Annotated in this window: 50 protein-coding genes and 1 riboswitch (1 of these 51 running past the window's edge); of the genes, 22 read left to right on the forward strand and 28 right to left on the reverse strand. The window is 62.8% G+C overall.

The genetic code is table 11. The annotated features are described in order from the left end of the window. The first annotated feature begins 536 nt into the window (after nt 1–536). Nucleotides 537–763: riboswitch (cobalamin riboswitch) on the forward strand. A gap of 98 nt (nt 764–861) precedes the next feature. From ACM6IP_RS09305 to cobM, 4 genes are all read left to right on the forward strand, one after another. Further along, complete coding sequence (locus tag ACM6IP_RS09305) at nt 862–1,050, forward strand: CbtB domain-containing protein (RefSeq protein WP_095170170.1); 189 nt, start codon at nt 862–864, stop codon at nt 1,048–1,050. Between the two features lie 11 nt (nt 1,051–1,061). Further along, complete coding sequence (locus ACM6IP_RS09310) at nt 1,062–1,766, forward strand: CbtA family protein (protein ID WP_414861328.1); 705 nt, start codon at nt 1,062–1,064, stop codon at nt 1,764–1,766. After that, a complete protein-coding gene (locus ACM6IP_RS09315) occupies nt 1,763–2,176 on the forward strand; it encodes a cobalamin biosynthesis protein (protein ID WP_095170168.1) in 414 nt (137 codons plus the stop codon). The genes ACM6IP_RS09310 and ACM6IP_RS09315 overlap by 4 nt, the downstream gene beginning before the upstream one ends. Nucleotides 2,177–2,257: 81 nt before the next feature. After that, the gene (cobM, locus tag ACM6IP_RS09320) at nt 2,258–3,004 is read left to right on the forward strand and encodes a precorrin-4 C(11)-methyltransferase (RefSeq protein WP_414861329.1); all 747 of its coding nucleotides are present in this window, start codon (nt 2,258–2,260) and stop codon (nt 3,002–3,004) included. 196 nt (nt 3,005–3,200) lie between these two features. On the opposite strand, the gene nfuA is transcribed toward cobM, so the two are convergent. Together nfuA and ACM6IP_RS09330 are read right to left on the reverse strand one after the other, a co-directional pair. Continuing rightward, a complete protein-coding gene (nfuA, locus tag ACM6IP_RS09325) occupies nt 3,201–3,785 on the reverse strand; it encodes a Fe-S biogenesis protein NfuA (protein ID WP_045057579.1) in 585 nt (194 codons plus the stop codon). A gap of 138 nt (nt 3,786–3,923) precedes the next feature. Beyond that, nucleotides 3,924–6,215, reverse strand: a complete 2,292-nt coding sequence (locus ACM6IP_RS09330) for a fatty acid cis/trans isomerase (RefSeq protein ID WP_414861330.1) — start codon at nt 6,213–6,215, stop codon at nt 3,924–3,926. A gap of 154 nt (nt 6,216–6,369) precedes the next feature. Here ACM6IP_RS09330 and metH point away from each other — a divergent pair, with 154 nt between their 5' ends. Together metH and ACM6IP_RS09340 are read left to right on the forward strand one after the other, a co-directional pair. Further along, nucleotides 6,370–10,080, forward strand: a complete 3,711-nt coding sequence (gene metH / locus ACM6IP_RS09335) for a methionine synthase (protein WP_414861331.1) — start codon at nt 6,370–6,372, stop codon at nt 10,078–10,080. A gap of 93 nt (nt 10,081–10,173) precedes the next feature. Continuing rightward, a complete protein-coding gene (locus tag ACM6IP_RS09340) occupies nt 10,174–10,605 on the forward strand; it encodes a glycine zipper domain-containing protein (RefSeq protein ID WP_320334267.1) in 432 nt (143 codons plus the stop codon). Between the two features lie 55 nt (nt 10,606–10,660). Here ACM6IP_RS09340 and ACM6IP_RS09345 read toward each other — a convergent pair whose 3' ends face one another. Continuing rightward, complete coding sequence (locus ACM6IP_RS09345; RefSeq protein WP_414861332.1) at nt 10,661–11,860, reverse strand: benzoate/H(+) symporter BenE family transporter; 1,200 nt, start codon at nt 11,858–11,860, stop codon at nt 10,661–10,663. Between the two features lie 150 nt (nt 11,861–12,010). On the opposite strand from ACM6IP_RS09345, the gene ACM6IP_RS09350 reads away from it, so the two are divergent. Next, entirely contained in the window at nt 12,011–13,507 is a 1,497-nt protein-coding gene (locus ACM6IP_RS09350; protein WP_414861333.1) for a PLP-dependent aminotransferase family protein, read from the forward strand. A gap of 18 nt (nt 13,508–13,525) precedes the next feature. Here ACM6IP_RS09350 and ACM6IP_RS09355 read toward each other — a convergent pair whose 3' ends face one another. From ACM6IP_RS09355 to ACM6IP_RS09375, 5 genes are all read right to left on the reverse strand, one after another. Beyond that, nucleotides 13,526–14,590 (reverse strand): 2,3-butanediol dehydrogenase, encoded by a 1,065-nt coding sequence (locus tag ACM6IP_RS09355; protein ID WP_320334553.1) that lies wholly within the window; start codon nt 14,588–14,590, stop codon nt 13,526–13,528. 90 nt (nt 14,591–14,680) lie between these two features. After that, complete coding sequence (locus ACM6IP_RS09360) at nt 14,681–15,793, reverse strand: acetoin dehydrogenase dihydrolipoyllysine-residue acetyltransferase subunit (RefSeq protein WP_414861334.1); 1,113 nt, start codon at nt 15,791–15,793, stop codon at nt 14,681–14,683. Continuing rightward, a complete protein-coding gene (locus ACM6IP_RS09365) occupies nt 15,790–16,809 on the reverse strand; it encodes an alpha-ketoacid dehydrogenase subunit beta (RefSeq protein ID WP_414861335.1) in 1,020 nt (339 codons plus the stop codon). Before ACM6IP_RS09365 ends, ACM6IP_RS09360 begins: the two co-directional genes overlap by 4 nt. A 34-nt stretch (nt 16,810–16,843) precedes the next feature. Continuing rightward, nucleotides 16,844–17,821 carry a thiamine pyrophosphate-dependent dehydrogenase E1 component subunit alpha gene (locus ACM6IP_RS09370; protein ID WP_159995184.1) on the reverse strand — a complete coding sequence of 326 codons (978 nt, stop codon included), beginning with the start codon at nt 17,819–17,821 and terminating at the stop codon, nt 16,844–16,846. Between the two features lie 2 nt (nt 17,822–17,823). Continuing rightward, nucleotides 17,824–18,900, reverse strand: coding sequence for an ATP-NAD kinase family protein (locus ACM6IP_RS09375; protein WP_401125739.1), 1,077 nt, complete (start codon nt 18,898–18,900; stop codon nt 17,824–17,826). A gap of 333 nt (nt 18,901–19,233) precedes the next feature. Here ACM6IP_RS09375 and ACM6IP_RS09380 point away from each other — a divergent pair, with 333 nt between their 5' ends. The 3 genes from ACM6IP_RS09380 (at nt 19,234) to ACM6IP_RS09390 (ending at nt 22,435) form a co-directional block, all read left to right on the forward strand. Further along, complete coding sequence (locus ACM6IP_RS09380) at nt 19,234–21,126, forward strand: sigma-54-dependent Fis family transcriptional regulator (RefSeq protein ID WP_414861336.1); 1,893 nt, start codon at nt 19,234–19,236, stop codon at nt 21,124–21,126. Nucleotides 21,127–21,285: 159 nt separating this feature from the next. Then, nucleotides 21,286–22,005: an SDR family NAD(P)-dependent oxidoreductase gene (locus ACM6IP_RS09385; RefSeq protein ID WP_414861337.1), complete on the forward strand. Its 720-nt coding sequence runs from the start codon at nt 21,286–21,288 to the stop codon at nt 22,003–22,005. Nucleotide 22,006: 1 nt separating this feature from the next. Beyond that, nucleotides 22,007–22,435, forward strand: a complete 429-nt coding sequence (locus ACM6IP_RS09390; protein WP_401125744.1) for an N-acetyltransferase — start codon at nt 22,007–22,009, stop codon at nt 22,433–22,435. A 13-nt stretch (nt 22,436–22,448) separates the two neighbouring features. Here the strand turns inward: ACM6IP_RS09390 and ACM6IP_RS09395 are convergent, their stop codons facing one another. Then, on the reverse strand, nt 22,449–23,072 hold the full coding sequence (locus ACM6IP_RS09395; RefSeq protein ID WP_095170153.1) for a helix-turn-helix domain-containing protein: 624 nt from the start codon (nt 23,070–23,072) through the stop codon (nt 22,449–22,451). A gap of 186 nt (nt 23,073–23,258) precedes the next feature. On the opposite strand from ACM6IP_RS09395, the gene ACM6IP_RS09400 reads away from it, so the two are divergent. The 3 genes from ACM6IP_RS09400 (at nt 23,259) to ACM6IP_RS09410 (ending at nt 25,949) form a co-directional block, all read left to right on the forward strand. Continuing rightward, complete coding sequence (locus ACM6IP_RS09400; RefSeq protein ID WP_159995176.1) at nt 23,259–24,395, forward strand: NAD(P)/FAD-dependent oxidoreductase; 1,137 nt, start codon at nt 23,259–23,261, stop codon at nt 24,393–24,395. A 30-nt stretch (nt 24,396–24,425) separates the two neighbouring features. Then, on the forward strand, nt 24,426–24,806 hold the full coding sequence (locus ACM6IP_RS09405) for a RidA family protein (RefSeq protein ID WP_401125747.1): 381 nt from the start codon (nt 24,426–24,428) through the stop codon (nt 24,804–24,806). 81 nt (nt 24,807–24,887) lie between these two features. Next, nucleotides 24,888–25,949 (forward strand): hypothetical protein, encoded by a 1,062-nt coding sequence (locus ACM6IP_RS09410; RefSeq protein ID WP_095170150.1) that lies wholly within the window; start codon nt 24,888–24,890, stop codon nt 25,947–25,949. 239 nt (nt 25,950–26,188) lie between these two features. On the opposite strand, the gene ACM6IP_RS09415 is transcribed toward ACM6IP_RS09410, so the two are convergent. Together ACM6IP_RS09415 and ACM6IP_RS09420 are read right to left on the reverse strand one after the other, a co-directional pair. After that, nucleotides 26,189–27,487 carry an MFS transporter gene (locus ACM6IP_RS09415; RefSeq protein WP_414861338.1) on the reverse strand — a complete coding sequence of 433 codons (1,299 nt, stop codon included), beginning with the start codon at nt 27,485–27,487 and terminating at the stop codon, nt 26,189–26,191. 42 nt (nt 27,488–27,529) lie between these two features. Further along, on the reverse strand, nt 27,530–28,303 hold the full coding sequence (locus ACM6IP_RS09420; RefSeq protein ID WP_414861339.1) for an SDR family NAD(P)-dependent oxidoreductase: 774 nt from the start codon (nt 28,301–28,303) through the stop codon (nt 27,530–27,532). Nucleotides 28,304–28,450: 147 nt separating this feature from the next. On the opposite strand from ACM6IP_RS09420, the gene ACM6IP_RS09425 reads away from it, so the two are divergent. Beyond that, nucleotides 28,451–29,338, forward strand: coding sequence for a LysR family transcriptional regulator (locus ACM6IP_RS09425; protein ID WP_414861340.1), 888 nt, complete (start codon nt 28,451–28,453; stop codon nt 29,336–29,338). A gap of 264 nt (nt 29,339–29,602) precedes the next feature. Then, nucleotides 29,603–30,346, forward strand: coding sequence for an outer membrane beta-barrel protein (locus ACM6IP_RS09430; protein WP_414861341.1), 744 nt, complete (start codon nt 29,603–29,605; stop codon nt 30,344–30,346). 21 nt (nt 30,347–30,367) lie between these two features. On the opposite strand, the gene ACM6IP_RS09435 is transcribed toward ACM6IP_RS09430, so the two are convergent. Beyond that, the gene (locus ACM6IP_RS09435; protein WP_095170146.1) at nt 30,368–31,378 is read right to left on the reverse strand and encodes a GlxA family transcriptional regulator; all 1,011 of its coding nucleotides are present in this window, start codon (nt 31,376–31,378) and stop codon (nt 30,368–30,370) included. A gap of 213 nt (nt 31,379–31,591) precedes the next feature. Here ACM6IP_RS09435 and ACM6IP_RS09440 point away from each other — a divergent pair, with 213 nt between their 5' ends. Continuing rightward, on the forward strand, nt 31,592–31,783 hold the full coding sequence (locus ACM6IP_RS09440) for a hypothetical protein (protein WP_095170145.1): 192 nt from the start codon (nt 31,592–31,594) through the stop codon (nt 31,781–31,783). A 21-nt stretch (nt 31,784–31,804) separates the two neighbouring features. Here the strand turns inward: ACM6IP_RS09440 and ACM6IP_RS09445 are convergent, their stop codons facing one another. Both ACM6IP_RS09445 and ACM6IP_RS09450 read right to left on the reverse strand, forming a co-directional pair. Next, complete coding sequence (locus tag ACM6IP_RS09445) at nt 31,805–33,574, reverse strand: SulP family inorganic anion transporter (RefSeq protein WP_414861342.1); 1,770 nt, start codon at nt 33,572–33,574, stop codon at nt 31,805–31,807. Nucleotides 33,575–33,666: 92 nt separating this feature from the next. Then, nucleotides 33,667–34,329, reverse strand: a complete 663-nt coding sequence (locus ACM6IP_RS09450; RefSeq protein WP_095170143.1) for a hypothetical protein — start codon at nt 34,327–34,329, stop codon at nt 33,667–33,669. Between the two features lie 153 nt (nt 34,330–34,482). Between ACM6IP_RS09450 and ACM6IP_RS09455 the strand changes: the two genes are divergently transcribed. The 3 genes from ACM6IP_RS09455 (at nt 34,483) to ACM6IP_RS09465 (ending at nt 37,536) form a co-directional block, all read left to right on the forward strand. Then, nucleotides 34,483–35,154 (forward strand): class I SAM-dependent methyltransferase, encoded by a 672-nt coding sequence (locus tag ACM6IP_RS09455; RefSeq protein ID WP_095170142.1) that lies wholly within the window; start codon nt 34,483–34,485, stop codon nt 35,152–35,154. 87 nt (nt 35,155–35,241) lie between these two features. Beyond that, nucleotides 35,242–36,588 carry a putrescine-ornithine antiporter gene (gene potE, locus ACM6IP_RS09460; protein WP_414861343.1) on the forward strand — a complete coding sequence of 449 codons (1,347 nt, stop codon included), beginning with the start codon at nt 35,242–35,244 and terminating at the stop codon, nt 36,586–36,588. Nucleotides 36,589–36,633: 45 nt separating this feature from the next. Then, nucleotides 36,634–37,536, forward strand: a complete 903-nt coding sequence (locus ACM6IP_RS09465) for an amino acid ABC transporter substrate-binding protein (protein ID WP_414861344.1) — start codon at nt 36,634–36,636, stop codon at nt 37,534–37,536. On the opposite strand, the gene ACM6IP_RS09470 is transcribed toward ACM6IP_RS09465, so the two are convergent. Beyond that, nucleotides 37,514–38,161: an NAD(P)H-dependent oxidoreductase gene (locus ACM6IP_RS09470; RefSeq protein WP_414861345.1), complete on the reverse strand. Its 648-nt coding sequence runs from the start codon at nt 38,159–38,161 to the stop codon at nt 37,514–37,516. The two genes, ACM6IP_RS09465 and ACM6IP_RS09470, sit on opposite strands and share 23 nt — an antisense overlap. Before the next feature lie 84 nt (nt 38,162–38,245). Between ACM6IP_RS09470 and ACM6IP_RS09475 the strand changes: the two genes are divergently transcribed. Then, a complete protein-coding gene (locus ACM6IP_RS09475) occupies nt 38,246–38,881 on the forward strand; it encodes a TetR/AcrR family transcriptional regulator (protein ID WP_414861346.1) in 636 nt (211 codons plus the stop codon). A gap of 122 nt (nt 38,882–39,003) precedes the next feature. On the opposite strand, the gene ACM6IP_RS09480 is transcribed toward ACM6IP_RS09475, so the two are convergent. Next, a complete protein-coding gene (locus tag ACM6IP_RS09480) occupies nt 39,004–39,930 on the reverse strand; it encodes a LysR family transcriptional regulator (RefSeq protein ID WP_401125765.1) in 927 nt (308 codons plus the stop codon). Between the two features lie 155 nt (nt 39,931–40,085). Between ACM6IP_RS09480 and ACM6IP_RS09485 the strand changes: the two genes are divergently transcribed. Further along, nucleotides 40,086–41,282: an MFS transporter gene (locus tag ACM6IP_RS09485; protein ID WP_414861347.1), complete on the forward strand. Its 1,197-nt coding sequence runs from the start codon at nt 40,086–40,088 to the stop codon at nt 41,280–41,282. A gap of 11 nt (nt 41,283–41,293) precedes the next feature. Here ACM6IP_RS09485 and ACM6IP_RS09490 read toward each other — a convergent pair whose 3' ends face one another. After that, entirely contained in the window at nt 41,294–42,184 is an 891-nt protein-coding gene (locus tag ACM6IP_RS09490) for a methyltransferase domain-containing protein (protein ID WP_414861348.1), read from the reverse strand. 306 nt (nt 42,185–42,490) lie between these two features. Between ACM6IP_RS09490 and ACM6IP_RS09495 the strand changes: the two genes are divergently transcribed. Then, on the forward strand, nt 42,491–43,600 hold the full coding sequence (locus ACM6IP_RS09495) for an acyltransferase family protein (protein WP_414861349.1): 1,110 nt from the start codon (nt 42,491–42,493) through the stop codon (nt 43,598–43,600). A gap of 6 nt (nt 43,601–43,606) precedes the next feature. On the opposite strand, the gene lpdA is transcribed toward ACM6IP_RS09495, so the two are convergent. From lpdA to ACM6IP_RS09550, 11 genes are all read right to left on the reverse strand, one after another. Next, entirely contained in the window at nt 43,607–44,998 is a 1,392-nt protein-coding gene (lpdA, locus tag ACM6IP_RS09500; RefSeq protein WP_414861350.1) for a dihydrolipoyl dehydrogenase, read from the reverse strand. A 10-nt stretch (nt 44,999–45,008) separates the two neighbouring features. Beyond that, nucleotides 45,009–46,232, reverse strand: a complete 1,224-nt coding sequence (locus ACM6IP_RS09505; protein ID WP_414861351.1) for a pyruvate dehydrogenase complex dihydrolipoamide acetyltransferase — start codon at nt 46,230–46,232, stop codon at nt 45,009–45,011. Then, the gene (locus ACM6IP_RS09510) at nt 46,232–46,717 is read right to left on the reverse strand and encodes a VOC family protein (protein WP_095170131.1); all 486 of its coding nucleotides are present in this window, start codon (nt 46,715–46,717) and stop codon (nt 46,232–46,234) included. The genes ACM6IP_RS09505 and ACM6IP_RS09510 overlap by 1 nt, the downstream gene beginning before the upstream one ends. Beyond that, nucleotides 46,714–48,906: a thiamine pyrophosphate-dependent enzyme gene (locus tag ACM6IP_RS09515; protein ID WP_401125774.1), complete on the reverse strand. Its 2,193-nt coding sequence runs from the start codon at nt 48,904–48,906 to the stop codon at nt 46,714–46,716. The genes ACM6IP_RS09510 and ACM6IP_RS09515 overlap by 4 nt, the downstream gene beginning before the upstream one ends. A gap of 62 nt (nt 48,907–48,968) precedes the next feature. Further along, nucleotides 48,969–49,811: an SDR family NAD(P)-dependent oxidoreductase gene (locus ACM6IP_RS09520; protein WP_414861352.1), complete on the reverse strand. Its 843-nt coding sequence runs from the start codon at nt 49,809–49,811 to the stop codon at nt 48,969–48,971. A 127-nt stretch (nt 49,812–49,938) separates the two neighbouring features. After that, nucleotides 49,939–51,180: an OprD family porin gene (locus ACM6IP_RS09525; protein ID WP_401125778.1), complete on the reverse strand. Its 1,242-nt coding sequence runs from the start codon at nt 51,178–51,180 to the stop codon at nt 49,939–49,941. 116 nt (nt 51,181–51,296) lie between these two features. Next, nucleotides 51,297–52,019 carry an ABC transporter ATP-binding protein gene (locus ACM6IP_RS09530; RefSeq protein WP_401125780.1) on the reverse strand — a complete coding sequence of 241 codons (723 nt, stop codon included), beginning with the start codon at nt 52,017–52,019 and terminating at the stop codon, nt 51,297–51,299. Next, nucleotides 52,016–52,771, reverse strand: a complete 756-nt coding sequence (locus ACM6IP_RS09535) for an ABC transporter ATP-binding protein (protein ID WP_401125782.1) — start codon at nt 52,769–52,771, stop codon at nt 52,016–52,018. Before ACM6IP_RS09535 ends, ACM6IP_RS09530 begins: the two co-directional genes overlap by 4 nt. Then, nucleotides 52,768–54,045, reverse strand: coding sequence for a branched-chain amino acid ABC transporter permease (locus ACM6IP_RS09540; protein ID WP_401125784.1), 1,278 nt, complete (start codon nt 54,043–54,045; stop codon nt 52,768–52,770). The genes ACM6IP_RS09535 and ACM6IP_RS09540 overlap by 4 nt, the downstream gene beginning before the upstream one ends. Before the next feature lie 3 nt (nt 54,046–54,048). Beyond that, nucleotides 54,049–54,990, reverse strand: a complete 942-nt coding sequence (locus tag ACM6IP_RS09545) for a branched-chain amino acid ABC transporter permease (protein ID WP_095170124.1) — start codon at nt 54,988–54,990, stop codon at nt 54,049–54,051. Nucleotides 54,991–55,049: 59 nt separating this feature from the next. Then, nucleotides 55,050–56,087, reverse strand: the 3' portion of a protein-coding gene (locus ACM6IP_RS09550) for a branched-chain amino acid ABC transporter substrate-binding protein (protein WP_095170123.1). The gene runs 204 nt beyond the window's last position; 1,038 of the gene's 1,242 nt are visible here — the last part of the coding sequence; the start codon falls outside the window, past its right edge — the gene reads right to left on this strand; the stop codon is at nt 55,050–55,052.

Here is a 56,087-nt window from a genome sequence, read left to right on the forward strand (position 1 = left end):
TCAAAAGATTGCTGACTTCGTCAGCGTCTTGGGAAGTAGAAGCTACACCGCGCATGCCCTAGCGATCAGGTCGGCTCTAAGGCCGCCTCGCTTTGTTTTTGATCCTGGGCGCCCGTTAACCACGCTGGCCGGAGTCCGATATTGATTTGGGGGGTAAACCGGCAGGACGCCGGTTTAGCCGCACTGGGCCATGGATGGCCCATTGCGGCGGCCCCCCAAATCAATGTCGGAGTACGGGCATGCCGAGCCTGAGCGAGGCACCGAGTGGTGGGCAAGAGCGTTTTGCTTACTTTTGCGCTGTCCAAAAGTGAGCCGCCGTCAGGCGGAACCATAGGAGGCCGTTACCGAAGAAATGGATATGTACTCGGCCTGATCCAACATCCTGGTCGGCCCAGAGGTCACGACCCAAGCAGGTTCTCTCTCCACAGGTGCAACGTCGCACCACAGTTGTGTAGATACCTATGCCGCGATGGCGGCGACTCAGACCCCGAGTTGAGAACCCATGCCAATTGACGTCAATCCCCCGCCCATGCTCTCCTACACACCTTGTTACGGGTGCCCTTCACAGGGTGAAACGGGAAACCGGTGAATCATGTGCTTTACTGCAAAGCCATGTCAGTCCGGTGCTGCCCCCGCAACGGTAAGCGAGCGAAGAGTCAGATCCACTGTGCCAGTCGTACGGCATGGGAAGGCGATTCTTGCAGGTGTGGCCACAGCCCGCCCCTCGTGAGCCCGGAGACCGGCCCGCAACACATAGCTAACAAACCCGCGGTGGGCGGGCGCTGTTCAAGTCTCTGCGTGCCCGGCTCGCGGAGGTTTGCATGCGCACGTTTCACCCCTGACTGACCAGAGGGAAGCGCCATGTCGACCATCACCAGCACCCGCCACGCCACCGCCAGCACCACCACCCTGGGCCAACGCCTCGTTGCCGCCATCGGCGCATCGATCCTGGGTGTGTGCCTGGTGTACTTCGCCGGGTTCTCCCATATCGAGGCCGTGCATAACGCCGCCCACGATACCCGCCACAGCGCCGCCTTCCCGTGCCACTGAGACCTGCCCAGATGATCAAGCGTATTGCACAAACCGCAGGTTTCAGCGGGCTGCTGGCTGCCCTGCTGCTGACGCTGTTGCAGAGTTTCTGGGTCGCCCCGCTGATTCTGCAGGCCGAGACTTACGAACAGTCCGCACCCGCGGCAGCAGAAGTCCATGAACACGCCGCCGGCACCGCGGCCCACAGCCATGACGGCGAAGCCTGGGAACCGGAAGACGGCTGGCAGCGTGTGCTATCGACCACGGGCGGCAACCTGGTGGTGGCCGTCGGTTTTGCCCTGATGCTGGCCGGCCTCTACACCCTGCGCGCGCCGACCCGCACTTCCCAGGGCCTGCTCTGGGGCCTGGCCGGTTATGCCACCTTCGTCCTGGCACCGACCCTCGGCCTGCCACCCGAGTTGCCGGGCACCGCCGCGGCCGACCTGGGCCAACGGCAGATGTGGTGGATCGCTACGGCGGCCTCGACCGCCGCCGGCATTGCCCTGATCGCGTTCGGCCGCAACTGGCTGCTCAAGCTGCTGGGCGTTGCGATCCTGGCGGTACCCCATGTGATCGGCGCGCCCCAACCGACCGTGCATTCGATGCTGGCGCCGGAAGAACTGGAAACGCAGTTCAAAATCGCTTCGCAACTGACCAACGTGGCTTTCTGGCTGGCCCTGGGCGTGCTCAGCGCCTGGTTGTTCCGCCGCAACAGCGCAGACCAGTTGCCTGCATGAGTGACACCCGCGCAGCGCCGACCCTGGTGGTCGGCCTGGGCTGCCAGCGTGGCTGCCCAGCGAGCACGCTGCGCGCGTTACTCGATCAGGCCCTGCAGGCGAACCAGATCGACCTGCACTCGATCAAGGCCCTGGCCAGCATCGACCTCAAGCGCGAGGAGCCTGGACTGCTTGAACTGGCCGCCCAACTGGGACTGCCGCTGATGTACTTCAGCAGCGAACAACTGGCCCAGTATCAAGCCCGCCTCAGCCACCAGTCGCAGATCGCGTTCGAACGCACCGGTTGTTATGGCGTGGCCGAAAGCGCCGCCCTGGCCCTGGCCGAACAACTGGCCCAGGCCCCGGCAACCCTGCTGATTTGCCGGCAGAAATACGCCCAGGCCACCTTTGCATTGGCCTGCGCTTCGTAAAATCCCGATAATCCACCCTTTCGATCATGAGCAAACTTCATCTGAAGCCTTGCCTTGTCGTTTTTTTCACAGGAGCCGGCCATGACCGTCTACTTCATCGGCGCAGGTCCCGGCGACCCGGAACTGATCACCGTCAAGGGCCAACGGCTGATTCACAGCTGCCCGGTGATCATCTACGCCGGCTCACTGGTGCCTGAAGCAGTGCTCCAGGGCCACCGGGCGCACCAGGTGGTCAACAGTGCCGAACTGCACCTGGAACAGATCATCGAGTTGATCAGCCAAGCCCACGCCCAGGGTCACGACGTGGCACGCGTGCATTCCGGCGACCCGAGCCTGTACGGGGCGATTGGCGAGCAGATCCGCCATCTGCGCGCGCTGGGCATCCCCTTCGAAATCATCCCCGGCGTCACGGCCACGGCGGCCTGTGCGGCGTTGCTGGGGGTCGAACTGACCCTGCCGGACATCGCGCAAAGCGTGATCCTGACCCGCTACGCCGATAAAACCACGATGCCGGCCGGTGAGGAGTTCGCCAGCCTGGCCCGGCATGGCACGACCATGGCGATTCACCTGGGGGTCAACCACCTGGCGAAAATCGTCGCCGAACTGCTACCCCACTACGGCGCCGACTGCCCCATTGCCGTGGTGCACAAGGCCAGTTGGCCGGATCAGGACTGGGTCCTGGGCACCCTCGACGACATCGTCGACAGGGTCCAGGCCAAGGGATTCCGACGCACGGCGCTGATCCTGGTGGGCCGGGTGCTGGCAGCGGACACCTTCAGCGAGTCGTCGCTGTACCGGGCCGGGCACGCGCATCTGTACCGGCCCTGAAGGGTTTGTAGCAGCTGCCGAGCTGGCGAGGCTGCGTTCGAGGACGCAGTCCTCGCCAGGTTGGTGCGGGTCCTTGGCGGCTGCTTCGCAGCCGAACGCAGCCTCGCGGGCTCGGCAGCTGCTACAGGTTTCACAAGGGTTGGCCATAAAAAAACGGCGCTCACGGGCGCCGTTTTTTCATCTCGCAGCGAACACCTTAGTAGTAGGCGTTTTCTTTCTGCGTGTGGTCGGTCACGTCGCGCACGCCCTTGAGCTCGGGAACACGCTCCAGCAGGGTGCGCTCGATGCCTTCGCGCAAGGTCACGTCCGCCTGGCCGCAGCCCTGGCAGCCGCCACCGAACTTCAACACGGCAATGCCGTCGTCCACGACGTCGATCAGGCTGACCTGACCGCCGTGGCTGGCCAGCCCCGGGTTGATTTCGGTTTGCAGGTAGTAGTTGATGCGCTCGTTGATCGGGCTGTCGGCGTTGACCATCGGTACTTTGGCGTTCGGCGCCTTGATGGTCAGCTGGCCGCCCATGCGGTCGGTGGCGTAGTCGACCACGGCGTCGTCGAGGAAGGCCTCGCTGAACGAGTCGATGTAGGCGGTGAAGCTTTTGAGCCCCAGCGCGGTGTCTTCAGGTTTTTCTTCGCCCGGCTTGCAGTAGGCAATGCAGGTTTCGGCGTACTGGGTGCCAGGCTGGGTGATAAAGACCCGAATGCCGATCCCCGGGGTGTTCTGCTTGGAGAGCAGATCAGCCAGATAGTCGTGGGCGGCGTCGGTAATGGTAATGGCGGTCATGGAAATTCCTCGCAGGCTTGGGCGCAGTTTACGCCAATCATGGCGCCGGACAAAGTCCCAGTATTTTTGTCGGGATAAAGCCCTGTCGAAAACAGCTGCTGCAGGAGCCGGCTTGCCAACTCCTGCAGCAGGTTTGGGTCAGAGGTTCTCGTAGCGGTTCATGTCCAGCACGCCCTCTTCCACCGGGTCGGTCTCATGGAGGTACTGGCTCAAATCGTGGAAATACACCCAGAACTGCGGGTGGCTGCGGCGAATGCCCCAGCGCCCGACGATTCGTTCAAAACGCTGGGCGTCCTTGGCGTTCTCCATGTCTTCGACGAATTCCGGCACTTCGTCGGCCGGGATGTTGAACATGAAGTTCGGATAGCTGCTGAGCACCCCCGGATACAAGGTCATGGTGTCCAATCCGGGCTGATAGCGCAGCGACTCGCCGAGCATGAACGCCACGTTGCTGTGGGCGCGGTTGCGCAGCAGGCTGTAGACCTCACGTTTGCCATCGCTGGTTTCGATGCGCAGCATGGTCGCTTCCGGCATCTGCTCGATCACCTTCAACCCAGCCGCCGGGCGTGACGTCAGGCGGCTCAGAGTTTGCTCGGCATTCTGCAGGGCCGGGTCGATGTTCGGCCGGGAACAGTAGGCCCCACTGCAGCGGTTGATCGGATCCGGCCGGGCGTTGAGGTCGCCATAACGGGCCAGCAACTGCTGGACGAAGTCGCGCTTGGGGTCTTTCGGCGCAAGCTTGAGCGCGGTCGGCGTGTCGTTGTCGATGCTGGCGTAATCCATCCACATCTTGAACTTGCCGCTGTTCTGGTACCAGTCGTCGAGGTAATCGTCGCGGGAGTCGGCGGGCATCAAGCGCAGGAAATTCTGCTCGGCGCCATTCCTGATCAGGTCGAAATACAGCCGGGTCTGGGCCTGGTGGGACACGTTGCCAAACACGTCGAAATTTACCGCCAACTGGTAATAGGTGCGCTCCAGCAACGGGAAGTCGAACAGCCACAGGGTCTGCGGTACGTCGCCGATCAGGCCCTTGGTCACCGAGGCACTGTCGAAGTGGCGAAAGATGCTCAGCAAGGCGTTGTCGTTACCCGCCCACAAGGACGACCAACTCGGCGCCGGGGCATCGGCGTAGGCATCCTGGCGCAGGGTTTCGTACTCGTTGCGCTTGTCGCGGTAGGCGTGCCACAGGCTCAGCACACTGCCGACGTCGTCATTCTGCCCGGGCATCGCCAGCAACGGCGTGGCCTGGCCGCGGTAGTTCGGGTCGACGATATACAGGTCATGTTCCGGCGCCTGGAACATGGCCCAGAAATGGTCACGGATCACATCGGTGGCGATCTGTCCGCGGCACACCGGCCCACGAATGAAAGTGCGCACGAAGTACTCGGCGTTATCGAGCATGAACTGGTAGCGGGCCTGGGCCGGAATCGCCTGGAAGGTCTCGAACGGGTTGGCACGGCGTTCCGGACCATAGCCGGGCAAGGCGTCGACCTGCCAGTTGCCGCTGTAGAACAGGCTCTTGATCCGGGCCATTTTCCCCGGGCTCAAGGGATAGGTGATGTGGGTCTTGTGCACGATCACCCCTTGCACTGGCCACAGGCGGTAATACACCTGGGTCCCCGGGTCATCATTGGGCCGCCGGCTGTTGATCAGGTCGATCGGCTGGCCGGTGGGCGTGCGCGAACGCACCCACTGGAAGAAGTGACCCTGCTCGCCATCCTTGAAGTACAGGTGGGCCAGGAACAAGTGCTCATACAGCCAGCGCGCCACCAGGCTTTCACGGGCGCCGGGAGCGTTGAGCAGATTTTCCCACTGCACGATCTGCAGTGCTTCCTGGGCGCTGGGAGCCAGGCCCTGTTCATCGATGGGCGCCCCGGACGCCAGCCAGCGCTGCAGGGTCTGGTACTGCGCCGTGGTCAGGCCGGTCACCGCCAGCGGCATGCCCTCCTTGGGGTGCTGCTTGGCATAGGCGTCGAACTCCCCTGGCTGCGGGCACATGTTGGCCCGGTTCAGGCCCAGGACGATCTCTTGCGGCAGCTTGGCGTTGGGTTGCAACGGAGTCTGATGGCCCAGTTCGAGCATGCGCGCCATCAGCGCGGCCTGGCTGCCCTGGGCATCCAGTACCGAGTAAAAATCCTTGTGTTGCCAGGCCGCCTTGCCGAACGCGTCATAATAAAGCCGCGTCGGGTTCGCAGCCTTGCTACGGTCGCCGGCGTACACCGGGATCTTGGTCGCGCCCCGCGCTGCGCCTTCGCCACTGCCCAGGTTGAGCTGGCAGGCGGAGTCGTAGCAGGCGTGGCAGGCCACGCACTTTTGCGTGAAGATCGGTTGAATGTCGCGGGTATAGGAAATCGCCGGCGCCGGTCCCTGGGCAAAGGCGGCACTGCTGATGAGCAGCGCAAAAAGGCTGATGAAAACGCGATACGACATGTCCCTGGTCCCGATCATGAAAAACGCCGCGATTCTACCGGTCCGGCTCCACCTCCAACATGAGCGATATTCATGCAAATCCTGCTCATGCCCCAATAGCGCACAGGTTTGTTATGATTCCGGCCCTTCGTAATCGCCTGACCAGGTAGTCCCCATGTCCGATCGCAGTGCTCGCCTCCACGTTCTCAAGCAAGCCCTCAAAGAACGTATCCTGATTCTCGATGGCGGCATGGGCACGATGATCCAGAGCTACAAGCTCGAGGAACAGGATTATCGCGGCAAACGCTTCGCCGACTGGCCAAGCGACGTCAAGGGCAACAACGACCTGCTGGTCCTGACTCGCCCGGACGTAATCGGCTCGATCGAGAAGGCCTACCTGGATGCCGGCGCCGACATTCTCGAAACCAACACCTTCAACGCCACCCAGGTATCCCTGGCCGACTACGGCATGCAGGGCCTGGCCTACGAATTGAACGTAGAAGGTGCGCGCCTGGCACGCAAGGTGGCCGACGCCAAAACCCTGGAAACCCCGGACAAGCCGCGTTTCGTCGCGGGCGTGATCGGGCCGACCAGCCGCACCTGCTCGCTGTCGCCAGACGTCAACAACCCCGGCTACCGCAACGTGACCTTCGACGAGTTGGTGGAGAACTACACCGAAGCCGCCAAGGGCCTGATCGAGGGCGGCGCCGACCTGATCCTGATCGAGACCATTTTCGACACCCTCAACGCCAAGGCAGCGATTTTCGCCGTGCAGGGCGTGTTCGAGGAGCTGGGTTTCGAACTGCCGATCATGATTTCCGGGACCATCACCGATGCTTCCGGTCGCACCCTGTCGGGGCAGACCACCGAAGCCTTCTGGAACTCGATTGCCCACGCCAAGCCGATTTCCGTCGGCCTGAACTGCGCCCTGGGTGCCAGTGAGCTGCGTCCGTACCTCGAAGAACTGTCGAACAAGGCCAACACCCATGTCTCGGCGCACCCCAACGCCGGCCTGCCGAACGAGTTCGGCGAGTACGACGAACTGCCGGAGGAAACCGCCAGGGTCATCGAAGAATTCGCCCAAAGCGGCTTCCTCAACATCGTCGGCGGTTGCTGCGGCACCACGCCAGGGCACATCGAGGCCATCGCCAAGGCCGTTGCCGGCTATGCCCCGCGGCAGATTCCAGAAATCCCCAAGGCTTGCCGGCTGTCGGGCCTGGAGCCCTTCACCATCGATCGCAACTCGCTGTTCGTCAACGTCGGCGAGCGGACCAACATCACCGGTTCCGCCAAGTTCGCCCGGCTGATTCGCGAAGACAACTACACCGAAGCCCTCGAAGTCGCCCTGCAGCAGGTGGAAGCCGGCGCTCAGGTGATCGACATCAACATGGACGAGGGCATGCTCGACTCGAAGAAGGCCATGGTCACCTTCCTCAATCTGATTGCCGGCGAGCCGGACATCTCCCGCGTGCCCATCATGATCGACTCCTCGAAATGGGAAGTGATCGAAGCCGGCCTCAAGTGCATCCAGGGCAAGGGCATCGTCAACTCCATCAGCATGAAGGAAGGCGTCGAGCAGTTCATTCACCACGCCAAGCTGTGCAAGCGCTACGGCGCCGCCGTGGTGGTGATGGCCTTCGACGAGGCCGGCCAGGCCGACACCGAAGCGCGCAAGAAAGAAATCTGCAAGCGCTCCTACGACATCCTGGTCAACGAAGTGGACTTCCCACCGGAAGACATCATCTTCGACCCGAACATCTTTGCCGTCGCCACCGGCATCGAGGAGCACAACAACTACGCGGTCGACTTCATCAACGCCTGCGCCTACATCCGTGACGAACTGCCCTACGCCCTGACGTCGGGCGGGGTGTCCAACGTGTCGTTCTCGTTCCGTGGCAACAACCCGGTGCGCGAGGCGATCCACTCGGTGTTCCTGCTGTACGCGATCCGCAACGGCCTGACCATGGGCATCGTCAACGCCGGCCAACTGGAGATCTACGACCAGATCCCTAGCGAACTGCGCGACGCCGTGGAAGACGTGGTGCTCAACCGTACTCCGAACGGCACCGACGCCCTCCTCGCCATCGCCGACAAGTACAAGGGCGATGGCAGCGTCAAGGAAGCCGAGACCGAGGAATGGCGCAGCTGGGCCGTCAACAAGCGCCTGGAACACGCGTTGGTCAAGGGCATCACCACCCACATCGTCGAAGACACCGAAGAGTCGCGCCAGTCCTTCGCCCGGCCGATCGAAGTCATCGAAGGCCCGTTGATGTCCGGCATGAACATCGTCGGCGACCTGTTTGGCGCCGGCAAGATGTTCCTGCCCCAGGTGGTGAAATCCGCCCGGGTAATGAAGCAGGCCGTAGCCCACCTGATTCCGTTCATCGAACTGGAAAAAGGCGACAAACCGGAGGCCAAAGGCAAGATCCTCATGGCCACCGTGAAAGGCGACGTGCACGACATCGGCAAGAACATCGTCGGCGTGGTCCTGGGGTGCAACGGCTACGACATCGTCGACCTCGGCGTGATGGTCCCGGCGGAGAAGATCCTGCAGGTGGCCAAGGAACAGAAGTGCGACATCATCGGCCTGTCCGGCCTGATCACCCCGTCGCTTGACGAGATGGTCCACGTCGCCCGCGAGATGCAGCGCCAGGACTTCCACCTGCCGCTGATGATCGGTGGCGCGACCACCTCCAAGGCCCATACGGCGGTGAAGATCGAACCCAAGTACAGCAACGACGCAGTGGTCTACGTCACCGACGCCTCCCGTGCGGTGGGCGTGGCCACGCAGTTGCTGTCCAAGGAACTGAAGGCCGGATTCGTCGCGAAAACCCGCGAGGAATACATCGAAGTCCGCGAGCGTACCGCCAACCGCAGTGCCCGCACCGAACGCCTGAGCTACCCAGCGGCGATTGCCAAGAAGCCGCAGTTCGACTGGAGCAGCTACGCACCGGTGAAGCCCACCTTCACCGGCGCCAAGGTCCTGGACAACATTGACCTGAAGGTCCTGGCCGAGTACATCGACTGGACGCCGTTCTTCATTTCCTGGGACCTGGCCGGCAAATTCCCGCGCATCCTGCAGGACGAAGTGGTGGGTGAAGCCGCTACCGCGCTGTACGCCGATGCCCAGGAGATGCTCGCCAAGCTGATCGACGAGAAACTGATCAGCGCCCGTGCGGTGTTCGGCTTCTGGCCGGCCAACCAGGTGCACGACGACGACCTGGAAGTCTACGGTGACGACGGCAAGCCAATCGCCCGCCTGCACCACCTGCGCCAGCAGATCATCAAGACCGACGGCAAGCCGAACTTTTCCCTGGCCGACTTCGTTGCACCCAAGGACAGCGGCGTCACCGACTACGTCGGCGGCTTCATCACCACCGCCGGGATCGGCGCCGAGGAAGTGGCCAAGGCCTACCAGGACGCGGGCGACGACTACAACTCGATCATGGTCAAGGCCCTGGCCGATCGTCTGGCCGAGGCCTGCGCCGAGTGGTTGCACCAACAGGTGCGCAAGGAACACTGGGGGTATGCCAAGGACGAAGTGCTGGACAACGAGGCGCTGATCAAGGAGCAGTACAGCGGCATCCGTCCGGCCCCCGGCTACCCGGCCTGCCCGGATCACACCGAGAAGTCGACCCTGTTCAAGCTGCTTGACCCGCAAGCCTCGGAGCTCAAGGCCGGCCGCAGCGGCGTGTTCCTCACCGAGCACTATGCGATGTTCCCGGCAGCTGCGGTCAGCGGCTGGTACTTCGCCCATCCGCAGGCGCAGTATTTTGCCGTGGGCAAGATCGACAAGGATCAGGTGCAGAGCTACACCGCCCGCAAAGGCCAGGAATTGAGCGTGAGCGAGCGTTGGCTGGCACCCAACCTGGGCTATGACAACTGAGGCTTGAGTGGGTGCGGGTCGAACTTTATCGACGCCGCGCCCTCTAAACTTCAAGTTTCCCCCCACAGCGTGAACACACGGAAGACCCCCATCATGCGATTGATCCTGTCTACTCTTGCTCTAGGCATTCTGATCACCCAAGGCGCCATGGCTGCCGGAGATGGCACTGCTGCCGTCGGCGGCGGGATAGGTGGTGCGCTGGGTAACGTCCTCGGCCAACAGATCGGCGGCAGCACTGGCGCAGCGATCGGCGCGGGTGTTGGCGGTGCTGCGGGCGGTGCCATCGCCGCCCCCAAAGGCAACAAGAATGAAGCCGCGATTGGTGGCGGCCTCGGCGCAGCCGGTGGCTCGGTAATCGGCAACCAGTTGGGCGGCTCCACCGGCTCGACCATCGGCGCCGGCCTTGGCGGTGCCGCGGGCGGCGCGGTTGGCAACAACCTGGCCGATGACGACGATCATCACAGCTCTGGCGGCAACAGCCATAAGCACAAACACAAGAACAAGCACAAAAACAAAAACCACTGATTGGTGGTCTTGAGGGAGCTGCCTTGCGGCAGCTCCCACGGTCACACCGCAACCTTTACCCGCGCTTCACCCGCACCCCGGCATGGATCAAGCCATGCATCGCCAGCCCCACCAACAACCCCCAGAATGCCCCGCCCAGCCCGAGCAAGGTGACATTGGCCGCAGTCGCCAAAAAGGTGATCAACGCCGTTTCCCGTCCTCGCACATCACTCACCGCCGTCGCCAGGCTGCCCCCTATTGCCCCCAGCAAGGCCAGGCCGGCCAACGTGCTGATAAAGGTGGCTGGCAGGACCACGAACAAAGTGGCCAGGGTAGTGCCGAATACCCCCACCAGCACATAGAACAGCCCGCAGGCGAGGCCGGCGATGTAGCGTTTGCCGGGCTCTTCGTGGGACTCCGGGCCGGTGCAGATGGCAGCCGTGATCGCCGCCACGTTGAACGCGTGGGAGCCGAACGGCGCCATCAGCAATGACCCCAGCCCCGTCACCGTGATAATCGGGTTGGCGCTGGTGGTAAATCCGTCGTTGCGCAACACCAGCATGCCCGGCATGTATTGCCCGGTGAGGGTGATCAGAAACAACGGCAAGGCGACGCTGAGCAGCGCGTTGACGGAAAACTCAGGCGTGGTCCAGACCGGCGCTGCCAGGCTCAACTCGACACGGTCGAAACTGACCTGGCCCATCCCCAGCAGTAGCGCGATGCCGATCAGCAGCACGCCGACTATGGCGTAGCGGGCGGTGAAACGACGTAGTACGCCGTAGCTGACAATCAGCACGCCCACCAGCAGCGGATCGACACTCGCGCTACCAAACGCGCCCATGCCGAAGCGCAACAGAATGCCCGCCAGCAGGCCTGCGGCAATCCCCGGCGGAATCAGCCTGACCAGCCGCTCGAAGTAGCCCGACAACCCCAGTATCACGAAACCAGCGGCCGATAGCAGGTAGGCTCCGATGACTTCGGCAAAAGGCGTGTGGGGCAGCACCGTGATCAGAAAGGCCGCACCGGGGGTCGACCAGGCCGTGATGATCGGCTCGCGGTAGCGGTAGCTCAACCAGGCCCCGGTCAAGCCGACCCCGATCGAGATCGACCAGATCCACGAGGCGGTCAACTCAGGACTGAGTCCGGCGGCCGTGGCGCCCTGGAATACCAGGATGAAAGTGCCGCCGTAATTGACGATCACCGAGATCAGGGCCGCCACGACCGGGTGCAGCAGATCGCTGGATTTCAGGGGTAAGGCAACAGCGCTGTGGTTCATCCGTGATTGACCTTCAAACGTGCGCGCCACCAGGCCTGGCCTGGGGAGCTGGGCTAACAGTGGCGCCAGTATCGGGACAAAATGGACTGTTTGAAATATCCACTTCCAGCAGATAAATTAGACCACTTTCCCTTTGGCTGTCCCTTGCCCATGAAGACCCGCGCGACCGCTTACCCGGTCTGGAACGCCTTTGTCCCCAGCCCCGACAGCCCGCTGACATTGCGCGAACAACTGCTGCGGTTTTTCCGCAAGGGGGTCGCCGACGGCACCTTGAAGCCCGGCATCCGCCTGCCCGCCTCGCGCCTGCTGGCGCAGGAGTTGGGGGTGTCGCGCATGACCGTGACCGGGGTCTACGAGCAACTGCTGGCCGAGGGATTCTGCGAGGCACGACAAGGGGCCGGCACCTATGTCGCGAGCCGGATCAACGCCCGGCCGCCGCCCTCGCCCACCGCGCCGCCGGGGTTACTGGGCGGCTCCTTGCGCGCCCGGCAACTGGCCGGGCCGGACTCCATGTCGCTGGGGCATCCCGACTGGCCGCTGACCCCCGGCCTTCCTGCCCTGGATGCCTTTCCCTATGCCCTGTGGGGCCGACTCGAAGGGCGATTCTGGCGTGGCCGGCTGCCGACTCACTCGTCCTACGGCGATCCCCAGGGCTCGCTGCCCTTGCGCCAGGCCCTGGCGGAGTATCTGGGAGTGGCCCGTGGCGTGGTCTGTACGGCCGAGCAGATCATCATCACCCCCGGCGCCCAGGCCGCGGTCTCGATCGCCGCGCTCGCCCTCACCGACCGTGGCGAGCGGGCCTGGGTCGAAAACCCCGGCTACGATGCGACGTACCGCAGCCTGATCCTCGCCGGGCTGGAAACCGTTGGCGTGCCGGTGGATGCCGAGGGCCTGGACGTGCAGGCCGGTCGCCGCCTGGCCCCCGATGCCCGGCTGGCACTGGTGTCGCCCTCGCACCAATACCCCACCGGCGTGACCATGAGCCTGGCCCGGCGCCTGGCCCTGCTGCAATGGGCAGACCAAGCCAATGCGCTGATCCTCGGAGACGACTACGACAGCGAGTTCCGCTATGACTGTGGACCGACCCCTGCGCTCAAGGCGCTGGATGGCCACAACGGCCGGGTGATTTATGTGGGCACCTTGAGCAAGCTGTTGATCCCCGGCCTGCGCCTGGGGTTCCTGGTGGCGCCCGAGGGCTTGGTGGATGTCCTGCAACGGGTGCGCAACGGCAGCGGGCATCGGGTGCCTAAGTCATTGCAGGCGACGGCCGCCGACTTCATTGGCAACGGCCACCTGGGCAGTCATATTCGCCGCGCCAAGGCACTCTATAGCGAGCGCCGCGCCGCCTTGCTCGCAGCCCTCGACAGCCACGCCGATGGCCTGCTTTCAGTGGCGACGGCGGCCACCGGCTTGCACCTGCTGGCGTACTTGCCTGAAGGCTGTGACGACCAGGCGCTGACCCTGGCCGCACGCCGCCGACAGATCGGCGCGGGGTCCTTGTCGAGCCTGTGGGTGACGCGCCCGAGCGCGGCGCGCCATGGACTCCTGCTGGGTTTTGGCAACACCGCGGCAGACGCCATGCCGGCAGCGGTACGCAGCCTGTGCCAACTGATTGAGGCCCAGCTCGCAGGGCGGTCCCTCGATTAAGCACCCGCCCGGGAGGCTTTAGATACGGCTGGGTGAGACGATGATCTTGACGTTGTGCTCCTTGTTGTTGACCAGCTCCTCGAAACCCTGGCCGACGATCTGCTCCAACTGGATGCGCCCGGTCACCAGCGGCGTGATGTCCAGGCGGCCGTCGGCGATAAAGGCGATCACGTCGGCGAACTCGCCGTTGTAGGCCAGCGCGCCAAGCACCTGTTTCTCGGTGGCTACCAGCTCGAAAAAGTTGAATTCGCTGGGCTCCTCGAAGATGCCCACCAACACGCACTTGCCAGCCTTGCGGATCAGGTCGATGGCCAGCTTGGCCGTGTGCTTGTTGCCGATGCATTCGAAACTGACATCGGCCCCCAGGCCCCCGGTCAGGCGCCGGACCTCGGCCAGGGCATCACACTCCTGGGGATCGAGCACATGACTGGCGCCCACCTCCAGCGCCTTGGCCTTGCGCGCTCCGGACATTTCCAGGGCGATCACCTGTGCCGCTCCGGCGGCCTTGGCACACATGATGGTGCACAGGCCGATGGTCCCGGCACCAACCACCACCACGTTCTGCCCCAGCAGGCTGCCGGCCTTTTTCACCGCGTGCATGCCCACGGCCAAGGGCTCGATCAGCGCCCCGGCTTCGGCGGGAAAGTTGGCCGGCAGCTTGTACAGCAGGTTGGCCGGCACGTTGACCAGTTCGGCAAAGGCACCGTTGTTCATCAGGCCGGTGAAAGCCAGGTTCTCGCAGATGTTGTACAGCCCGTGGGTGCAGTAGTAACAGGTGCCGCAATGCTGGCAGGCATCGGCGGCCACCGGTTCGCCAACACTGAAGCCCTCGACCCCGGCGCCGATTTCGACGATCTCGCCACAGAACTCGTGACCGAGGATGCACTGGCCCTTGATCCCGGTCAGCGGATGCGGCGCGTCCACCGGGATGAACACCGGCCCGGCCACATACTCGTGCAGGTCGGAACCACAGATGCCGCACCACTCGACGCGGATCTGCACCCAACCGGCGGGAGGTGCCACGGGCAACGGTACGTCTTCGACCCGGATATCGTGGCGGCCATGCCAGACGGCGGCGCGCATGCTGCGGGGCGGGTTATTGATCAGGCTCATGGTGAAATCTCCTTGAAAACAAAGGCTGCCGGTGACCGTCGCGGGTCACCGGGAGCGCGTTCAGTGGCTCTGCACGAAGTCCAGGAGCAAGCAGTTGACCTGCTCCGCCGCTTCCATCTGCACCATGTGCGCCTGGCCCGGCAGGATCTCGACCTGGGCTGCCAGACCTTGGCTATGGGCCGCCGGAATGATCGCGTCGTCGCTGCCCCAGATCACCAACACCGGGTGCCGGGCGTCCTGCACCACGGCACGCAGGTCGACCTGTTGCCGGCCCGCGTGAAACAGCGTGTTCGCCAGTTGCCGCAGCGCATCGTCGACCCCTTCCAGGCGCTTGTACTTGAGCATGTCTTCGAGCATCTGCCGGTTGACCAGCTCGGCGTTGGAGAACAGTTGCACCAGCGGCGCCTTGAGGGCATTGCGGTTGCCTGCTTCGATGAAGCCTTGCAGGTAGTCGCCGTTGATTTGCGGGCCCAGGCCGGCGCTGCCGATCAGGCTCAGCGAGCGCACCCGCTGGGGCGCCAGGCGCGCCGCATTCAAGGACACCGCGCCGCCCATGGAATGGCCCACCAGGTGCACCTGGGCGATATCCAGGTGATCGAGCAAGGCCAGCAGCACGCCGCTCAACTCATCCAGGTCGCCGCGTTGCAGTTGCTTGCTCGACTCGCCATGCCCGGGCAGGTCCAGGGCGATCACCCGGCGTTCGGCCGCCAGGGCCTGGTGGTTGAACAGCCAGTTGTTCAGGTCGCCACCAAAGCCGTGCACCAGCACCAGCGGGATACCGCCTGCGCCGCGCTCGAAGTAGCGGATCACCCGGCCATCGAGCTCGACCTTCTGCGGTTTCGGTCCCAGGTCTTCCTCGGCGCCGGCACCCGGCACGAACGCCGCCTGGAACTGCTCGACCACGGCATCGATCTCGGCCTCGCTGGCGTCGCCCTCGACCACAATCCCGAGCAAGGCACCGACGGCCAGGGTTTCGTCCTGGCGGGCGATCTGGCGTCGCAGCACCCCGGAAAACGGCGCCTCGACACTGCTGGAGATCTTGTCGGTCTCCACGTCCAGCACTTCGTCGCCCTTGTTGATGGCTTGCCCTGGCTCCTTGAGCCAGGCATCCACCCGGCCTTCGGTCATCGACAGGCCCCACTTGGGCATGGTCAGGGTATGGATCTGGCTCATGAACGCTTGCTCCACTCAATCAGCTTGAGCACGGCGTTCTCGATCTTCGCCGCGTCAGGGATGTAGAGGTCTTCCAGGGCATCGGAAAACGGCACCGGGGTGTGCGGCGCGGTGACCATTTCAATCGGCGCCTTGAGTGCGCCGAAGGCCTTTTGCGCCACCAGCGCCGAGATGTCGGTGGCCATCGAGCAGCGCGGGTTGGCTTCGTCGATCACCACCAGGCGCCCGGTCTTCTCGACGCTTTCGAGGATGCTGTCTTCGTCCAGCGGGCTGGTGGTGCGCAGGTCGATCACCTCGCAGTCGATACCGCGCCCGGCCAGGCTGCGGGCCGCGTCCATCGCGGTGTTGACGGTGCGCCCGTAGGACACCAGGGTCACGTCCTTGCCATCGCGCAGGAAGTTGGCCTCGCCAAACGGGATGGTGTAGAGCTCTTCCGGCACGTCGCCCTGCATGCTGTAGAGCAGTTTGTGCTCACAGAAAATCACCGGGTCGTTGTCGCGAATGGCCTGGATCAGCAAGCCCTTGGCGTCGTAGGGGGACGAGGGGCAGACCACTTTCAGGCCCGGGATGTGGGTCCACAGGGAGGTGAGCATTTGCGAGTGCTGGGCAGCGGCGCGCAGCCCGGCGCCGACCATGGTGCGAATCACCAGCGGCGTGGAGGCCTTGCCGCCGAACATGTAGCGAAATTTAGCGGCCTGGTTGAGGATCTGGTCCAGGCAGCAACCGGCGAAGTCGACGAACATCAACTCACACACCGGACGCACGCCACAGGTCGCCGCCCCCACCGCCGCGCCGACATACCCCAGTTCCGACAACGGGGTGTCGAGCACCCGCCCGGGAAACTGGTGATAGAGGCCCTTGGTCACGCCCAGTACACCGCCCCAGGCATCGTTTTCGCCAGGGGCACCGGCACCGCCGGCCACGTCTTCACCCATGATGAACACGCTGGGATCGCGGCGCATTTCCTGGGCCAGGGCTTCGTTGATTGCCTGCTGATAACTGATTTTTCTCGCCATGATGAAAGTCTCGATTCTTGTTATAGGGGGGCGTTCAGGGATAGGAGACGTAGACGTCGGTCAGCAGGTCGGCCGCGCTCGGCTTGGGGTCGGACTTGGCCTTGCGTACGGCGTTCTCGATCAACGACTCGACCTCCTGGTCGATGCGGTCCAGTTGGCTGGCCTCAAGCAAGCCGGCGCGGGTGGTGCGCTCGCGAAACTGCATCAGGCAGTCGTTGTGCTCACGGAAATGCTTGACCTCGTCCGGGGCCCGATAGGTCTGGGCATCACCTTCGAAGTGTCCGTAGTAGCGGGTCAGCTTGACCTCGATCAGCGACGGCCCCTCCCCGGCCCGGGCCCGCTCCACGGCGGCGCCGGCGGCTTCGTGGACGGCAAAGAAGTCGAACCCATCCACCGTGACCCCGGGCATGCCGAAACCGGCGGCGCGGTCGGCGATATGGTCGCAGGCCACCGACCAGTTGGAGGCCGTGGCCTCGGCATAGCCGTTGTTCTCGGCAATGAACAGGCACGGCAGGTTCCACACCGAGGCCATGTTCATCGCTTCGAACACAGCCCCTTCGTTGGAGCCGCCGTCGCCGAAGAACACCACCGCAACGCTGTCGGTGCCCTTGAGCCGGGCGGCCAGTGCCGCACCGACCACCAGCGGTGCGCCGGCCCCGACAATGCCGTTGGCACCGAGCATGCCCTTCTCGAAGTCGGCGATGTGCATGGAGCCGCCCTTGCCCTGGCAGACCCCGGTTTTCTTGCCGTAGATCTCGGCCATCATCCCGTACACATCAACGCCCTTGGCGATGCAGTGACCGTGGCCACGGTGGTTGGAGGCAATGCAATCGTCATCGCCCAGGTGGGCCATGACCCCGGCGGCCGACGCTTCCTCGCCGGCGTACAGGTGGACAAAACCGGGAATCTCGCCGGTGGCGAATTCCACGTGCAGGCGCTCTTCGAAGGCGCGGATGGTGCGCATCACCTGGTAGGCATGCAGCAATTTTTCAGCAGTCAGCGGTGTCGACATTTTTATTCTCCAGGAGTGTCTTGGGACTGAAGGTTCACGGGGTGTTGCGGGTGTTCGCGACCGATGGCCAGCAGGCGCTCTTGCGCGACATATGCCAGGGCCGCATGCACATCGATGCTCAGCGGGCCGCCGGCATCGAGGGTGACGGTGGGTCGGTCGTGGACGTTGAATTCGATCTCGCGCTCGCCGTCCAGGGCCAGGGTCCCGCTGGCGAGCGCCAGGCCATGGGCGACGCCGGGTTCCAGGCTGCCGGCCGCCAGCACGCCGCAGCCTTGCAGCAGGCCTGGCGCCAGCGGCACCAGCAGGGCCTCCGGGGATTGGCCATCGAGGCGCATCCAGGCCCCGCCCGGCGCCTGCCGCGACACCGGCAGCCACAGCCCGCAGAGGGCCGACAGGCCGATCGATTGCGGCTCGGCAAAAGTCACGAAGACTTGTGCCAGGTCCGCGGCTCGGCTAATGGCCCGGGCGCCGACGAAGGGCAACGAGGACACCGCGACATCCACCAGGGCGATCTCGCACAGGCCCCGGTTCGGCTCCCGCACCACCAGCCGCTTGTTGCGACGCAGGGCGATGGCCGGGGGAATCCGTCCGCTGGCGTACAAGCCACCGGCCAGGCCGGCACTGGTGGCTTCGCGCAGTTCCGGGAAAGCGTTGTTGGTGCCGGTGGACAGGGTCAGCATGGGGATGTCGCCGATCTCGCCGGCCACCGCCTTGTGGGTGCCGTCGCCACCGAGCACGGCGATCAGGCTGACGCCGCGCTCGGCCATCAGGCGCGCGGCCTGGCGGGTGTCGGCGACGCTCTGGCGCAAGGTGATGTCGAGAAACTCCAGGGCCGGCCAGTGGCTCTCGCGGGCCTGGCGGCTGTGGCTGTTTTTCTGGACGGCGGCGGCGATACCGGTCATGTCGGTGGGCAGCAGCACCCGCTCGATGCCGGTGGCCCCAAAGGCGGCGAGCAGGCGCTGGATCACCGAGACCTTGTCGGTGCTGGAAAACAGCCCGGCGTTGGCGGTCAGGCGGCGCACGTCACGCCCGGACGCCGGGTTGGCGATGATTCCCACGGTCAACGGCGGGCGGCTCATGGCGCGCTCCGGGACAGCTCAGGCACAAAGCCGCAATGGCAGGACATAAGGCACCTCGAATTATTGTTGTCAGGCTTGCCAGGGCTAGAGCAAGCCTGGTGCCAGTTTTCCAATAACCGTCGGAGAAGCCCGTTGCAGAGGCTTTTCATCCGCCTGATCGCAACGCCGGGCCAGGTCCGGTTGAGACGTCGGATGTCAGGTTGCACGGGGCGGCACCGAGACCGTGAGACGTCGCGTCTCACGCGCAGCCGTGCGCCCGCTGGCGCTTGTCTGCGGGCATTGATCGGCGCTTAATGGCCGCACAACGACAAGAAGCTGGAACCGGAGGCCTGAATGCTTTCCGTACACTCGAAGGCGCACGTGGATTGCGTCAGCCGGGTCTTGAAGAACGCTGCCCATTTGCCGCAGTTGCCTGTGCCCGACCTGATCCTCGACTCCTGGCGCCGCTCCATGGAGCAACACCATCTGGACCCCGGCTCGCTGCAGGGGCCACGGATCCTTTCGCACAACGTGCTGCAGGAATGCCGCGAGCGCTCGGAGCTGTTCTTGCGCATCGCCAGCGAAGAAGTCGCCCGCCTCCACGGCCGCGTGCGAGATGCCGACTACTGCGTGCTGCTCACCGATGCCCAGGGCCAGACCATCGACTACCGGGTTGAAAGCACGATCCGCAACGATTGCCAGAAAGCCGGCCTGTACCTGGGTACCTGCTGGTCGGAGGGCGAAGAAGGCACCTGCGGCGTGGCCGCGGTACTCACCGCCCGCACCCCGGTGACGGTGCACAAGCGCGACCACTTTCGGGCGGCCTTTATCGGCCTCACCTGCTCCGCGGCACCGGTGTTCGACCCTCAGGGTGAGTTGCTCGGGGTGCTTGATGTATCGGCCGTGCGCTCGCCGGACGAGCGTCGTTCCCAGCACCTGATCCGGCAGATGGTGGTGCAGAGCGCGCGGGAAATCGAACAGGCGTTTTTCATGAACAGCGTCCAGGGCTACTGGGTGCTGCGCGCGCACCGCAGCCCGGGGTACGTCGACAGCCAGCCCGATTACCTGCTGGCCTGGGACGACGACGGTCGCCTGCAAGCGCTCAACCCGGCGGCGCGCCAATGGCTGCTGCACGGCTTTGGCCGGCTGCCGGAACACATCGGCCAGGTGTTCGATCAAGCACAGCTGCAGGCCGCCCGCGACGAATCGCTGTGCCTGTTGCACCACCAGGCGGGCACCCAGGCCTTGCACGGACGCCTGAGCGCGCCCCGCCGCAGCAACCGCAGCCGCCAGCGCCTGGTGTTGAGCCCGGCCGAACTGGACCCACGCCTGGCCGAGAGCCTGCGCCTGGCGGTACGGGTCAAGGACCGCAACCTGCCGGTGCTGATCCAGGGTGAGACCGGCTCGGGCAAGGAAGTCTTCGCCCGCCAATTGCACCAGGCCAGCCAACGCCGGGAGCAACCCTTCGTCGCGATCAACTGTGCGGCCATCCCGGAAAGCCTGATCGAGAGCGAGTTGTTCGGCTACGTCGCCGGGGCCTTTACCGGGGCCTCGCACAAGGGCATGCCCGGCCTGCTGCAACAGGCCGACGGCGGCACGCTGTTCCTCGACGAGATCGGCGACATGCCGCTGGCACTGCAGACCCGCCTGCTGCGGGTGCTGGCGGAAGGCGAAGTGGCCCCCCTGGGCGCTTCACGGCGCAAGGCGGTGGACCTGCAGGTGATCTGCGCCAGTCACCGTGACCTGGAAAGCCTGGTGGCCGCCGGCGAGTTCCGCGAGGACCTGTACTTTCGCCTGGGGGGCGCGCGTTTCCAGTTGCCCCCGCTGCGCGAACGCAGTGACCGCCTGGCCTTGATCAACCGGATCCTCGCTGAAGAGTCGAGCCACTGCGCTACTACCCTGCAACTGGGCAGCGCCGCCCTGGAGTGCCTGCTCGGCTATCGCTGGCCAGGCAATGTCCGGCAGTTGCGCCACGTGCTGCGCTACGCCTGCGCGGTGTGCGAAGGGCCGCTGATCCAGCCCTGCCACCTGCCCGAACCCCTGCACAGCCAGGGCCTGCCCGGCCCGGCATCCGAGGATGCCCGGGAGCTCGAGCCCAGCCCGCAACGCCAGGCCCTGATCGACGCCCTGATCCGTCACCGCTGGAAACCCACAGCCACCGCCAAGGCCCTCGGCATCTCCCGGGCAACCCTGTACCGCCGGGTGCACCAGCATGGCATCGAGATGCCGGGGAGAAGCCCAGCCTGAATCTCACATACACCGCTCCCACAGGGGTTTTGGCGGCTTGCAGATTTTGCATGCCCCAGACACCTGGTCATATCTGGAAACATCCGGTCAATTGCCAATACCCCCCACCTCTGTTTGCATCCGCGCTCAATTCTGTCAGTCGGGTCAAGGAGACAATCGATGAAAACCCTGGTGGTCGGTGCTAGCAAAGGATTGGGCAGAGCCTTGATCGAGGGCCTGGGGGAGCCCGGGGACACGCTGATCGGGGTTTCCCGCAGCCGCCCGGAAAACCTGCTGCCCCTCGCTGGAGTGCAGGTGCGTTGGCTGGAAGCCAACCTCGGCGAACCGGCCGAGGCAGCCCGGGTCATCGAGCTGGCGGTGGCTGCCGACGGCCTCGACACCCTGGTCTACAACCTGGGCATCTGGGAAGAGCGCGCGTTTGATCCGGCCTACAGCTTCCTTGCCGATGACGACCAGCAACTGCAAGCCATCGTCAGTTGCAACATCACCGCGCCTATCCTGCTGATCAAACGCCTGCTGCCGCTGCTGCTGAAAAGCCCAACCCCACGGATCATCCTCACCGGCTCGACCTCCGGCCTGGCGCAAAGTGGTCGTCCGGAAGTAGCCTTCGGCGCCTCCAAGTTTGCCCTGCACGGGATCGCCGATGCACTGCGCGAAGGCTACCGTCAGCAACGCCTGGCGGTCACCTGCCTGAACCTGGGCTACTTGAACACCGACGACCCGCTCAGCACGCCCCGCGAGTTGGCCGAGCAGCGTGGCGAAGGCCAGTTGATTCCGGTCCACGACGTGGTGCAGGTAGTGCGCATGGTGCTGAGCCTGTCCGCGGCCAGCTACGTCAAGGACATTACCCTGCCGGCCCTGCTGGATGAGCGCTTCTGAAATGATCAGGATCAGTACCCCGCAGGACACCGACGCGGTCCTGGATATCTGGCTGTCAGCTTCTATCCAGGCCCACGATTTTATCGACGCCTCGTTCTGGTTATCCCAGGTCGACGCCATGCGCACGCTTTACCTGCCAGCCTCAGAGGTCTACGTGTTCGAGCGTGACGGTGGGGTAGTCGGCTTCCATGCGCTGCACGGTGACAATTTGGCCGCCCTGTTTGTGGCGCCGGCATTGCAAGGCCAGGGCATTGGCAGCCAGTTGCTCGCCCATGCGAAAAACCAGAGAGCCGTGCTGAACCTGTCGGTTTACCAGGAGAACCAGGCCAGTTGTCGGTTCTATCTGGCCCAGGGCTTCGTCGTGGTCAGCGAGCAGACGGACGCACACACCGGCCACCGCGAATACAGCATGCGTTGCGGCGGCCAATAACCGCCAGGCAGGCTCAGCGCTCCGACATCACCACCATCACTTCGGCATCCGCCCCGTCGTCGCTTTGCGCCAGGTAGATATGACCAATGGCGCTGTTGAAATAGGCGGTTTCGCGGCAGCCGATGCTGATGGACTCGCCGGTTTCGAACTGGATGCGCACCCGCCCGCTGAGCACCAGGGCAAACTCTTGCCCGGGGTGGCGGATGTAGTCGTCGAACTGGGTCAGTTCCCGGGCAAAGATCCGCGCGTACATCGGCGTCATGCTGCGCCCGGGGAAATCGCCGGCCATTGGGTGGTAGTCGTAGTTGCCGGTGCTGTAGCCCGCGGCACTGTCGATGGCCGTGCTGACCACTGTCGGTTGCACCAGGTCCGTACGGTCCTTGGCCGGGCTGAACAACTGGGCAATGTCGACGCTCAGGGCACGCGCCGCCGCCGCGAGTTTTTCGTAGCTCACCGAGACTTGGGCCAACTCCATTTTCGACAGGGTCGACAAGGCCACGCCTGAACGTTCGGACAATTGCTTGAGGGTCAACTTCTGGAGTTTGCGGATCGCCCGCAGGCGTGCGCCAACCTGGGCTCGGTCAATCAGCGGATGGGCCTGGGTATTGGAGGCGAGCGGTGGGCGGCTGGAACTCATGCAGTCTCTCTGTCATACCAATTTTCAGGCCCTGGGGAGCCGGGCCGGATGCGTGGCGCGATATTACCTCAAGGCAATGGCTTGACTGGCAAATTCTCATATCTTACATTTCTCTTATGTGAGAATTTATCCAGCCGGTGCGGGCGTCGTCATTTCTCCCCCCACCCACCACGGAGGTCCTTGGGCATGCACGACAGCGATTGTTTCGATTTCGTTATCATCGGCGGCGGTATTGCAGGGGCCTCCCTGGCCTATCGCCTGGCGGGACAGGCCAGTGTGCTGGTCCTGGAACGCGAGTCGCAGCCCGGCTATCACGCCACCGGCCGCTCCGCCGCAATGTTCATGGAAGCCTACGGCACCCCGCAGATCCAGGCGCTGACCCGTGCCAGCCGGGCGTTCTACGAACAACCACCAGCAGGGTTTACGGAACATCCGTTGCTGGAACCCCGGGGCTGCCTGTACATCGCCAGCCCGCAACAACAGCCCCTGCTCGAACAAACCTATGCCAGCCTGCGCAGCTGCGCGGCCAATGTGTCCTTGATCGACGCCGAGCAAGCCCTGGCGCTGGTGCCGTGCCTGCGGGCCGAGGCAATCGGCGGGGCGATCCTCGAAACCGATGCCCGAGACCTCGATGTGCACGCCTTGCACCAGGGTTTTCTGCGGGCCATGCGCCGCGCCGGCGGTGAACTGATGTGTGATGCCGAACTGTGTGCAGCCAATCGAGAAGGCGATGCCTGGGCCCTGACCCTGGCCGACGGCCGTCAAGTGCGTGGGCGAACCCTGGTCAACGCGGCCGGCGCCTGGGCTGACCAGGTGGCGCAGCAGTGCGGTGTGGCCCCGATTGGCCTGCAGCCGTGCCGGCGCAGCGCCTTTACCTTCGACGGCCCCACAGACACCGACTTCTCCCGCTGGCCCGCGGTGATCGGCATCGACGAGAGTTTCTACTTCAAGCCCGATGCCGGTCAGTTGCTGGGCTCGCCGGCCAACGCCGACCCCGTACACGCCCAGGACGTGATGCCCGAAGAGCTGGACATCGCCACCGGGATCTATCACATCGAAGCCGCCACCTCTTTGCAGATTCGTCGCCCGCGCCACAGCTGGGCCGGCTTGCGCTCCTTCGTGGCCGACGGCGACCTGGTGGTCGGCTGGGACGATCAATGCGCTGGCTTCTTCTGGCTGGCGGCGCAGGGCGGCTATGGCATCCAGTCCGCCGCCGCGGTCTCGCAACTGGCCTGCGCCCTGCTGCTGGATCAACCCTTGCCCGACCACCTGCACCAGCAAGGCGTCGATCCCCTGCGCCTGGCGCCGGCGCGCTTGCGTTAATCACTCACCCAACAACCGAGGTTCCGTGCCATGTCCAACACTCTCCAGCGCTACCCCAGCACCCTGCCCTACCCCTTCTCCAAGGCAATCCGGGTTGGTGATTTGCTGTTCCTTTCCGGGCAGATCCCGATGACCGCCGAAGGGCAAGTGGTGCGCGGCGATATCGCCACGCAAACCGCCGCCGTGATGACCCGCATCGGCGAAACCCTGGCCGAATGCGGCGTGGGCTTCGACCAGGTGGTCAAGGCCACGGTCTGGCTGTCGGACATGCAGCATTTCGCCGGTTTCAACCAGGAGTACCAGCGTCACTTCAGCAACGGCTTCCCGGTGCGCTCCACCGTCAGCGCCGGCCTGGCGCTCGGCGTCGACGTGGAAATCGAAGTCCAGGCCTGGGTCGGCGCAACCGCCTGAACCACCCCGGCCAAGCAGCAGTGCAATACCCCGTAGAGGCTCAACGAAGCCCATAACAACAATAGATCGAGGGAATTGGTCATGAAAGAAAGTCTGAAAATCGCCGGTGCATTTGTCGGTGTCATCGTCGGCGCGGGGTTTGCCTCGGGCCGGGAGCTGTTGTTGATGTTCGTCGACTTCGGCGTCTGGGGCCTGCTCGGCGCGGTGGTCAGCGCCGCACTGTTCACCTTCCTCGGCATGGCGCTGGCCGGCATGGGCAGTCGTTTGCAGGCGACCTCCCACAAAGACGTGGTGTACGCCTTGTGCGGCCGCTACCTGGGGACCTTTGTCGACCTGATGATCACCTTCTTCATGTTCGCCGTGACCGTGGTCATGCTGGCAGGCGGGGGGGCGTTGCTGGAGCAGCAGTTCGGCATTCCGGCGGTGCTCGGCAGTGTCCTGGTGACCCTGATCGTGGTCGCGGTGGTGTGCCTGGACGTGCACAAGGTGATCGGCATGATCGGTGCTGCGACGCCCTTTCTGATTCTCACCGCAGTGGCAGTGGCACTGTATGGCGTGGCCAGCCGCGACCTGGAATTCGCCCAGCTCGATCAGTTGGCCAGCCAGCAACAGGCCGGTGCCAGCCATTGGTTGCTGGGGGCATTGCTCTATGTGTCGTACAACATTGTGGCGGGGGTGCCGATCCTGGCGATCATGGGCGGCGCGGCGAAAACCGAAAAGCAGGCGGTCTGGGGCGGCATCCTTGGTGGTGCGGCGCTGGGTCTGCTGATGCTGGTGATGAGCCTGGGCCTGCTGTCGCGCCTGGACAGCGTGGCGGACCTGCCGATGCCGATGCTGTCGATCGCCACCGAGATCTCCCCGGCGCTCGGGCTGCTGATGGCGTTGATCATTTTTTGCATGATCCTCAACACCGCCGTCGGCACGCTCTACTCCTTCTCGGCCCGCCTGCTGCCTGCCGGCACTCGCAAGTTCCGCATCGGCTCGGCCGCGGCCGGCGCCCTGGCCTTCGTGGGCAGCCTGGTGGGTTTCATCAGCCTGGTGGGCCAGGTGTATCCGCTGTTCGGCTACCTGGGCTTCCTGCTGATCGCCGCCGTCCTGATCGGCTGGCTGCGCCGAGACCGTCTCGCAGCGGCCGCGGTGTAAGGCCTTTTGTAGGAGCGGGTGCCCGCTTGCGGCCTGCTCGCGATGGCCTGGAGAACACCGCGTGCACCCTGAATGCACGCGATATCGTTAACGACCATCGCCGGCAAGCCGGCTCCCACAGGGTTTGCGGCGTATCCGAGGTTGGTGTTGGCCAGGGATGGCCTGGAGAACACCGCGTGCACCCTGAATGCATGCGATATCGTTAACGACCATCGCCGGCAGGCTCCCACGACGCGGCCCTAGCGCGTGACCTTCACCCAGGCCATCAACAGGGCCGACGACAGCACCCCGGCCGTCATGAAGATGTAGGCCGCGCCGGGGTTGCCGGTCAGGCCGATCAGGTAGCCAACGATCCATGAGCCGATAAAGGCCCCCAGGGCGCCGCACGCATTGATCAGGCCGATGGCCCCGCCGAACACGTTGGCCGGCAGGATCTCCGGGATCAGCGCGAAGAACGGACCGTACGGGGCATACAGCGCGGCACCGGCAAGGGTCAGCAAGGCAAACGACCACCAGAAATGACTGGAACCCAGCAGGTAGGAGCAGAAGAAAGCCAGTGCCCCCAGGGCCAGCAGCGGCCAGACGAAATGCTTGCGCTGCTGGGATTTATCCGAGGCCCAGGACACCGCCAGCATGGTGCCGACCGCCGCGACATAGGGCACCGCACTCAACCAGCCAACCGTGACGATGTCCGCCGCAGCCGCCTGCTTGATGATGGTCGGCAGCCACATGATGAAGCCATAGACCCCGATGCTCCACAGCGCATGGACGCAGCACAGCTGAATCACGATCGGGCTGGTGAACGCCTGGCGGTAGTTGCGCACCACTGGCATGCCTTTCTGTTCTTCGGCCAGGGTCGCGGCCAACTGGTCTTTTTCCTGACGGCTGAGCCAGTCGACCTGCTCGGGCTTGTCCCGCGCCAGGCGCCACCAGACAAACGCCCACAGCACGGCAGGCGCGCCTTCGATGACGAACATTTCGCGCCAGCCCCAGGCGTGGATCAGGTAGCCCGAGACCACCGACATCCACAGCACCGTCACCGGATTGCCCAGCACCAGGAAGGTATTGGCCCGCGAACGCTCCTTGCGGGTGAACCAGTTGCTGATGAAAATCAGCATCGCCGGCATCACCGCCGCTTCGACGATGCCCAGCGAAACCCGGATGATCATCAGCATCGGTATATTGGTCACCAGCCCCGTGGCCATGGCGCAGAAGCCCCACAGGATCAGGCTCCAGAACACCAGTTTGCGTACGCTGTATTTCTGCGCGTAGATCGCCCCCGGCACTTGGAAGAAAAAGTAGCCGAGAAAGAACAAGGCACCGATCAACGACGAGGTGCTCTTGGTGATACCCAGGTCCTGCTCGATCCCGGCTGCACTGGCAAAGCCATAATTGGCGCGGTCCAGGTAGGCCAGGCTATAGGTGATGAATATCAGCGGAATCAGGTACCACCAGCGTTTGCTGGCAAAGCCCTGGACCTTGGTCTGCTGAACGCTGTTATCGGTCAGCGGCAGTAACGACTCTTTGAGTGCACTCATGGGTGTCCCCTGTTGTTGTTTTTATAACGACGGGTGTTCGGTTCAGACCACGCTGGTCAAGCCACCATCGACGAACAGCGTCTGGCCATTGATGAAGTCGGAAGCCGGCGAAGCGAGGAAGACCGCCGCGCCACACAACTCCTCGACCCGCCCCCAGCGCCCGGCCGGCGTGCGTTTGCACAGCCACTGGGAGAACTCCTGGTTGTCCACCAGCGCGCGGTTCATCTCGGTAGCGAAGTAACCAGGGGCCAGGCCATTGGCCTGGATGCCGTGGCGCGCCCACTCGGCGCACATGCCCTTGGTGAGCATTTTCACCGCGCCCTTGGCGGCGGCGTAGGGCGCAATGGTCGGCCGCGCCAGCTCGCTCTGCACCGAGCAGATGTTGATGATCTTGCCGCGACCGCGGGCAATCATGTGCCGGGCGACGGCCTGGGAGACATGGAACACCCCGTCCAGGTTGACCCGCATCAGCTCGTGCCAGTCGTTGGGGTCGAAATCCTCCAGCGGTGCACGGCGCTGGATCCCGGCGTTGTTGACCAGGATATCGATGGCCCCGCTGTTCGCTTCGAGGTGGTTGATCGCCTCCAGGAGCTGGACCCGATCGGTGACGTCGAACACGGCAAATTCGGCCTCGATCCCTTCCTCTCGCAGTTGGCTGGCAACCAAGCGTGCCTTGTCAGCATTGCGATCATTGATCACCACCCTGGCGCCCGCAGCACCCAGACCCCGGGCCAGTTCCAGGCCAATGCCCTTGCCTGAACCGGTGATCAGCGCCCTGCGCCCGTCCAGTCGAAAGCTGTCGCTGGTGAATCCCATACTGTTCTCCGTCAATGGCCCTTTGTTGTCGAACGGCCTTGGCAGCAGTTCACCGCAGCCCACCCACAGCGTCCAATGGTGATTGCTGATCTGGTGATCAAATTCTATGATCAACCTCTTTGGCGCCCGCCTTCCCGGAGTCCCTGCATGGAAATCAAGCTACTGCGCTCATTCGTGACCCTGGCCCAGGAGCTGCATTTCGGCCGCGCCGCGCAACGGCTGTCCATCGTGCAGCCAGCCTTGAGCATGCAGATCAAGTTGCTCGAGGATGAGCTCGGGGTGCGCCTGTTCGAGCGCAATCGCCACTCGGTGGCGCTGACCGAGGTCGGCGCGATATTCCTCCCGGAAGCGCTGGCGACCCTGCATCAGGCGGCTCACGCCGTGGATGTGGCGAAGGCGTCGGGGCGCGGGGAAATCGGCCGGGTGCGCCTGGGTTTCGTCTCCTCGGTACTGCCGCAGCTGTTGCCCACCCTGGTGCGCTCGCTGCATGAGCAATTCCCGCGGATCGAACTGGAACTCAAGGACATGTCTGGACCTGAGCAAGCCACGGCCCTGAAAAGCGGCCAGCTGGACTTTGGCCTGATGCGCTTGCCGGCGGTGATTCCCGGGATCCAGACCCTCGAAGTGCTGCGCGAGACCGTGATGCTGGCCTTCCCCAGCGACCATCCCCTGGCCACACGCGCCAGCCTGGCGCCGGCATCTCTTGCCGGGGTGCCGGTGTACATCCTCGCCAGACGCTACGCCCCCGGCTTTTACGATGGCCTGATGCAAGCGCTGGCCAGCCACGGCATCCAGCTGCAGATCAGTGCCGAACTGGGCGAGTTCACCACCATGCTGGCCCTGGTTTCCGCCGGACTCGGCGTCGGCCTGTTGCCCGCCAATGCCGGACGCGCACTGCCGGCGAATGTGCTGTCCCGTCCTCTGGAATTGGGCGACTACCGCGCCACCACTGGACTGGCCTGGGTCGACTTGAACAGCGCGGTAAAAAGTAACGTATTCGACCTGATAAACAAAGTGTTCAAAAACGTTACTTGAAAACATCCAATTTTAAATTTTGACGCCAATTAAAAGTCCAACTAACGAAAATCATCCGCAACTACAATCCGCATAATCGAACACCCTGAAAAATAATTAAAAACACAAAACCCAACAAATACGCATACTTCGACAACTTGGATCCATATATAACCAACCATTCGTCGCCAGTCGCTTCCGCGCCACAAATGACCACCAACAAAACAACTACATTCGTCATAAGAGCAATCCATAACGGACCTGCGGCGCGCTGCTGGAGTTCTTATGAAAACAATAAATATGCTTGTTGTTGCCTGCGCAGTTATCGCGGCAACTGCTGCGCCCAACTCCACTGCGGCCGTAAGTACCGAGCCAGTTTTTGCAGTGGGCTTGCTCGGGAGTTACAGCGAACTGGAGTTCAAAGGGCAAAGCAACGACATCGAGCGCATGCCCGAAGGCGGAGTGTTCCTCAACTACGGCAACAAGCTGACCGGCCATGCCGGCCTGGTGTTTCAGGCCGAAATCAGTGGCCAGTACTCGGAAAAACAGGGGCAGCGAGTCAAAGACCTGCAGGCCGACCTGGATCTGGGCTGGCGCCTGGCGCTGGATGCCAACAACTTTCTCGACCTGCTGGTTGGCGCTGGCTACAAATGGAATCGATTTGATCCGGGCTATAACAAATACGATATTGAACTGACCAATCGCAGCCCCTTCGCCAAAGTTGCGATTGGCTATAACCATCAGTTCGATACTGCTGTCCTGCGCCTTGAAGCCGGCGCGCGAAGATCCCTTCAGGGCGAAGCGCAACTGGATATCCAGGGCGTTTCCAATCAGACCCTGGACTTGCAGGACAGTACCGACCCCTATGTTGAATTAAGCCTGCTGTTCAACCAGCAAGGCAGCTTGCCGATTATCGCCAGCCTGTACTACAACCGTTTCAACTATGACCCTGAGGGTCAGTTTGACTTCACTCATTACGACAAGCAGATCAGGAATGAATACGGGGCAAAACTGGGCATCGTGTTTTAACTGCCGCTCACGACGTTCGCCTTACTTGACCAGGCGCGTCTCCTTGGACGGCCGATAGCCGAAGTATGCGCTATAGCACTTGCTGAAATGGCTCGGCGAGACAAACCCGCACGCTACCAGGACGTCCACCTGGGACAGTTCGGTGTGCTGCAGCAAGCGACGGGCTTCGGTTATGCGCAGTTCCAGGTAATAACGTTGCGGCGTGGTGCCCAATTGTTCCTTGAACAAGCGCTCGAGCTGGCGCCGCGAACGCCCGGCATAGACCGCCAGTTGCTCGAGTTCCAGCGGCTCTTCGAGGTTGGCATCCATGAGCTTCACCACTTCGCGCAAGGGCGCGCTGAGGCAGACGTTTTCCGTTGGCTTGATGCGTCGGTAGCGCGACTCCTCGAACGCCAGGATGTCCTCGACGCCCTCGACCAGGGCTTTGTCGTGCAGGCCCTTGATCCAGTCCAGCGCCATGTGGAAGGCCCCCGAAGGGCTGGACGCGGTGAGCCGGTCACGATCGATCACGTAGGGCTCACTGCTGACGTGGGTGGCCCGGGCGATTTCCGTGAGCGCGGGACGGTGTTCGGGGTGAATCGCGCAACGATAGCCGTCCAGCAAGCCCGCCCTGCCCAGGAACCAGGCACCATTCCACAGTCCGGCGAGGTGGGTGCCCCGTTCGGCTGCGGTCTTGAGCAAGCCGATGAACTCATCGCTGACCTTGAGTTCGGTGCGGTAACCGCCACAAATCACCAGCAGGTCGAGGTCGTTGAGCGCACCCGCATCAAGACGCGCATCCGGGCGAATGACCAGCCCCAAGTCACTGATCACCTCAGACTCACCCAGGCCGAACGTGCGGGTGGTGAACAACCCAGGGCGCAGCAGGTTGGCGGTGATCAGGGTATCCAGCGCCTGGGTGAATGCCGGCAAGGAGAAATGCTCGAGCAGCACAAACCCGGTACGAACCGTTGCCGGCATGGCGTTGGGGGTTTCCTTCAGGTACCGAAGATTCTTGCCCTTCATGCCACCGCTGAATTGCCGTCGCTCCATCACGTTCGATCCACTCGAATAGCTGCACCAGGCAGGTGTCTGCTGCGTTGCGAAAAAGCCAATGGTAACTGTAGATGCGGGCAAAGCCCTAGTGCTGTCACGGGGCGGTCTCGGCACTTGGTCGACCCGGACCTGGCCGGCGATGCAATCGACTACGCTCAAGGTACGGGGTGCCGGCTCCTCTTGCCTGGCCGCCAAACGTCGGAGATAAGCATGTTCAAGTCATTGAGCCCGATTGTCCTGCTCGCTGCCGCGATCTGTCTCAGCGGCGCGTCCTGCCACGACCAGAGCAGTACCGACCCCGCCACCCCACAGAACCCGGCCACCCTGGACGGGGGCAACAATCGATCCGGCTCGGCGATTGTGCCCCGCCAACAGATCCAGCCGCGCATGCACCGCATGTAGCCATTAACGGCAGCCAAGTGTTCAGCGCTGATCTTGCCCCGCGAGCGCCAGGTAGCTGTCGACGGCGTCGTCGATGGTTGCAAAGAACGCCGCTTCACCAAGCCGGTCGAACAGTCCGAAGCGCTTGAGCTTGTCCTTGACCGGGTCCTTCATCTCAGCCACGCACAATCTGATTCCTGCCGCATGCAGGGTGTCGTACAGTTCGGCCAGCATGTCGGCGGACGTCACGTCGACACTGGTCACTGGCTCCGCCGCAACCACCAGCCAGCGCACCGGCGTTGGCGAGGCTGTTACGGCTTGCAGCACGCGGTCGTTGAACAGCTCGCCATTGGCAAAAAACAACGGCGCATCCCAGCGAAACAGCACCAGCCCCGGGATCAGGCTCGCGTTGGGGTAACGCTGCAGGTCGTGGTAACCCTTGACCCCGGCAGCTTGCCCGAGCACCGCGGAATAAGGGCGCCAGGCATCCCACAGGAACTCGATGATGGCGATCACGATGGCCAGGCCGATGCCCTCGATCGCACCCAATACGGCGACACCGATGGTGCAGACGATCGACAACCAGAACTCCCAGCGCTGGATACGATAAATCCGGCGCAGGTCACTGACCTCGATCAGGCCGATGGCGGAGGCAATTACCACGGCGGCCAGGGCACTGCTGGGCAGGTCCTGCAACAGGTTCGGCGCGACCATCAACAACCCGGCCACCGCCAGCGCACCGACCACCCCGGTGAGTTGGGTCTTGGCCCCGGCAGCTTCGGCTACCGGGGTGCGCGAAGAGCTGCTGCTAATGGGAAACCCCTGGAAAAACCCGGCGGCCAGATTGGCAAAACCCAACCCCGCCATTTCCTGGTTCGGGTCGACATAAGTGCGGGTCCGCGCCGCATAGACCCGTGACAACACGCTGGTGTCGGCGAACGACACCAGGGCCACGGCACAACCGCCGATCAGCACCGGGACAATATCGGCACGGGTGATCCACGGCAGCGCAAATGCCGGCAACCCTTGCGGCAGCGAGCCCAGCACCGCCACCCCGGCCCGCGCGCCAAGGTCCAGCACCCCCACGGCGATTGTCGCGCCGGCTACGGCGATGAGGATGCCTGGCACACGTTTGCTGCCCTTGAGCAGCAGGATCACTGCCAGGGTGGCAGCGCCCACGGCAAAGGTGGTCCAGTTGCTCCTGCCGTCCAGCACCCCGGTGGCGATCGACCACAGGTTACGCAGCGGGCCATCGGAGTCGATCGAGAACCCGAACAGCTTGGGCAACTGGCTGATCAGTACGGTCACGGCGATCCCGTTCATGTAGCCATAACGAATCGGTTTGGACAGCAGTTCGGTGATGAATCCCAGGCGCGCGATACCCGCCAGGATGCACACGGTTCCGGAGACGAGCGCCATCATTCCTGCCAGGGCGATGGCCCGTTGCGGATCGCCACCGGACAGGGGCAGGACCACGGCGAGGATCACCGCGGCCAGGGAAGAGTCCGGCCCCAGCACCAGGATCCGGCTGGGGCCGAACAAGGCATAGGCCAGCAGCGGAACGATGGTCGCGTAGAGCCCATAGATACCGGGGACGCCCGACGCCACCGCATAGGCAATGCCCACGGGAACCAGCATGGTGGTCAGCACCAGCCCGGCGACAATGTCGTGACGCAACCAGGCGAGCTGGTACTGCCGCAGCGTTTGCAGGCCGGGGAGCCAGCGGGCCCAGCCCGGCTGGCTGTCGCTGGACTGGCGATGGGCGATGCGTCCCGGTTCCGGGGCGGGAGACAAGGGATCCGTCTGGCTCATGGGGTGGTGGCCTTCTACTGTAGAGCGAATGGAAAAATCAACGTGCAACAGGACTGGCTATCACCCAGATGCCCAGGTACGCAGCGCGGCGCTCAGCCGCCGAGGGCGATGATCGCGGCAATCAGCGCAGCACCGGTGGTGGCTGTGGTCAGGGCGCCTTGCCAGGGTTTGCCACCGGCATACTTGGCCAGTACCCAACCGGCAATGAACAGCACCAGCAGCCCGATCAAGTTGGACAGACGTACCGCCAGCGCCGTCTGGTCGAGCAGCAGGAACGGCACCACGAGCGGAAATGTCGACAACACCACCAGCAGGAAAACCCCGGCAGCCCCCTTGAAGTCATCCCAGCCCAGGCGCGGCTGCACCGCCGTCGTCGCGTGCTGGAGCAAGCGTTGGCGCAACGCCTCCAGCTCCTCAGTACCGGCCGCGGCCACCAGGCGCCCAGGCAATGCCTGCGCGATCAACGCTCGCCCGGCAGCCGGGTCCGCCCCGCCACGCAGGCTGTCGAGCAAGGAGCGCTTGCGGCTGTGTTCGATCAGGCTACGCAGCAGATACATCACCGCATCGGCCAGGCCCCAGGCCAGGTTGCATCCCAACGCGGCGATCATCATCGTGCGCTCTTCCTCCTGGCCGCCGGTAGCGACGCTGATAGTGCCGGTGAAGGTCATTGCCATGAGCAGGCCGAAGATAACTTCGGTGACTCGTTCGACGGGGTCCAGGACCCGGGCGCACTTTGCGTGGTCGGTGTTGGCCATGCACTGATCCTCATCACTGTTAATTCGATCTGCTGCGCGTTGTGCAAAATACCTAGGCCAGAACATGGATAACGCCAGCCTCTGGGGCCCGATCCAGATTCAGTGTAGTGTGAAAAATTGTTCGCGCTGCCTGTCAAAGGCCTGGAGGTCGAGATGCCCACTGCCGAATCCGCCCTGCTGCAAAGCTGGCACCATAACGCCTCATCCTGGATCGAGGCCGTGCGCAGCGGCAGCATTGAAAGCCGTCGGCAGGTCACCGACCAGGCGATCCTGCTGGCGGTGCTGGGGCGCCAGCCCGAACGCGTGCTCGACCTCGGTTGCGGCGAGGGCTGGCTGTTGCGTGAGCTGAGCAAACGCGGGATCGAGGCGGTCGGCGTGGATGGCGCGCCAACCCTGGTGGAGGCCGCGCGGGCAGCAGGCTCGGCGCCCGTACACCTGGCCAGCTACGAGGCGCTGGTCGAGTCCCGGGTCGACATCGGGAACCAGTACCCGCTGATCTGCGCCAACTTCGCCCTGCTGCACCAGGACATCATCCCCCTGCTCGCCGCCCTGCACGCCCTGCTCGCTCCGGGCGGCGCCCTGCTGATCCAGACCCTGCACCCCTGGACAGCGGCGGCGGGCGAATATCAGGACGGCTGGCGCGAAGAAACCTTCGCCGGGTTCAAGGGCGACTGGCAACCGATGCCGTGGTACATGCGCACCTTGTCCAGTTGGCTCAACGCCCTGGACATGGCTGGTTTGCGCCTGAGCGCCCTGCAGGAACCGCAGCACCCACAGAGCCCGGTGCCGCAGTCGCTGCTGTTGATTGCCCAGCGCCAGGACTAAAAGACCCGCAGGTACTCAATAGCTTTTCCAATCTCGCTGCTACGCTGATTTCACCTGCCGGGGGCAATGTGGATCGAGGAGTGGTTGATGGCCGACTCAAGCAAAAAAATGAGCCTCACCGGGCTCACCACGCTGGTGACGGTGAATATGATGGGGTCGGGCATCATCCTGCTGCCGACGAGCATGGCCCAACTGGGGGCCGTCTCGTTGCTGTCCTGGATCGTCACAGCCATCGGTTCCATGGCCATCGCCTATTGTTTTTCCCAGTGCGGCATCTATTGCATGCGTTCTGGCGGGTTGTCCGCCTACACCGAGGAGGCCCACGCCAAATCGGGCTTCTTTCTCTGTTCGTACCTGTACTTTCTCTCGCTGGGCATCGCCAATGTGGCCGTCGCCATCTCTGCGGTGGGCTACATGACCGCGTTCTTGCCCTGGCTGGGCAGTGGCGCCATTCCTCTGTTCGTCGGTACAGTCGGCCTGCTCTGGTTGACCACCGTGGCCAACTTCGGTGGCCCGCGAATCACCGGCAAGATCGGGGCGCTGACCGTCTGGGGGGTGATTGTCCCGGTGGCCGGCTTGAGTATCATCGGCTGGTTCTGGTTCAAGCCCGAGGTGCTGATTGCCGCCTGGAACCCCAATGAGCTGCCGATCTCCGAAGCCATCAGCAAGGCCATTCCCCTGACCCTGTGGGCGTTTCTTGGCATGGAGTCGGCGGCCCAGGCCAGCGATGCGGTGGAGAACCCCAAGCGCAACGTACCTCTGGCCTGCCTGTTCGGCACCCTCGGTGCGGCCGTGGTCTATGTGCTGTCGACGACGGTGATCCAAGGCATGATCCCCAACGCTGAACTGGCCAACTCGACCGCGCCCTTCGCGCTCGTCTATGCCCATATGTTCAACCCCATGGTGGGTAACATCGTCATGGCGCTGGCCGTGATGGCGTGTGTCGGTTCACTGCTGGGCTGGCAGTTCACCCTGGCGCAAACCGCAAAGATGACCGCTGACCAAGGGATGTTCCCGAAATTCTTCAGCAAGGTCAGTGCGCAGGATGCCCCCATCATCGGCATGCTGGTGTGCGGCGTATTGCAGACCTTGATGGCGCTGTCGACCATTTCGCCCAATGCCAGCGCCCAGTTCGCCAAACTGGTGAGCCTGGCGGCGGTGACCAACCTGATTCCCTACGTGACAGCTGCCACCGGGCTGATGGTGATGATGTACAAAGCCCGGGTCAGCACGGCGATCTACACCCGCAACACCCTGCTGTTGCTGATCGCCGTGGCTTACTCGTTGTACGCCCTGTATGCCTGCGGCAAGGATGCGGTGTTCGGCGGCCTGATTGTCCTGGCATTCGGTTACTTGCTCTACGGTTTCCTCTCCAAGCGGTTTGTCGACATCCAGGCACCCGCCCCGAGCGGGACCGGGACCGGTAATCCCTAGCACTGATTTGCCGATCGCACAGACAGCCGACTGCGGGGCCAGACGATGAATCAACAACGCACCAGAACTACCCACCTGCTCTTTACCTGCCTGCTGGCAATGGCGCCGATGATCGCCAGCGCCAGTACCCTGGAGCGCGTGCGGGCGAGCCATACCTTGACCCTCGGTTACCTGGCGAATTTCGCCCCCTTTAGCGTCCAGACTGGCGACAACGCCAACGGCTATGCCATCGACCTGTGCCTGAAAGTCGCCGACAAGCTCAAGAACGAGCTGGGATTACCAACGTTGCAGGTGCGCTACCAACCGGTGGCCAACGACGACGAGATGCTGGCCGTCAGCTCAGGCAAGGTCGATATCCTCTGTACGCCGACGCCACCGACCCTGGCGCGGCGCCAGCGGGTGAGCTACTCGATCCCGATCTACACCGCGGGCCTGTCGGTCGTGGTGCGCCAGGATGCATCCGAATCGCTGCTCAATGTGCTGGAGGGCAAGGTCGCTCGGACCGGACCGACCTGGCGCGCGACCGTCAATCATGGGCTGTCCAACCAGACCTACGCCACTACCGCCGGCGGCATCACCGAAGCCTGGATCCGCCAGCAAATGCAATTGCTGGGCGTGGTGTCCAGCCTGGTCACCGTGCCGGACACCGCGGCGGGCCTCAAGCTGGTCGCCGAAGGCCAGGCCGATGCCTTCTTCGCCGAACGCATGCTGCTGAGCAACCTGCTCGCTAATCAACCCGCCGCCAACCTGGTCCTGCTGGATCGAGTGTTCGAGTACTCGCCGACGGCCATGGCGCTGGCGCGCGAGGATGAAGATTTGCGCCTGCTGGTGGACACCGTCTTCAGTGAGATGTATCGCTCGGGCGAGATCGAACAGGCCTACGCCAAGCACCTGGGCGGTGTCGGCGAGACGGCGAAAAAGCTGTTCAAGGTCTATGCGATTCCTTGAGCGCGACCGGGCCGGGAGCCCGCACTGCGCGATCGGCGATCGTTGCACTGGACAGACTGCGCCCCAACTGCCGCGCCAGTTGCAGATGCGCTCGCGGGTCTTGGGTTTCCGACTCCAGCAGTAACTCAGACGTCATGACCTGGGCCCCGCAGTAATCGAAGATCCCGTGATCTATCTGGGTCTTCATCGCCAGCCCATAGCCGTGCCGTTCGTAGGTGCCGCGGTCCGCGCCACCGACCCCAATCAGGTGCACCTGCAGGTGCTGGAGTTTTTTCAGCAGTGGCGCATCGGCGGTGAAATCGAACGCCCAGCCATTGCTGAACACTCGATCGATCCAGCCCTTGAGCAGCGCCGGCATCGACCACCAGAACACCGGATACACCAGCACCAAGCCATCGGCGCGGTCGATCCGCGCCTGCTCGGCCGCCACCTCGGCAGGCGCCGGGGCTTGGCGGTGATGCACGGCAAAATCGGCAGCGCCAAACCTGGGGTCGAAACCTTCCGCCCACAGGTCAGCGACTTCCAATGTGTTGCCAGTATCGGCCAGGCCCTGGGCGATCTGCGCCGCGATACTCTGGCTCAGCGAGCGGGGATCATGATGAGCGACCACGATGAGTGCATGCATGGCAAAACTCCTGCTGACGGGTGAGGACGAGAGCTATATACTTTTAGTAAGTTAACGCCACTAAGTTACGTTTGGTATATAAGCATGTCAAGTCGCCAACCGCCTCAGTCAGATCCCACCGCCCCAGCGCGCCGCCGCCTGTCTCGCGAAGACCGTCTGCGTCAGTTATTGGATGTCGCCTGGCAACTGGTCCGGGAGGAAGGCACCGAGGCCTTGACCCTGGGACGCCTGGCCGAAGCAGCCGGAGTCACCAAACCCGTGGTCTATGACCATTTCATCACCCGGCCGGGGCTGCTGGCGGCGCTCTATCAGGATTTCGACGGACGCCAAACGGCACTGATGGATGCGGCGCTCGAGGCTAGCGAACCGACCCTGGCCAGTCGGGCGAGTGTAATCGCCAGCTCCTATGTCGAGTGCGTCTTGCTACAGGGCAACGAGATACCAGGGGTGATCGCAGCGCTGGCGAGCTCGCCGGAGCTGGAAAAAATCAAGGCTGAGTACCAGGCGATCTTCATCGAGAAATGCCGCAGCGCCCTCGTCCCTTTCGCCAAGGGTGGGCAGATTGCAGCCGCCGGCCTGCGAGCGATGCTCGGTGCCGCCGAGGCGCTCTCCCACGCCGCCACGACGGCTGAAATCACGTCTACCGAGGCGCAAGACGAACTGTTTGCAACCATCGTCGCGATGGTCGAACGCAGTGGCAGCTCGGCAGGCCTTGAGTAAACGTTGCAACAGGCCGAGCGTTAGCTCGCCTGCGGCAATTTATTGTGCCCTCCCTAGGCGAGGACTGTGTCCTCGAACGCAGCCTTCGGCAGCTGCTACGGGGTGTTCCCAGCCAGACCGCCTCACACGCCGTTGCCACTGGACGGCTTCAGGCCTGTGGCGAGGACCTCCAGCAAGGCACTGATGCGGGGAAGTGCCTGGCGGCTTTTTTGCCAGACCAGGTTGATCGCCTGGCCGTCGGTTGCCAACCGAGGGAGCACTTCGACCAGGGTCCCCGCTTCCAGGTGCTGCTGGATCAACCACGTCGGTAGTTGCGCAATTCCACCCCCCGCCAGTACCGCGACCAACAATCCTTCGCCATCCCCCACCACCAGCGTGGCAGGCACCTGCCGGCGCTCGGTTTCCCCGGCGCGGGTGCCGGCAAAGCTCCACGGGCTGACGTTGCCATCGACCCAGCCGTAGGCGATGCACTGGTGATGCTGCAGATCGTCCTCGGACACGGGCGTGCCATGCTGGCTCAAGTACGCGGGTGACGCGCAGAAGACATGCCACTCACGGCCCAGGTAGCGATGCCCCAGGGTATCGGGCCAGATGTCCGCGCCCCCAATGCGCACCACAATGTCGACACCTTCGGCAATCGGGTCGCTGTAACGGTCGGAAAATGAAATATGCGGCAGCAGCCGCGGATGCTCCTGGGCAAACTGCAGTATCAGTGGCAGTGCCTGGGCCCGGCCGAAGGCACCGGGAAGGTCCAGCCGAACCCGCCCCTGAAGCTCAGTGGTTTCGCTATGCAGCGCCAGCTCTGCCTCTTCCAGATTGGCCAGCACCCCGCTACAGGTGCGATAGAACGTCATCCCCGCATCAGTCAATGCCAGGCGTCGCGTCGTGCGCTGGAACAACCGCGCCCCCAGCCGCGCCTCAAGGCGGGCGATGCTTTTGCTGATGGCCGAGGCCGTCAGGTGCATCCGCTCGGCGGCAACCCGGAAACTGCCAGCGTCCGCGACACAGACAAACACATCGATGCCCTTCAAGCGTTCTGAAGAAAACATACACGTCCCACATTAATGAATCAGATTCCGGTAGCAGTGGAAAAACCATCACCAATCCGAACAGCATTCCCCAGTAAGCTGGATTCCAGCGTATCTATCAATGCCCCGCGCCTGACAACGCTGCTGAATCCACCCCGTTGAACGATGAGGAACGGATGCTTGCCACCCTGAAAAATTATCCACGCACAGTACAACTACTGCTCAGTGCCTCCCTGGTCTTGACCCTGGCGCGGGCAGTCACCCTGCCCTATCTAGTGATCTACTTGAGCGCCAACTTCGGCTTGAGTGTGGCGAATGTCGGACTGGTGATTGGCAGCAGCCTGATCGTCGGGTCGCTGTTGAGCCTCTACGGCGGCTTCCTGGTGGACAGAGTGTGCAGCCACCGACTGATCCTGGTTTGCAGCGCGGTGTTTGCCCTGGGTTTTCTCGGCACGTTCCTGGCGCGCAACCTGTGGCTGTTCTACCTCTGCCTGGTGGTGATCAACCTGGCATTTGCGGTAATCGATATCGCGGTCAAATCCGGGTTCGGCCGCCTGCTCGCACCAGGCGAGCGCAGCCGGGTGTTTTCGATCAAGTACACCCTGAGCAATATCGGTTACGCCGTCGGCCCATTGCTGGGCGCCGGGATGGCCCGGCTGGATATCAGCTTGCCTTTCCTGTTGTCCGCGGGGCTCGGCGCAGGCTTCTTCGGAGTCTATTGGCGGTGGGGCGACAGAGCGCTGCAGGTGCTTGATACGACCCGTGCGCCCGGCGCATTTCTGGCGACGGGCAAACTGCTGCTCAAGGACCGGCGACTGGTCTGCTTCACCCTGGGCGGGCTGCTCAGTGCCGTGGTCTTTGGTCAGTTCACGGCCTACCTCTCGCAGTACCTGGTGGTCACGACCACGCCCGAGTTCGCTTATCAGGTCATCAGCGCCCTGGTCACGACCAATGCCGTCATGGTGATCAGCCTGCAATACCTGATCGGCCGGAGGATCTCCCAGCGCCAGCTGAACCTCTGGCTGGCGGCGGGCTTGAGCATGTTCCTGCTGGGGTTGGGCGGGTTTGCCCTCTCGACCAGCGTCATGCTCTGGGTGCTGTCCATGGCCATTTTCACCCTCGGCGAAATCATCGTGTTCCCCGCCGAATACATGTTCATCGACCACATTGCCCCAGCCCCTCTTCGGGGCCTGTACTACGGCGCACAAAACCTCAGCAACCTCGGCGCGGCACTGGGGCCGGTGCTGTGCGGTATGGTCCTGGCGAGCCAGCCTGCGCACTTTATCTTCTACATGCTTGGGGGGTTTGTGGTTGCCGGTGGGGTGTTTTACTTTCTCGGGGCTTCTGGCCTGGTGACAGGTAGAAAAACCTGACCAGCAATCCGCTATCGAAGCAGTGTCTTCACCTTGACTTTCAGCCAAAGCTTAAAGTTATAAAATGTGCGTTTTAGATTATTTCTTAACAGGCGCACACCGCGCTCTTTCCACTGTTCCTTGGTAGGGAGCATCAAGTGATGGGGCTTTTTGACTGGAGCCGAGACTTTTTCAATGACAATGAACTGGTCATCGCCGCGCCCGGAAAGATCATAACCTGAGCTAGCGAGAAAATTTTCGAGTGGGGTGAAATCCCAGAGATGCCAGACGAATTCAGTATTGTGAGCAACTATTTTAAAACCTGCATGCTCTACGATTTGCTGCATCTCGCTGAGGGTAAATTCGCGGAAATGCCAGTCATACATCAGCGGGGCATTTTTCACCAGCGCTTGTTGGAGCGCCCACAAACTGCTGGCGTTGGGAGTAGAAATCAGCGCCCTGCCACCCACTCTCAGTACTCGATGCACTTCACCAAGGAAAAAAAATACGCCATCCAAGGTGGTTGCCTGCTCGTAATTTATATCTGAAATATGTTCGATGACTTCTGTGCAGATCACATGATCAATAGAATTATCGGCATAGGGGATTGGATCTTTGCGCAGGTCATGGGAAGTGCCTCGTACAGTGGCTTCTGGAAAAAAAGACCAGATCACACGAGAGCTAAGGTATTCAAGACTACCGATTTCAAGGCAATACCCTTGATGTAATCCATAGGTCTTCATGTACTCGACAGTTACCGCAAAACGACGACTATCGAAATGTAACCCTCCGTCCCCAACCCCCAGACTCAGGCCTTGCGCGGCGACACGTTGCGCGACCTCATCGAGGGTATTTTCAATGACAAATGGAGAGTCAAAATCAGTTCCGACCGAGCGTACTTTCGTTGCGAGCGTGGGTTTCATAGACGTGAGTGGCTCCTAGCGCATAGCGCGGATCTGCATGCAAATGGGCTCCCGTCTAACCGTGGATCCAGAAGCCTTCCCGTCGCAACCTGTCTGTACGTGCTTTTTAACCAGAAAAAAGCATAGACCTGATTCGGCGATCCCTCAACGTGATCCCCATGCATCGCTGAAATCGCCTGTCTGCAGGCTTGATACCCTCGGCACTGATGACGCGCACGGACGACCGTTCGCCCACAGGGCCGGGCATCGGTTAGACTCGGCGGCTATGCACCGAGCCAATGAAAACATCAAGCGTGGACTTGTTAGATGAGCACAAAAATCAACGAGACGCGAAACAGAGGCTTCGTTTCAGAGTTCGAAGGCCTTCGAGGGATCCTAGCGCTGTGGGTTGTGGTTGGGCATATGATGTCCGGGCTTTCAGAAAGCCACGCTCTACCCAGTGCCAGTCTCTGGAACACAGTACCGGTACAAGTGTTCATCATATTAAGCGGGTTTGTCATATTCAGCCTGCTAGACAGGGAACAACCCAGCTATCGAACATTTCTCATACACAGAGCTTTTCGACTGTTTCCCGCGTACTTGCTAGCACTGGCAATATCCGTGTTTATGCTGCCCTTTGCTCGCGAAGTGTTGTTAACCTCCCCCGTTGCGCCAATGACCGCCGCCAGAATCGCACTGATTGATAGTGCAACAAGTAACTTGAGTGAACATTTAGCGGCCCACCTATTACTTATCCAGGGGCTGATTCCCGACAGTCTCCTGGCTAACTCGGCGTACACCTTGGTGGGGCAAGCATGGAGCGTGTCGGTAGAGTGGCAATTTTACGTGTTGGCTCCCGCCGTCTATTTGCTCATGGGAGCACCCAAAAGATTGCTCAAACTGCCAGCGCTTTGTGCACTGATCATGTTGATGATTTCACTCAACAGCAGCATGGGTGGCGGATACATCGGACAATATCTATCGCTTTTTGCCGTGGGGATTGCGACAGCCTACCTGAGCAAATACAGCGAAAAATCAAAGATCCTATCAGTGCTTCCACCGCTGCTGGCACTGCCCTTCATGCAGGAATATACAGCTGCGCTGTTAATCTGGGCTGCCTCATCTTACTGCGCGCTGCCTCCTGAAAAGAACAGCATGCAAGGAGTCTTATCAGCCGTTCTCAACAGCACAGCAGCCTCCTACCTTGGAAAAATCTCCTATTCGATCTACGTAAATCACATGATTTTTGTATTTTTAACCCTCGCCATAATCAATACGCTCAGCATGAGTTCAACCAGCACAGTGGTTTTAGCCATCGCCGCATCGACCGTGTTAACGGTTGTCTTTTCACACGTCACGTATTCATACATTGAACGGCCGATGATGCGAGTCGGAAAATACTTAACGAGAACAAAATCGAACTTAGCCACAGCCTAGCGACACTCAGCCGTGCAGCGCCCGCTCATAGGCTGCCAGCACCGCTTCATGCATGGCTTCAGACATCGTCGGGTGCGGCAGGATGCTGTCGATCAGTTCGGCCTCGGTCGTCTCCAGGCCCCGCGCAATGGTGTAGCCCTGGATCATCTCGGTGACCTCCTCGCCGACCATGTGCGCGCCCAGCAACTCGCCGCTGTGCGCGTCGAACACCACCTTGACGAAACCCTCGGTGGCGCCCATGGCGATCGCCTTGCCGTTGGCGCCGAAGGGAAATTTGCCGACCTTGAGCGTCTTACCGGCACTGCGCGCCTGGGCTTCGGTGTAGCCAACGCTGGCGACTTGCGGGTGGCTGTAGGTGCAGGCCGGCACGCTGCGCGGATCCAATGGATGGGGGTTGAGGCCGGCGATCTTTTCGACACAGATAACGGCTTCGTGGCTGGCCTTGTGCGCCAGCCATGGAGCCCCCGCCAGATCACCAATGGCGTAGACCCCGGGCTCGCCCGTGCGGCAGAACTCATCCACCAGCACATGGGTGTGCTGCACCTTGACTGCGGTGCCCTCTAACCCGAGGTCCTCGACATTACCGACAATGCCCGCGGCCACCAGCACCACATCGGCCTGTAGCCTCTCGTTGCTGTTGCCTTCCAGGCGCAACTGCACCACACCCTCCTCCACCTGGCTGCCTTGCAGCGCACAGCCGGTGTACAGGCGGATTCCGTCGCGCGTGAGGGACTGTGCCACATAGGCGCTGATGTCCTGGTCCTCGATCGGCAGGATTCGATCAGCCATTTCCACCACGCTGACCTGAGCGCCAAGTGCGTGATAGAAGCTGGCGAACTCGATGCCGATCGCACCGCCACCAACGATCACCAATCGCTTGGGTACGCTGTCCGGCACCAGTGCCTGGCGGTAGGTCCAGAAATGCTTGCCGTCCGGCTCCATGCCCGGCAGCACCCGGGCGCGGGCACCGGTTGCCAGGATAATGTGCGGCGCAGTCAGGTTCAGATCGCCCTGTTCCCCGCTCACTTTCAGCCGCTGCGGACCCTCCAGCCGTGCATGCCCATTGAACACCTGGACGCGGTGTTTTTTCATCAACCCGCTGACGCCGCGATGTAACTGGGCAGCCACATCGCGCGAGCGCTTGACGATGGCCTGCAGGTCCGGCCTGGCCGGCCCGACCTCGAGACCAAAACTGCTCGCGCGACCGATCAGGCGCAGCACGTCGGCGCTGCGCAACAGGGCCTTGGTCGGAATGCAGCCCCAGTTCAGGCAAACCCCACCCAGTTGCGCCTTTTCTACCAACGCCGTGCGCAGGCCGAGCTGGCTGGCGCGGATGGCCGCCACGTAGCCGCCTGGGCCGCCACCCACGACGATCAGATCAAATTTCATTTCGCTCATGGCAACTCCCTCAGATCAGCATACCCAGCGGGTTTTCCAGCAGGCCCTTGAACACGGCGAGCCACTGCGCCGCCAACGCGCCATCGACGGCGCGATGGTCTACCGAAAGGGTGCAGCGCAGGACCGCACCGACCTTCAGCTCACCGTTTTCAACCACCGGCTTTTGCTGCGTCGCACCCACCGCCAGAATTGCCGCCTGGGGTGGATTGATGATGGCGCTGAACTGCTCGACGCCGAACATCCCCAGGTTACTGATGGTGAAACTGCCGCCCTGGTATTCTTCGGGGCGCAGGCGTCCGTCGCGGGCGCGCCCAGCCAACTGCGCGACATCCGCGCTGATCTGCGAAAGGGCCTTGCTGTCGGCATTACGCACCACCGGCGTGATCAGGCCGCTGTCGGTGGATACCGCCACGCAGACATCCGCATGGTGGTAGCGGCGCAGCGCCGAATCGGTCCAGGTCACGTTCATCGCCGGGACTTGCTTGAGCGCGACAGCCACCGCCTTGACGATGAAGTCGTTGATCGAAATCTTCCTCGGGGCGCTCTGGTTGATTTGCTCACGCAAGGCCAGCAAGGACTCCATCCGGCATTCCAGCTCAAGATAGAAGTGCGGGACCGTGGCCTTGCTCTCCACCAGACGGCGGGCAATAGTCTTGCGCATGCTGCTGTGGGGGATTTCATCGAAATCGCTGGTCGATACCGGCGTTGGCGCAGGTATCGGCGCTGCAGCGACAACGGTCGCCGCTTCAACGTCGCGCTTGACGATACGCCCGTTCGGTCCGCTGCCCTCGAGGCGCGTCAGGTCAAGGCCCTTGGCCGCTGCGAGGCGGCGAGCCAGAGGGCTGGCGAAGACTCGCCCGGGGGTGGGCGCATCAATCAGCGGCGACACCTCAGCGCGGGCCTGGCGCACAGGCGCCTCCTCCACCACCGGCTCATTGGCCGCCGCCAGCGCACCGGCCTTGGCCAACAGCGCAGCGATATCGACATCGGTTTCGCCGCGGGCAAACAGCACCCCGATCGGCGCACCTACTGCCACTTCGCGCCCCGGTTCGACCAGGATCTTGCCCAGCACCGCATCTTCTTCGGCCGCCAGTTCGACCAGGGCCTTTTCGGTTTCGATCTCGGCGATGCAATCACCGGCGTTAATCGCGTCGCCTTCCTTGAGGGTCCAGTTCTGGATCGCGGCGTGAGTCGTGTTGGCCGACACCTCGGGCATATGTAAGAGCTTGGCCATCAGACACTCCGCAGGCTTGACAGGTCGGGACGGTAGGCGGCGATGTCTGCGTATTCCACCAGCTCCAGCACGTTGCCTTCCGGGTCGCGGCAGAACAGCGCCTTGACGTCAGGACGCAACTGGATCGGCGCGTCGCCGGCAAAAAAACTCGCGCCGGCACTTTTCAGGCCGGCCACCAGGCTGGCGATGTCTTCGACAATGAACGTCAGGTAACTGGCATTCTGGCGGTCGAGGATCAAGCCGGGCTCCTGCCGGGTCGGTGCGCGCTCCGGCGCCAGCAGCTTGATCCGTTCGCCGTAGGGAGTCTGTAGCCGCACCACGCTGTAGCCGCCTTCGCTCAGGCCGACCTGTTGCGCGGCGGCCGCCGGCACTTGCACCTGGGCGACAAATGTAAAACCCAGCACGTCCTGGTAGAAACGACTGAGGGCCGGGAGATCGACGCAGCAAATCCCCACTTCCATTGGAACCAGCATCTGCATACTCATTGGTGTGCCCCTTTTTCACGGATGACCTGTTGCAGGCCTTCAATCACTTCCTCGGTGCGGGCACAAGCGGCGCGCTCCAGGACTTTGGAAATACTCGGCGAGCCTTCGCCGCCGGTCACGCGCTGGATCGGCTGGTCGAGCCAGTCGAAACAACGGCGCTGCAGTTCGTCTGCCAGCCAACCACCATAGGAAGTGCCCCGGGCGCCCTGCTCGACGATCAGCACATTGTTGGTCTTGCGAATACTGGCCTCGACGGTGGCCCAGTCGAAGCTGGCACGATCGAGGAAACGCAGGTCAATCACTTCGGCATCGATACCGGTCTGCTCCACCGCTTCCAGGGAGTGCCCGACCATGCTCAGGTAGGTGAGGATGGTCAGGTCGCGGCCTTCACGGCGCACGGCAGCGGTGCCGAATGGAATCTGATAGTCCAGATCATCCACCGGCACTTCGCCGCTATGGCTGTACAGGTCGACGTGCTCGATCACCAGCACTGGGTCCTTGCAGGCCAACGCAGCATTCATCAGGCCGATGTAGTCGAACGGCGTGGAAGCCGCAACGATACGCCAGCCCGGATTGGTCACGTAGATCCCGGCCGGGTCCATGGAGTGCTGCGAGCCGTAGCCGGTGCCCATGGCGATCTTGGTGCGCAGCACCAGCGGCACGTCACTCTGTCCACCGAACATGTGCCGGGCCTTGCCGATCTGATTGAACACCTGGTCGGCGGCAACCCACATGAAGTCGGGGTACATGAACTCCACTACCGGTTTGAATCGGCCGTCCAGGGCCATGCCGCCACCGAGCCCGCAGAAGGCGTTCTCGCTGATCGGGGTGCCGAGGACGCGCTGCGCAAAACGCTCTTTCAGGCCACGGGTGGCGCCGTTGGTACCGCCCTTGAGACGGTGCACGTCCTCGCCCATGACGACGATGCTGTCATCGGTTTCCATGCGTCGGTTCATCACATCGGCGATCGCGTCGATGAACTTGCGTTGCTCAAGACTTCCGCGATAGCTCGACTGCTCACAGGTGCGGGCGTCGGCCAGCTCACTGAGGTCGCCGCGAATACCGACGTCGCGAAAGTCTGGAGAAGGCCATAATTCGGGACGAATCCGCCGCTTGCCCGGTTTCCCGGCAGGGTCGGCCTCCAGCAGTGCAGCCGCCGCCTGGGCCATTGCCAGCTTGATGGTTTCGCGCAGGTTGGCGAGGCCGGCATCGTCAATCAACTGGCGCTTTTTCATCTCCCGGGCCAGGCGCTCCAGCGGATCGCGGGCGCGCCAGCTCTGCTCTTCTTCCTTGCTGCGATAGCCGAAGGCGCTGCCGGGGAACGGACCATTTTGATGGAAGAACCGGTACACATCGGCCTCGATGACCGTCGGACCATTGCCAGCACGCATGTGCGCCAGCGCCTGCTGCATGGCCAGGTAAACCGCCAGCGGGTCCATGCCATCGACCTTCCAGCTGGGGATATTGAAGCCCAGCCCACGTGCTGACAGGCGCGGTTCGGCCGTCGCTTCGTCAACCGTGGTGGAGACTGCGTACAGGTTGTTCTCGATAAAGAAACACAGCGGCAGTTTCCAGGCCGCCGCCAGGTTCATGGTCTCCAGCACCGAGCCGATATTGACCGCGCCGTCACCGAAATAGGTGACCGCCACGGTGTCGGTCTTGGCATGTCGATGGGCCCAGGCGGCACCGGCGGCCAGCGGTACGCCGCCGCCGACAATGGCGTTGGTACCCAAGGCACCCGCCTCGGCCCACTGCAGGTGCATCGAACCGCCACGGCCTTTGCAGAAGCCCTGGGCCAGGCCAAGGATTTCCGCCAGGGTGCGTTGCAGCAGGTCCTGGATCGGTGCGCTGACCGGCGCTTGCGGATCGATCCCCTCGGGCATCAAGTACACCAGCGCCTTGGCCAGGAACTGATGATGACCACGGTGCGAACCGTTGACTTCATCCGCAGCGCCCAGCGCCACGATCGAACCTACCGCCCCCCCTTCCTGACCGATACTCGAGTGCGCCGGACCATGCACCAGGCCTTCACCGGCCAACTCCAGCACGGTTTCTTCAAAGGCACGGATCAGGTGCAACTGACTGAGCATGGTGCCCAGCAACGCAGGGTCGGCCTGCTTCCAGTCGGCGTCGGTGGAACTGAGCTCGACCCATGGCGAGGCCGGTGACAAGGCAACACTTTTCGGCATTTCAATTCTCCACAAATAACGTCAATCGACCGGCCACGATGGGCCGGCACAACGAGGCCGGACTAGAAGCCGTTGGCGGTCCAACCGCCGTCCGACACGTAGATTTGCCCAGTGATGAAGGTTGCACTGCCAGACGCCAGGAACAGCGCCAGCTCAGCCATCTCGCCCGGCTCGCCGAGGCGTTGCAAAGGCGTGCGCTGGCGCAGCGCCTCGACGTCCAGGCGCCCGGCACGCTGCAGCTCTTCGACCAGCGGAGTGCGGGTATAGCCAGGACCAATGGCGTTCACGCGGATGCCATGCCGGGCCCACTCCACCGCCAGGCACTTGGTCATGGACACCACGGCGGCCTTGGTCGCGCAGTACGCGGTGCGATCCGCGGAATGGGACACGCCCCACATCGACGAGGTGTTGATGATCACCCCGCCCTGTTGGTCGATCATGTGCCGGGCCGCCGCCTGGGCGCAGAAGAACACGCTGTTGAAATTGATTTCGATCGCCCGCCGCCATTCGGTGGACGTGATTTCCAGGGACGGTTTGTTGATCGATACGCCCGCGTTGTTGAGCAACACATCGATACGCCCGAAACACCCCTTGGCGTGAGCGAAGGCAGCCTCGACCGCGACTTCGTCGGTGACCGAGGCCTGGAAACATTCCACCCGTGTCGCCGGGAAACCTTGCTGCAACGCGCTCTTGGCGTCCGCCATGGCCTGGGCGTTGATGTCGATCAACAGCAGATGTGCGCCGTTGCGGGCAAAACCTTCGGCCAGTGCCAGGCCGATGCCACTACCGCCACCGGTCACTACCACGACTTTGCCGGCAATACCGGCGTAGGCGCTGTGCTGGAAAACGGCTGCAGCGGACTGTGGCTGTTCGGTAGTTATGGGAGAGTGAACTGGATGGGACATGAGGTTCTCACTTGTGTTTTTTGTCTGGTCATACATCTAGATTAACTTGTCAGACCAGTAGCCAGAAACTAACGTGCGGCCCTGGGTCTGTCAAAGGAATTTATTCAAAATTACCTCGCCGCAGCGATCAGAACAGCGCCAGGCTATAGCTGACAATCAGCCGGTTATCGTCCACTGACGGACCAAAATTGGAGCGCACCATGGCATTCCTCCAGCGCAACCCGAGGTTCTTCAAGGGCCCGCTCTGGATCACGTAGGACAGATCGAAATCGCGCTCCCACTCCTTGCCACCATTGCCCCCGGCCACCGCCACATTGTCGCCATTGACGTAGCGCACGAAAGCGCTCATGCCGGGCACACCCAGGGCCGCGAAGTTGTAGTCATAGCGCAGTTGCCAGGCTTTCTCCTCGGCGGCGGCAAAATTGCGCACCTGGATATCGCTGGGCAGCACGGTGGTAGTAGGACTCAACCAGATGGTGCCATCCTCGCCATACATGCGTTGCCAAGCGGCCATCAGCGTATGCCCACCGACGCCGGCACTCAGGGCCGTGTAGAACGAACGGTTGTCGATCTGCCCCGCCTTGGCCTGGCCTTCCTCCTCGGAATCCAGCAAGCCGATGTTGGCGCCCAGCGTCCAGGCACCGACCGGTTGTTTGTGGGTGAACTGGATGTACCGCTGGCGGTAAATGTCCTCCAGTTGCGCACCCCACAGGCCGACCATCGTCCGCTCCTGATTAAAACGGTATTCGCCGCCCAGGTAGTTGTAGCGATCGGAGGTGGCGAATGCGCGACCATCGATGAACAGGTCTTCACGGTCACTGGAGTTACGCTGGGTGAACGAACGCATCTGCCCGGCGTTGAGGGTCAGGCCGGTGATTTCCCTGGAAGTCAGCATGGCGCCCTGGAAGGTCTGCGGCAGCAGGCGCGCATCGTTGTACTGGAGGATCGGCAGAGTCGGCAGCAGTTCGCCGACTTTCAGTTCGGTCTTCGACACCTTCAGTTTTACCGCCGCTCCCAGGCTGGAGAAGTCATCGGCCGAACCATTGCCGTCGGCGGGCAGCAACAGGCTGCCACCGCGCCCGCCGCCACTGTCGAGCTTGACGCCGAGGCGACCGATCAGATCGGCACCGACACCGACCGTGCCCTGGGTGTAGCCGGACTTGGCGTTGAGCAAGAAGCCCTGGGCCCACTCCTCGCTCTTGGCCTTGGCAGCGCCGCTGTCACGGAAGTCGCGGTTGAAGTAGAAGTTGCGCATTTGCACGGTGGCCGTAGCGTCTTCGATGAAACCTTGCTCCTGGGCCAAGGCCAAGCCCGGCAAAGTACTGAGCAATAGCAACGGTCGAACAGTGAAGTGTCTGGATAGGCTCATTGTTATTGTTATTCCTGGTGGATTGCAGATGCAGCGATCCCTGGCAGGCACAAGGGCCGCCACGGGATCAGCGTGAAAATGGCAGTCGGACCTGCCGGTTGAACGCGGTGGCGGCCTCAGACCGCCAGCCACTCCTTCATCAGGTTCGGGTCGGCGGTCAGTGCCTGGGGCGTGCCCTCGAAGACGATCCGCCCATGGCCCATCACGCACACGCGGCTGGAGACCTTGAGGGCGATGGTCAGCTTCTGCTCCACCAACAGGATCGATACCCCGCGCCGGTGAATGTCGCGAATGGCCTCGGCAACCACCGCGACAATCTTCGGCGCCAGGCCCTCGGTGGGTTCATCGATCAGCAGCACCTTGGGACAACCCAGCAGCGAACGGCACAGGGTGAGCATCTGCTGTTCGCCCCCTGACAGGTTGCCGGCGCCCGTGTTGCGCCGCTCGCGCAGCCGCGGGAAGTAGTCGAACATCTGCTCGACGGTCCACGCCGTGGCGCCGTCAGTAGGCGCCTGTTGGCCCATGCGCAGGTTTTCCTCAACGCTCAGATTGGCGAACACCTCGCGCTCTTCCGGGACAAAACCGATGCCGGCGCGACTGATCCGGTACGGGCGCAGCCCCGTCAGTTCCCGTCCCGCCAACTGGATGCTGCCGGCACTGGGCGGCACCAGGCCCATGACCGCTTTCATGGTGGTCGAACGCCCGGCGCCATTGCGTCCCAGCAGGCTCACTACTTCGTTGTGCGCGATGTTCAAGTCGACGCCATGCAACACATGGCTCTTGCCGTAGTGCACATGCAGGTCGCTGATCGACAGCAGGTTTTGCGAGGTCGGGTTCATGCGCATTGCTCCTCACCCAGATAGGCTTCCTGTACACGGCGGTCGGCGCGGATCTGGTCCGGTGTGCCAGTGGCGATGACTTCGCCGTAGACCAGCACGCTGATGCGGTCACACAGGGAGAACACCACGTCCATGTCATGTTCGACGATCAGCAGTGAACGCCCCTGGGTCACCTCGCGAATCAGGTTCAGGGCGTAGTCGGTTTCTTCATGGGACATGCCCGCCATCGGCTCGTCGAGCAGGATCACCCGGGGGTCACAGGCCAGGGTCATGCCTATCTCCAGGGCGCGCTGTTCGGAGTAGGACAGTTCGGCCGCGCACACCGCCTGCTTATCCTGCAGCCGCACCTGTTCAAGCAGTTGCTCGGTCTGGGCGCGCACCTCGGGGTAACGCTGGATCGAACGCCAGAAGTGGTACTGCATCTGGTGTTTGCGCATCACCGCGATGCGCAGATTTTCGAACACCGAAAGCCCGGGAAAAATGTTGGTGATCTGGAACGAGCGCGACAAGCCCAGATGATTGATCTGTTCTGGCGAATACCCCTGGATCGGCTCATCACCGAGCAGGATCTGTCCGCTGCTGGGCTGCAGTTGCCCGGAGATCAAATGGAACAGGGTCGATTTGCCCGCCCCGTTGGGCCCGATCACCGCGTGGCGTTCGCCGGCGCGCAGCTCAAGCTGCGCACCACGAATGATGTGGGCCTCGCCGAACGACTTGTGTACATCACGTAATTGCAGGATCGCACCGCTCATGGCTGTTCTCCTTCGACCCGAGGGCTGAGGGCGGCGCACGCGGCCGCCGGTTCATCGTCCAGCAGGCGCAGCCATTGCCGGCGGGCCAGCTTCAGCACCAGCAGCCCCACGCCACCCAACAGCAACGGCATGCTCCAGGTCAGCGGCGCACCCGGCAGCCATTCGCGGCCGAACAGGCTGATTGCAGGCCAGGCCTGATCCGCCATCAGCAATGCCTGATAGTCCTGGCTGAACACCCGTTGCAACGTCTCGATCGCAAACACCACCGCCAGGCTCAACAACCCCGCGCTCAGCAACGACGCGAGTGCCGCCGGGATCATTGCCAGCCAGCCGCGTCGACGAATCTGCGCCGTCCAGCACAGCACCAGCCCGGCCAGGCCACTGGGCATGAACATCATCACCAGGACGAACAGCAGCCCCTGATACAGCAACCAGGATTGCGTGAGGTCGGAGGCGGCATTGCCAAAGAAGGTCATCAGCGCTGCGCCGAGTACCGGGCCGAGGAACACGTTGACGCCACCGATGTAGGTGTTGAGTACCACCTCGGCAGAAAACCGCATGTCGAACAGCACGTAGTTGGCCGACTCCAGGTTCAGTGCCTGCAAGCCCCCGGCAATCCCGGCGAACATCGCCGACAAGGCGAACACCAACACCCGCAGCCGATGCACGTTGTAGCCCAGGAACTGCAACCGATGGCCGTTCTCGCGCAGGGCAAAGGTCAAGCGTCCCATAGGGGTCAGCGTGAAGGCGTAGAGCAAGGCGATCGACAGCACTACCCAGCCCAGCGTCAGGTAGTACACCTGGCTGGCATCAGCGAAATCCAGTCCCCAGGCCGCCGTGCGCATCGACGAAATACCGGCCTCGCCGCCGAACAGCGTACTCAGGTGCGGGGCCAGGGAATGCAGCAACTCGGCCAGTGCCAGGGTGATCATGGAGAAATACACCCCGGCCCGCTTCGTCGCGAACCAGCCGGCGCACAGGCCACAGACAAAGCCGCCCATGGCCCCGATCAACGGCAGCAACGGCGTTGGCAGCAGGCCTTCGCCATTGAGCGCGTTCATCGCGTGCAACGTGGCAAACGAACCTACGCCGAAGTAGGCCGCATGGCCAAAGGAGAGCATGCCGCCCTGCCCGCACAACAGGTTGAAGGCGCAGGCAAACAAGGCTGCGATGAGCATCTGGATGGCCGCATTGACCATCGCCGCCGGCAGGATGGCGGGCAGCACCAGCAAAGCCAGCAGCAACACCGCCAGGAGGATTTTCGTCAGTTTCATGGTTTATCCCTTCTCGCCCATCAACCCGGACGGCCGGATCAGCAAAATCAGCAGCATCAGCGCAAACGGAATGGTTGCAGCCACGCTGGACACCTTGAGGGTCATCAGCCCGCCCATCTGCAGCGCCCAGTCGCCCGCCCCGAACAAGCCCAAGAGCGACGCGAGGCTTAGATCCACACCGACTGCAAAAGAAGAAATCAGCCCGATCAGCAACGACGCGATCATTGCCCCGGCCATCGAACCCAGGCCACCAACCACCACCACGACAAAGACAATCACCCCCAGCTCCAGGGCCATGTTCGGATTGGTGGTGTAGAACGCTCCCGCCAGTGCTCCGGCCAGGCCGGCCAGCGCCGCGCCAATGCCGAACACCGCCATGAACACCAGCGGCACGTTGTGCCCCAGCGCCTCGGCCATTTGCGGGCGATGGATTGCCGCCCGCACGACGATGCCGACGCGCGTGCGGGTCAACAGCAGATAGATCAGGCCAAACACCAACAGCGACACTCCCCCCATCAACAAGCGATAGAACGGGTAGTCCGTACTGAATACCTGGAAGGCAGCAAAGTTGAGGAACTCCGGCACCCGGTACTCGACGGAAAAGTTGCCGTAGAACAACTTGATCAGCTCGGCAATGATGAACGTCAGGCCAAAGGTCAGCAGCAGCTCGTGAGCGTGACCGTGCTTGTGCACCCGGCGCAGGAAAAACCGCTCGACGATCACCCCGAGCAGGCCCACCAGCACAGTCGAGAGCAGCACCGCAGCAGTGAAGCCGACAAACTTCTGCAGGGTGTAGGCCAGGTAGGCGCCCACCATATAAAAGGAGGCATGGGCGAAGTTGAGCACGCCCATCATGCCGAAGATCAAGGTCAGGCCGGCCGAGACCATGAACAGCAGCAGGCCGTAGATCACGCCGTTAAGCAGTGAGACTGTGAGGAATTCCATAGGCGACTCCAGCGCTCGCGATGGACAGGAAGACGTGCCGAACTGGCACGCCACGCAGGTCATTCGGGTCGTTGCATCCGGCAGGCATCCTGGACAGGCGCGGCGGCCTGATCGGCGCTGAACGACTTGATCGGCACAAAGCCCATGTCGGTGCCGTCCACTTTGTAGGGAGCCTCCTTCGACACCACCGACACCACGAACGGCATCAGCAGCTGGTGATCCTCGGCGCGCATGCGCACATCACCCAGCGGATTGCTGTCGCTGGCTTTTTCCAGGGCCAGGGCGAAGCTGCGGGTATTGAGACGCCCGTCTTCGGCCGGCAGTTTTTTCAGCACGTTGCCGACCATCTGCAAGGCGAATACGGTTTGCGGTTCGATATAGGCAGGCAGGTGACCGGTCTTGGCCTGGTACTCGCTGGCAAAGGTCTTGCCCGCTTCGCCCGCGGCCTCGATGTTGAAGGGATGGGAAACATAGTGGCCCAGCGCGACGTCGCCGGCGTTGGCCAGGTTGCCCGGCTGATCGAGAAAGGCGGTGCCGAAGCGTAGTTTCAGGCCAGCGGCGCGACTGGCTTTCATCAGCAGCAACAGGTCGTTGCCCCAGTTGCCCGTCAGCACGGTTTCAGCGCCAGAGGCCTGGATGCGAGCGATGTAGGGAGAGAAATCCTGGACTTTCTGGGTGTCGTGCAGGCTCTTGCCCACCAACTGATAACCGCCAGCCGCGGCGTTTTCAGTGATGGCTTGCTCCATGTCCAGGCCCCAGCTGTAGTTCTGGTTCATGGAATAGACTTTGCTGCCCAGGGTGCCCGCCTCTTTCATCGCCGCGACCAGGGTCTTGACCCGGATCGGCGCATTGCCGTTGAAGCGGAAGTGATAGAAGTGGCATTTGCTGCCGGTCAGCTCGAGCGCTTCTCCGCCGACGTTGAGGAACACCACTTCCTTGCCCTTGTTACGCAGGTTGTATTTGCGCACGTCTTCAGTGATCTGCCCGGCGGCCACCGACGAGGCACCTTGAACGATCATTTGGGCGCCACTGCCAATGGCGGCCTTGAGTTTCTCGGAAGCGCCCGCCGGGGTACCCTGGCTGTCGAACTCCAGGAG

The organism is Pseudomonas sp. IT-P176, from assembly GCF_949767245.1.
GTDB lineage: Bacteria > Pseudomonadota > Gammaproteobacteria > Pseudomonadales > Pseudomonadaceae > Aquipseudomonas.

What these genes read in the sequence shown, in the direction of transcription:
- ACM6IP_RS09415 (WP_414861338.1), bottom strand. Translation starts at nt 27,487, where the DNA reads ATGAGTGCACTCAAAGAGTCGTTACTGCCGCTGACCGATAACAGCGTT.
- ACM6IP_RS09345 (WP_414861332.1), bottom strand. Translation starts at nt 11,860, where the DNA reads ATGAACCACAGCGCTGTTGCCTTACCCCTGAAATCCAGCGATCTGCTG.
- ACM6IP_RS09405 (WP_401125747.1), top strand. Translation starts at nt 24,426, where the DNA reads ATGTCCAACACTCTCCAGCGCTACCCCAGCACCCTGCCCTACCCCTTC.
- ACM6IP_RS09360 (WP_414861334.1), bottom strand. Translation starts at nt 15,793, where the DNA reads ATGAGCCAGATCCATACCCTGACCATGCCCAAGTGGGGCCTGTCGATG.
- ACM6IP_RS09470 (WP_414861345.1), bottom strand. Translation starts at nt 38,161, where the DNA reads ATGCATGCACTCATCGTGGTCGCTCATCATGATCCCCGCTCGCTGAGC.
- ACM6IP_RS09445 (WP_414861342.1), bottom strand. Translation starts at nt 33,574, where the DNA reads ATGAGCCAGACGGATCCCTTGTCTCCCGCCCCGGAACCGGGACGCATC.
- ACM6IP_RS09330 (WP_414861330.1), bottom strand. Translation starts at nt 6,215, where the DNA reads ATGTCGTATCGCGTTTTCATCAGCCTTTTTGCGCTGCTCATCAGCAGT.
- ACM6IP_RS09400 (WP_159995176.1), top strand. Translation starts at nt 23,259, where the DNA reads ATGCACGACAGCGATTGTTTCGATTTCGTTATCATCGGCGGCGGTATT.
- ACM6IP_RS09435 (WP_095170146.1), bottom strand. Translation starts at nt 31,378, where the DNA reads ATGGAGCGACGGCAATTCAGCGGTGGCATGAAGGGCAAGAATCTTCGG.
- ACM6IP_RS09475 (WP_414861346.1), top strand. Translation starts at nt 38,246, where the DNA reads ATGTCAAGTCGCCAACCGCCTCAGTCAGATCCCACCGCCCCAGCGCGC.
- ACM6IP_RS09545 (WP_095170124.1), bottom strand. Translation starts at nt 54,990, where the DNA reads ATGGAATTCCTCACAGTCTCACTGCTTAACGGCGTGATCTACGGCCTG.
- ACM6IP_RS09480 (WP_401125765.1), bottom strand. Translation starts at nt 39,930, where the DNA reads ATGTTTTCTTCAGAACGCTTGAAGGGCATCGATGTGTTTGTCTGTGTC.
- ACM6IP_RS09380 (WP_414861336.1), top strand. Translation starts at nt 19,234, where the DNA reads ATGCTTTCCGTACACTCGAAGGCGCACGTGGATTGCGTCAGCCGGGTC.
- ACM6IP_RS09455 (WP_095170142.1), top strand. Translation starts at nt 34,483, where the DNA reads ATGCCCACTGCCGAATCCGCCCTGCTGCAAAGCTGGCACCATAACGCC.
- potE (WP_414861343.1), top strand. Translation starts at nt 35,242, where the DNA reads ATGGCCGACTCAAGCAAAAAAATGAGCCTCACCGGGCTCACCACGCTG.
- ACM6IP_RS09540 (WP_401125784.1), bottom strand. Translation starts at nt 54,045, where the DNA reads ATGAAACTGACGAAAATCCTCCTGGCGGTGTTGCTGCTGGCTTTGCTG.
- ACM6IP_RS09425 (WP_414861340.1), top strand. Translation starts at nt 28,451, where the DNA reads ATGGAAATCAAGCTACTGCGCTCATTCGTGACCCTGGCCCAGGAGCTG.
- metH (WP_414861331.1), top strand. Translation starts at nt 6,370, where the DNA reads ATGTCCGATCGCAGTGCTCGCCTCCACGTTCTCAAGCAAGCCCTCAAA.
- ACM6IP_RS09390 (WP_401125744.1), top strand. Translation starts at nt 22,007, where the DNA reads ATGATCAGGATCAGTACCCCGCAGGACACCGACGCGGTCCTGGATATC.
- ACM6IP_RS09310 (WP_414861328.1), top strand. Translation starts at nt 1,062, where the DNA reads ATGATCAAGCGTATTGCACAAACCGCAGGTTTCAGCGGGCTGCTGGCT.
- ACM6IP_RS09440 (WP_095170145.1), top strand. Translation starts at nt 31,592, where the DNA reads ATGTTCAAGTCATTGAGCCCGATTGTCCTGCTCGCTGCCGCGATCTGT.
- ACM6IP_RS09315 (WP_095170168.1), top strand. Translation starts at nt 1,763, where the DNA reads ATGAGTGACACCCGCGCAGCGCCGACCCTGGTGGTCGGCCTGGGCTGC.
- ACM6IP_RS09510 (WP_095170131.1), bottom strand. Translation starts at nt 46,717, where the DNA reads ATGAGTATGCAGATGCTGGTTCCAATGGAAGTGGGGATTTGCTGCGTC.
- ACM6IP_RS09490 (WP_414861348.1), bottom strand. Translation starts at nt 42,184, where the DNA reads ATGAAACCCACGCTCGCAACGAAAGTACGCTCGGTCGGAACTGATTTT.
- ACM6IP_RS09420 (WP_414861339.1), bottom strand. Translation starts at nt 28,303, where the DNA reads ATGGGATTCACCAGCGACAGCTTTCGACTGGACGGGCGCAGGGCGCTG.
- ACM6IP_RS09375 (WP_401125739.1), bottom strand. Translation starts at nt 18,900, where the DNA reads ATGAGCCGCCCGCCGTTGACCGTGGGAATCATCGCCAACCCGGCGTCC.
- ACM6IP_RS09365 (WP_414861335.1), bottom strand. Translation starts at nt 16,809, where the DNA reads ATGGCGAGAAAAATCAGTTATCAGCAGGCAATCAACGAAGCCCTGGCC.
- ACM6IP_RS09410 (WP_095170150.1), top strand. Translation starts at nt 24,888, where the DNA reads ATGAAAGAAAGTCTGAAAATCGCCGGTGCATTTGTCGGTGTCATCGTC.
- ACM6IP_RS09395 (WP_095170153.1), bottom strand. Translation starts at nt 23,072, where the DNA reads ATGAGTTCCAGCCGCCCACCGCTCGCCTCCAATACCCAGGCCCATCCG.
- ACM6IP_RS09465 (WP_414861344.1), top strand. Translation starts at nt 36,634, where the DNA reads ATGAATCAACAACGCACCAGAACTACCCACCTGCTCTTTACCTGCCTG.
- ACM6IP_RS09355 (WP_320334553.1), bottom strand. Translation starts at nt 14,590, where the DNA reads ATGCGCGCCGCCGTCTGGCATGGCCGCCACGATATCCGGGTCGAAGAC.
- ACM6IP_RS09505 (WP_414861351.1), bottom strand. Translation starts at nt 46,232, where the DNA reads ATGGCCAAGCTCTTACATATGCCCGAGGTGTCGGCCAACACGACTCAC.
- ACM6IP_RS09495 (WP_414861349.1), top strand. Translation starts at nt 42,491, where the DNA reads ATGAGCACAAAAATCAACGAGACGCGAAACAGAGGCTTCGTTTCAGAG.
- ACM6IP_RS09430 (WP_414861341.1), top strand. Translation starts at nt 29,603, where the DNA reads ATGAAAACAATAAATATGCTTGTTGTTGCCTGCGCAGTTATCGCGGCA.
- ACM6IP_RS09485 (WP_414861347.1), top strand. Translation starts at nt 40,086, where the DNA reads ATGCTTGCCACCCTGAAAAATTATCCACGCACAGTACAACTACTGCTC.
- ACM6IP_RS09350 (WP_414861333.1), top strand. Translation starts at nt 12,011, where the DNA reads ATGAAGACCCGCGCGACCGCTTACCCGGTCTGGAACGCCTTTGTCCCC.
- ACM6IP_RS09305 (WP_095170170.1), top strand. Translation starts at nt 862, where the DNA reads ATGTCGACCATCACCAGCACCCGCCACGCCACCGCCAGCACCACCACC.
- ACM6IP_RS09370 (WP_159995184.1), bottom strand. Translation starts at nt 17,821, where the DNA reads ATGTCGACACCGCTGACTGCTGAAAAATTGCTGCATGCCTACCAGGTG.
- cobM (WP_414861329.1), top strand. Translation starts at nt 2,258, where the DNA reads ATGACCGTCTACTTCATCGGCGCAGGTCCCGGCGACCCGGAACTGATC.
- ACM6IP_RS09515 (WP_401125774.1), bottom strand. Translation starts at nt 48,906, where the DNA reads ATGCCGAAAAGTGTTGCCTTGTCACCGGCCTCGCCATGGGTCGAGCTC.
- lpdA (WP_414861350.1), bottom strand. Translation starts at nt 44,998, where the DNA reads ATGAGCGAAATGAAATTTGATCTGATCGTCGTGGGTGGCGGCCCAGGC.
- nfuA (WP_045057579.1), bottom strand. Translation starts at nt 3,785, where the DNA reads ATGACCGCCATTACCATTACCGACGCCGCCCACGACTATCTGGCTGAT.
- ACM6IP_RS09535 (WP_401125782.1), bottom strand. Translation starts at nt 52,771, where the DNA reads ATGAGCGGTGCGATCCTGCAATTACGTGATGTACACAAGTCGTTCGGC.
- ACM6IP_RS09530 (WP_401125780.1), bottom strand. Translation starts at nt 52,019, where the DNA reads ATGAACCCGACCTCGCAAAACCTGCTGTCGATCAGCGACCTGCATGTG.
- ACM6IP_RS09450 (WP_095170143.1), bottom strand. Translation starts at nt 34,329, where the DNA reads ATGGCCAACACCGACCACGCAAAGTGCGCCCGGGTCCTGGACCCCGTC.
- ACM6IP_RS09525 (WP_401125778.1), bottom strand. Translation starts at nt 51,180, where the DNA reads ATGAGCCTATCCAGACACTTCACTGTTCGACCGTTGCTATTGCTCAGT.
- ACM6IP_RS09385 (WP_414861337.1), top strand. Translation starts at nt 21,286, where the DNA reads ATGAAAACCCTGGTGGTCGGTGCTAGCAAAGGATTGGGCAGAGCCTTG.
- ACM6IP_RS09520 (WP_414861352.1), bottom strand. Translation starts at nt 49,811, where the DNA reads ATGTCCCATCCAGTTCACTCTCCCATAACTACCGAACAGCCACAGTCC.
- ACM6IP_RS09340 (WP_320334267.1), top strand. Translation starts at nt 10,174, where the DNA reads ATGCGATTGATCCTGTCTACTCTTGCTCTAGGCATTCTGATCACCCAA.